57 protein-coding genes and 1 tRNA gene (2 of these 58 cut by a window edge) are annotated in these 57,671 nt (G+C 46.0%); 22 read left to right on the plus strand and 36 right to left on the minus strand.

What is annotated here, in order from left to right; translation table 11 throughout:
* Window positions 1–190, plus strand: partial view of a zincin-like metallopeptidase domain-containing protein gene (locus C233_RS0103400; protein WP_005815995.1) — the final stretch only. Its footprint begins 1,499 nt before the window's first position; only the last 190 of its 1,689 coding nucleotides appear in the window; its start codon lies off the left edge, out of view; its stop codon occupies window positions 188–190.
* A gap of 40 nt (window positions 191–230) precedes the next feature.
* Here the strand turns inward: C233_RS0103400 and C233_RS0103405 are convergent, their stop codons facing one another.
* From C233_RS0103405 to C233_RS0103420, 4 genes are all read right to left on the minus strand, one after another.
* Window positions 231–521, minus strand: a complete 291-nt coding sequence (locus C233_RS0103405; protein WP_005815993.1) for a hypothetical protein — start codon at window positions 519–521, stop codon at window positions 231–233.
* Window positions 522–573: 52 nt separating this feature from the next.
* A complete protein-coding gene (locus C233_RS24745; RefSeq protein WP_005815990.1) occupies window positions 574–768 on the minus strand; it encodes a hypothetical protein in 195 nt (64 codons plus the stop codon).
* Window positions 769–853: 85 nt separating this feature from the next.
* Window positions 854–1,339, minus strand: coding sequence for a hypothetical protein (locus C233_RS0103410; protein ID WP_005807200.1), 486 nt, complete (start codon window positions 1,337–1,339; stop codon window positions 854–856).
* 426 nt (window positions 1,340–1,765) lie between these two features.
* On the minus strand, window positions 1,766–2,347 hold the full coding sequence (locus C233_RS0103420; protein WP_005807206.1) for a hypothetical protein: 582 nt from the start codon (window positions 2,345–2,347) through the stop codon (window positions 1,766–1,768).
* 425 nt (window positions 2,348–2,772) lie between these two features.
* Between C233_RS0103420 and C233_RS0103430 the strand changes: the two genes are divergently transcribed.
* Window positions 2,773–2,946, plus strand: coding sequence for a histone H1 (locus C233_RS0103430; RefSeq protein WP_005807207.1), 174 nt, complete (start codon window positions 2,773–2,775; stop codon window positions 2,944–2,946).
* Between the two features lie 93 nt (window positions 2,947–3,039).
* Here C233_RS0103430 and C233_RS0103435 read toward each other — a convergent pair whose 3' ends face one another.
* On the minus strand, window positions 3,040–4,464 hold the full coding sequence (locus C233_RS0103435; protein ID WP_005807208.1) for an OmpA family protein: 1,425 nt from the start codon (window positions 4,462–4,464) through the stop codon (window positions 3,040–3,042).
* A gap of 96 nt (window positions 4,465–4,560) precedes the next feature.
* Here C233_RS0103435 and C233_RS0103440 point away from each other — a divergent pair, with 96 nt between their 5' ends.
* Complete coding sequence (locus C233_RS0103440; protein ID WP_018666028.1) at window positions 4,561–5,700, plus strand: IS481 family transposase; 1,140 nt, start codon at window positions 4,561–4,563, stop codon at window positions 5,698–5,700.
* 71 nt (window positions 5,701–5,771) lie between these two features.
* Here the strand turns inward: C233_RS0103440 and mobV are convergent, their stop codons facing one another.
* The 6 genes from mobV to C233_RS0103470 all read right to left on the minus strand — a co-directional run bounded on the left by mobV (window position 5,772) and on the right by C233_RS0103470 (window position 10,785).
* The gene (mobV, locus tag C233_RS0103445; RefSeq protein WP_005815987.1) at window positions 5,772–7,229 is read right to left on the minus strand and encodes a MobV family relaxase; all 1,458 of its coding nucleotides are present in this window, start codon (window positions 7,227–7,229) and stop codon (window positions 5,772–5,774) included.
* A 219-nt stretch (window positions 7,230–7,448) separates the two neighbouring features.
* Window positions 7,449–8,294: a helix-turn-helix domain-containing protein gene (locus tag C233_RS0103450; RefSeq protein ID WP_005807210.1), complete on the minus strand. Its 846-nt coding sequence runs from the start codon at window positions 8,292–8,294 to the stop codon at window positions 7,449–7,451.
* Between the two features lies 1 nt (window position 8,295).
* A complete protein-coding gene (locus tag C233_RS0103455; RefSeq protein WP_229077946.1) occupies window positions 8,296–8,790 on the minus strand; it encodes a hypothetical protein in 495 nt (164 codons plus the stop codon).
* Between the two features lie 74 nt (window positions 8,791–8,864).
* Window positions 8,865–9,266 carry a hypothetical protein gene (locus C233_RS0103460; RefSeq protein WP_005807212.1) on the minus strand — a complete coding sequence of 134 codons (402 nt, stop codon included), beginning with the start codon at window positions 9,264–9,266 and terminating at the stop codon, window positions 8,865–8,867.
* Window positions 9,267–9,279: 13 nt separating this feature from the next.
* On the minus strand, window positions 9,280–9,726 hold the full coding sequence (locus C233_RS0103465; RefSeq protein ID WP_005807213.1) for a hypothetical protein: 447 nt from the start codon (window positions 9,724–9,726) through the stop codon (window positions 9,280–9,282).
* Between the two features lie 18 nt (window positions 9,727–9,744).
* Window positions 9,745–10,785: a hypothetical protein gene (locus tag C233_RS0103470; RefSeq protein WP_018666031.1), complete on the minus strand. Its 1,041-nt coding sequence runs from the start codon at window positions 10,783–10,785 to the stop codon at window positions 9,745–9,747.
* Window positions 10,786–11,023: 238 nt separating this feature from the next.
* On the opposite strand from C233_RS0103470, the gene C233_RS0103475 reads away from it, so the two are divergent.
* Window positions 11,024–11,638, plus strand: coding sequence for a recombinase family protein (locus C233_RS0103475; RefSeq protein WP_008781633.1), 615 nt, complete (start codon window positions 11,024–11,026; stop codon window positions 11,636–11,638).
* 356 nt (window positions 11,639–11,994) lie between these two features.
* Here the strand turns inward: C233_RS0103475 and C233_RS0103485 are convergent, their stop codons facing one another.
* The 10 genes from C233_RS0103485 to C233_RS0103530 all read right to left on the minus strand — a co-directional run bounded on the left by C233_RS0103485 (window position 11,995) and on the right by C233_RS0103530 (window position 17,848).
* On the minus strand, window positions 11,995–12,276 hold the full coding sequence (locus C233_RS0103485; RefSeq protein ID WP_005807216.1) for an LPD11 domain-containing protein: 282 nt from the start codon (window positions 12,274–12,276) through the stop codon (window positions 11,995–11,997).
* Window positions 12,277–12,304: 28 nt separating this feature from the next.
* Window positions 12,305–12,619: a hypothetical protein gene (locus C233_RS0103490; protein ID WP_005807217.1), complete on the minus strand. Its 315-nt coding sequence runs from the start codon at window positions 12,617–12,619 to the stop codon at window positions 12,305–12,307.
* A 355-nt stretch (window positions 12,620–12,974) separates the two neighbouring features.
* Entirely contained in the window at window positions 12,975–13,358 is a 384-nt protein-coding gene (locus tag C233_RS0103495) for a single-stranded DNA-binding protein (protein ID WP_005807219.1), read from the minus strand.
* A gap of 788 nt (window positions 13,359–14,146) precedes the next feature.
* A complete protein-coding gene (locus C233_RS0103500) occupies window positions 14,147–14,404 on the minus strand; it encodes a hypothetical protein (protein ID WP_005807221.1) in 258 nt (85 codons plus the stop codon).
* On the minus strand, window positions 14,388–14,690 hold the full coding sequence (locus tag C233_RS0103505) for a hypothetical protein (RefSeq protein WP_005807223.1): 303 nt from the start codon (window positions 14,688–14,690) through the stop codon (window positions 14,388–14,390). The genes C233_RS0103500 and C233_RS0103505 overlap by 17 nt, the downstream gene beginning before the upstream one ends.
* 12 nt (window positions 14,691–14,702) lie before the next feature.
* A complete protein-coding gene (locus C233_RS0103510; protein ID WP_005807225.1) occupies window positions 14,703–15,035 on the minus strand; it encodes a hypothetical protein in 333 nt (110 codons plus the stop codon).
* 5 nt (window positions 15,036–15,040) lie between these two features.
* Window positions 15,041–15,223, minus strand: a complete 183-nt coding sequence (locus C233_RS0103515; RefSeq protein WP_005807227.1) for a hypothetical protein — start codon at window positions 15,221–15,223, stop codon at window positions 15,041–15,043.
* Between the two features lie 5 nt (window positions 15,224–15,228).
* Window positions 15,229–15,522 (minus strand): hypothetical protein, encoded by a 294-nt coding sequence (locus C233_RS0103520; protein WP_005807229.1) that lies wholly within the window; start codon window positions 15,520–15,522, stop codon window positions 15,229–15,231.
* 830 nt (window positions 15,523–16,352) lie between these two features.
* Window positions 16,353–16,529: a histone H1-like protein Hc1 gene (locus C233_RS0103525; protein WP_018666035.1), complete on the minus strand. Its 177-nt coding sequence runs from the start codon at window positions 16,527–16,529 to the stop codon at window positions 16,353–16,355.
* 41 nt (window positions 16,530–16,570) lie between these two features.
* A complete protein-coding gene (locus C233_RS0103530; RefSeq protein ID WP_018666036.1) occupies window positions 16,571–17,848 on the minus strand; it encodes a phage integrase SAM-like domain-containing protein in 1,278 nt (425 codons plus the stop codon).
* 358 nt (window positions 17,849–18,206) lie between these two features.
* Between C233_RS0103530 and C233_RS0103535 the strand changes: the two genes are divergently transcribed.
* A complete protein-coding gene (locus tag C233_RS0103535; protein ID WP_018666037.1) occupies window positions 18,207–18,458 on the plus strand; it encodes a type B 50S ribosomal protein L31 in 252 nt (83 codons plus the stop codon).
* A gap of 73 nt (window positions 18,459–18,531) precedes the next feature.
* On the opposite strand, the gene gcvT is transcribed toward C233_RS0103535, so the two are convergent.
* The 6 genes from gcvT to C233_RS0103570 form a co-directional block, all read right to left on the minus strand.
* Window positions 18,532–19,623: a glycine cleavage system aminomethyltransferase GcvT gene (gene gcvT, locus C233_RS0103540; RefSeq protein ID WP_018666038.1), complete on the minus strand. Its 1,092-nt coding sequence runs from the start codon at window positions 19,621–19,623 to the stop codon at window positions 18,532–18,534.
* 25 nt (window positions 19,624–19,648) lie between these two features.
* Window positions 19,649–20,872: a peptidase T gene (gene pepT / locus C233_RS0103545; RefSeq protein WP_018666039.1), complete on the minus strand. Its 1,224-nt coding sequence runs from the start codon at window positions 20,870–20,872 to the stop codon at window positions 19,649–19,651.
* A gap of 233 nt (window positions 20,873–21,105) precedes the next feature.
* Window positions 21,106–22,515 (minus strand): amidophosphoribosyltransferase, encoded by a 1,410-nt coding sequence (locus C233_RS0103550; protein ID WP_018666040.1) that lies wholly within the window; start codon window positions 22,513–22,515, stop codon window positions 21,106–21,108.
* A 227-nt stretch (window positions 22,516–22,742) separates the two neighbouring features.
* A complete protein-coding gene (locus C233_RS0103560; protein ID WP_026314713.1) occupies window positions 22,743–24,905 on the minus strand; it encodes a glycoside hydrolase family 97 protein in 2,163 nt (720 codons plus the stop codon).
* 237 nt (window positions 24,906–25,142) lie between these two features.
* A complete protein-coding gene (locus tag C233_RS0103565) occupies window positions 25,143–25,622 on the minus strand; it encodes an HU family DNA-binding protein (protein ID WP_018666042.1) in 480 nt (159 codons plus the stop codon).
* Between the two features lie 711 nt (window positions 25,623–26,333).
* Window positions 26,334–27,620 (minus strand): Fic family protein, encoded by a 1,287-nt coding sequence (locus C233_RS0103570; RefSeq protein ID WP_018666043.1) that lies wholly within the window; start codon window positions 27,618–27,620, stop codon window positions 26,334–26,336.
* Between the two features lie 486 nt (window positions 27,621–28,106).
* Here C233_RS0103570 and crcB point away from each other — a divergent pair, with 486 nt between their 5' ends.
* The 3 genes from crcB to eno are packed head-to-tail and all read left to right on the plus strand — an operon-like array spanning window position 28,107 to window position 30,503.
* Window positions 28,107–28,484, plus strand: a complete 378-nt coding sequence (crcB, locus tag C233_RS0103575; RefSeq protein ID WP_018666044.1) for a fluoride efflux transporter CrcB — start codon at window positions 28,107–28,109, stop codon at window positions 28,482–28,484.
* Between the two features lie 11 nt (window positions 28,485–28,495).
* On the plus strand, window positions 28,496–29,164 hold the full coding sequence (locus C233_RS0103580) for a pentapeptide repeat-containing protein (RefSeq protein ID WP_025068806.1): 669 nt from the start codon (window positions 28,496–28,498) through the stop codon (window positions 29,162–29,164).
* A gap of 58 nt (window positions 29,165–29,222) precedes the next feature.
* Entirely contained in the window at window positions 29,223–30,503 is a 1,281-nt protein-coding gene (gene eno / locus C233_RS0103585) for a phosphopyruvate hydratase (protein ID WP_018666046.1), read from the plus strand.
* A gap of 117 nt (window positions 30,504–30,620) precedes the next feature.
* Here the strand turns inward: eno and bglX are convergent, their stop codons facing one another.
* The 7 genes from bglX to C233_RS0103625 all read right to left on the minus strand — a co-directional run bounded on the left by bglX (window position 30,621) and on the right by C233_RS0103625 (window position 43,346).
* Window positions 30,621–32,873, minus strand: a complete 2,253-nt coding sequence (gene bglX, locus C233_RS0103590) for a beta-glucosidase BglX (RefSeq protein WP_018666047.1) — start codon at window positions 32,871–32,873, stop codon at window positions 30,621–30,623.
* Window positions 32,874–32,912: 39 nt separating this feature from the next.
* Entirely contained in the window at window positions 32,913–34,193 is a 1,281-nt protein-coding gene (locus tag C233_RS0103595; RefSeq protein ID WP_018666048.1) for a glycoside hydrolase 5 family protein, read from the minus strand.
* A gap of 63 nt (window positions 34,194–34,256) precedes the next feature.
* Window positions 34,257–35,099, minus strand: coding sequence for a glycoside hydrolase family 16 protein (locus tag C233_RS0103600; protein ID WP_018666049.1), 843 nt, complete (start codon window positions 35,097–35,099; stop codon window positions 34,257–34,259).
* Between the two features lie 5 nt (window positions 35,100–35,104).
* Complete coding sequence (locus C233_RS0103605; protein ID WP_025068807.1) at window positions 35,105–36,781, minus strand: RagB/SusD family nutrient uptake outer membrane protein; 1,677 nt, start codon at window positions 36,779–36,781, stop codon at window positions 35,105–35,107.
* A gap of 20 nt (window positions 36,782–36,801) precedes the next feature.
* Complete coding sequence (locus tag C233_RS22250; protein ID WP_244149051.1) at window positions 36,802–39,831, minus strand: SusC/RagA family TonB-linked outer membrane protein; 3,030 nt, start codon at window positions 39,829–39,831, stop codon at window positions 36,802–36,804.
* A gap of 436 nt (window positions 39,832–40,267) precedes the next feature.
* Window positions 40,268–43,144 carry a triple tyrosine motif-containing protein gene (locus tag C233_RS0103620; RefSeq protein WP_051089629.1) on the minus strand — a complete coding sequence of 959 codons (2,877 nt, stop codon included), beginning with the start codon at window positions 43,142–43,144 and terminating at the stop codon, window positions 40,268–40,270.
* Between the two features lie 128 nt (window positions 43,145–43,272).
* Window positions 43,273–43,346, minus strand: a tRNA-Thr gene (locus C233_RS0103625).
* Between the two features lie 231 nt (window positions 43,347–43,577).
* Between C233_RS0103625 and C233_RS0103630 the strand changes: the two genes are divergently transcribed.
* The 6 genes from C233_RS0103630 (at window position 43,578) to C233_RS0103655 (ending at window position 48,055) form a co-directional block, all read left to right on the plus strand.
* Window positions 43,578–44,105, plus strand: a complete 528-nt coding sequence (locus tag C233_RS0103630; RefSeq protein ID WP_018666054.1) for a DUF4199 domain-containing protein — start codon at window positions 43,578–43,580, stop codon at window positions 44,103–44,105.
* A 68-nt stretch (window positions 44,106–44,173) separates the two neighbouring features.
* Window positions 44,174–45,127, plus strand: a complete 954-nt coding sequence (locus C233_RS0103635; RefSeq protein WP_025068808.1) for a glycosyltransferase family 2 protein — start codon at window positions 44,174–44,176, stop codon at window positions 45,125–45,127.
* Window positions 45,128–45,129: 2 nt separating this feature from the next.
* Entirely contained in the window at window positions 45,130–45,615 is a 486-nt protein-coding gene (locus C233_RS0103640; RefSeq protein ID WP_018666056.1) for a DUF6452 family protein, read from the plus strand.
* On the plus strand, window positions 45,584–46,351 hold the full coding sequence (locus C233_RS0103645; protein WP_018666057.1) for a DUF6048 family protein: 768 nt from the start codon (window positions 45,584–45,586) through the stop codon (window positions 46,349–46,351). The genes C233_RS0103640 and C233_RS0103645 overlap by 32 nt, the downstream gene beginning before the upstream one ends.
* A 4-nt stretch (window positions 46,352–46,355) precedes the next feature.
* Window positions 46,356–46,937, plus strand: a complete 582-nt coding sequence (locus C233_RS0103650; protein ID WP_018666058.1) for a manganese efflux pump MntP — start codon at window positions 46,356–46,358, stop codon at window positions 46,935–46,937.
* Between the two features lie 95 nt (window positions 46,938–47,032).
* Window positions 47,033–48,055, plus strand: a complete 1,023-nt coding sequence (locus C233_RS0103655) for an FAD:protein FMN transferase (RefSeq protein WP_018666059.1) — start codon at window positions 47,033–47,035, stop codon at window positions 48,053–48,055.
* A 70-nt stretch (window positions 48,056–48,125) separates the two neighbouring features.
* Here C233_RS0103655 and C233_RS0103660 read toward each other — a convergent pair whose 3' ends face one another.
* Window positions 48,126–48,494: a DMT family protein gene (locus C233_RS0103660; protein ID WP_018666060.1), complete on the minus strand. Its 369-nt coding sequence runs from the start codon at window positions 48,492–48,494 to the stop codon at window positions 48,126–48,128.
* A gap of 30 nt (window positions 48,495–48,524) precedes the next feature.
* The gene (locus C233_RS0103665) at window positions 48,525–49,271 is read right to left on the minus strand and encodes a tRNA 2-thiocytidine(32) synthetase TtcA (RefSeq protein ID WP_018666061.1); all 747 of its coding nucleotides are present in this window, start codon (window positions 49,269–49,271) and stop codon (window positions 48,525–48,527) included.
* 134 nt (window positions 49,272–49,405) lie between these two features.
* On the opposite strand from C233_RS0103665, the gene C233_RS0103670 reads away from it, so the two are divergent.
* The 8 genes from C233_RS0103670 to C233_RS0103705 form a co-directional block, all read left to right on the plus strand.
* Window positions 49,406–50,836 (plus strand): tetratricopeptide repeat protein, encoded by a 1,431-nt coding sequence (locus tag C233_RS0103670; RefSeq protein WP_018666062.1) that lies wholly within the window; start codon window positions 49,406–49,408, stop codon window positions 50,834–50,836.
* A 6-nt stretch (window positions 50,837–50,842) separates the two neighbouring features.
* Window positions 50,843–51,319: an NfeD family protein gene (locus C233_RS0103675; protein WP_018666063.1), complete on the plus strand. Its 477-nt coding sequence runs from the start codon at window positions 50,843–50,845 to the stop codon at window positions 51,317–51,319.
* A 26-nt stretch (window positions 51,320–51,345) separates the two neighbouring features.
* Complete coding sequence (gene floA / locus C233_RS0103680) at window positions 51,346–52,347, plus strand: flotillin-like protein FloA (protein WP_025068809.1); 1,002 nt, start codon at window positions 51,346–51,348, stop codon at window positions 52,345–52,347.
* A gap of 92 nt (window positions 52,348–52,439) precedes the next feature.
* The gene (locus C233_RS0103685) at window positions 52,440–53,318 is read left to right on the plus strand and encodes a nucleoside phosphorylase (RefSeq protein WP_018666065.1); all 879 of its coding nucleotides are present in this window, start codon (window positions 52,440–52,442) and stop codon (window positions 53,316–53,318) included.
* Between the two features lie 869 nt (window positions 53,319–54,187).
* On the plus strand, window positions 54,188–54,394 hold the full coding sequence (locus C233_RS0103690; protein WP_018666066.1) for a helix-turn-helix transcriptional regulator: 207 nt from the start codon (window positions 54,188–54,190) through the stop codon (window positions 54,392–54,394).
* Window positions 54,391–54,729 carry a HipA N-terminal domain-containing protein gene (locus C233_RS0103695; protein ID WP_018666067.1) on the plus strand — a complete coding sequence of 113 codons (339 nt, stop codon included), beginning with the start codon at window positions 54,391–54,393 and terminating at the stop codon, window positions 54,727–54,729. Before C233_RS0103690 ends, C233_RS0103695 begins: the two co-directional genes overlap by 4 nt.
* Window positions 54,722–55,654, plus strand: a complete 933-nt coding sequence (locus C233_RS0103700) for a HipA domain-containing protein (RefSeq protein ID WP_018666068.1) — start codon at window positions 54,722–54,724, stop codon at window positions 55,652–55,654. Before C233_RS0103695 ends, C233_RS0103700 begins: the two co-directional genes overlap by 8 nt.
* Window positions 55,655–55,705: 51 nt before the next feature.
* Window positions 55,706–57,671, plus strand: partial view of a hypothetical protein gene (locus tag C233_RS0103705; protein WP_018666069.1) — the 5' portion only. The gene runs 1,532 nt beyond the window's last position; 1,966 of the gene's 3,498 nt are visible here — the first part of the coding sequence; its start codon is at window positions 55,706–55,708; its stop codon lies beyond the right edge, outside the window.

The following is a 57,671-nucleotide window of genomic DNA, read 5'->3' on the forward strand; positions in this document are numbered from 1 at the left end:
CAGGGACAGGGACTCGCTGGATGTGGGGACGATGACCAACGCGGGCATGACCGTGAAGCATCATTACCCTTATGACCACAACATGACACTGGATGCCAATCTCCAGGGCGTGAATGAGCAACTGAACGACCTGGAAGAATACAGGGAGGAACAGCAGGAGACCGAATATAGCGGTGGAATGCGACGATGAATGAAAAGGATTTGGGGCTGGTGTGAATGCCAGCCCCTTGTCATTGTTCGCTATGTCGGAAATATTCTTTCCAGTTTTCTTCATCTACTGTCAATTTTCCCATTTCCCAATCATATTCCACTTCCGGCATGTTGGAGTAAGGGAAATGCACGGTGTAGCCGATTTGGCCATAGGAACAGTGCAATGGTGTAACGCAAATCTCCTGACCGAAATAAGTCTGAGGCGTACAGTATCTCCGCCAGTTAAAACGTCCGGCAGCTATATTACGGCAAAGCAATTTAAGAACCGCTGTGCTTTTCCTGCCTTGAAAATCTTTTCTGCAAGTCTTCATGTTACTATTTTACTTATTTACTATTCTACTATTTTACTACTTTACTAAAATACTAATGTGCTACTTTGTAGTATATTTCAGGGGCACTTGACACATTGTAAATATAACTGCCACAACGCACAAGCAGGGCGTCCCGTCCATAATAGGCTTTTTTCATTCCACTGATGCTTCCTGACTTGTGAAAATTGGGAAAACTGCTGATGCCAACTTTTTTTGCATCCTGACTATGGAGTGTTTTTGTCTTCATTGTAATACTTTCGATTGCTGTACTTCATTAAATGAGTTGGGTGAAACCACCCGCATGGTAGCGGGTGGCTATACGACATATACCGTCAGAAGTGATAATCAATGACGCCTCCGACATAGAGCAAAGTGCCGGGTTCAAGAGAGCTGACAAACAGCATGAACTCAAAGGATGGCTCGGCAAATGACTGGCATCCGTCTCCATTCAGATAAAAATGATAGCCGGTATCCAGCGGATTATCTATTGCCTGCTTGAGGTAATATGTAGAACTCCACTCAAACATATTTTCGACAGTAATTGCGTCCGCTTTCTTCCGGATTTCTGCGACATACTTCTCTTTCCATTGTTCCATGCCATCACCTGTATAACGTATCGTGTCTTCCGATACAAGTTCGAACATTCCTTTCGGCAGGATGGAATTGACTAAATTGGTTATCTCTTCCTTGCGCTCTTCATCGCTGATGTCGGCACAATAATCGTAAAAACTGTTGTCGCCCTGATTGAGGGTGTCTTCGTTCAGATAGTTTTCCTTGTCTATCTGTGTTGTTGAAATTTGAAAAACTCTGCTGTGCATAATTCTGAATTTTAAGTTGTTGTTTTTATTTCCCTTTTCTTGAAGCCTTTCGGCCTTCTTGTCAGGGAATGATTTTTATGCAGGACAGACAGCGAGCATAGGACGAACAAGACAAGTAAACAGTGGACAGGATAAAGCGGAATACCCAAATCTATGATTTGCGGAAGGCTGCCGTGAATATCCGGGAACCGTTAGCATAGCGGTACTTGGCGACCGTCCGTCGCTGTACCTTCGCATATAAAATCTCTCCGACAAGAAAGTGCCGGCAGGTAGGAAATCATATATTTCTTACAAGAGGAATAACCTGGCCGAATATAAAGGGTATGCAGCTCCAGCGCAGTTTTGTAAAACAGGCGGTCTATAAAAGTATAGAAAAGACTCCCGAACAAATAATGCTCGGGAATCATTTGCTGATGTCGGATTGAATTAGTTTACTATTTGAAATTCATGCAGGTAGCAGAAGGCATCTTCGCTCTTGCTTTGCCAGCGTTCGTCAAGTGCCTTGACATCCTCTGCTGACTTTATCGGCTCTCCGCATTTTTCTTCAAGCCAAGCGAACGCATCTTCTTGGGTCTCGAAATATTCACTGAGATACTCTTCCTCTGGGGAACATGCGTCCAAGAAGAACCTGTCACTGAAATATGTACCAAATTCATCGTTTGTTTCATATACTTCCATGCCTGGCTCTTCCGCCTGAAAGTAATAGCGAAGATTGGGGAACGCTTCCCTCACAAGGTCAAATGTCTCACTGCATGGGGCCCACGCTGTTTCTGTGGAAAACTTCAATACATCACCGTCCATTTCAAGTCCGTTCCAAGAGCCACGGCAACGTACATCGTTCCAATCCTTACCCAAAGCATCCACGAGACATCCCAGCCAAGTAGTCCCAAATCCGTTTTCTACTGAAGGTGTCTTACGTTCTTCCAGTCCTTTCATCAACTCATACAGTTGCTTCACTTCTTTTGCGTCGCCATCTATCACATACGCAGTACTGCACCAATTCGGCATAATCGTAATAATTTAATTGTTGAACATTGTTTTTGTTTTCCCTCTTATCGAAGCTCTTCCGGCTTCTTGTAGGGGAATGATTTTTATGCAGGACAGACAGCGAGCATAGGACGAACAAGACAAGTAAACAGTGACAGGATAAAGCGGAATACCCAAATCTTCGATTTGTGGAAGGCTGCCGTGAAGATCCGGGAGCCGTTAGCACAGCGGTACTTGGCGACCGTCCGTCGCTGTACCTTTGCATATGAAATCTCTCCGGCAAGGAAAGCCGGTGATGAGAGAGAATATCAATTTATTGAATATAGAAATGGGTATAAAAATGGCATTATCATGCTATTCATGATATAACAGAACGCGTTCTGACAAAAGAATGATATATTTCAATATCTTTGCCAACGTATTGTATTATATAAATGTATTGTAATATGGAAAATTCATTTGCTCAGATCAGCGAATTGTTCGCTCAGTTTTCAGAGAATGCCAAACTTCAGATTGAAAAAGGCAATAAGGCAGCAGGAATGCGTGCCCGTAAAGCGTCACTTGAACTTGAAAAGCTTCTGAAACAGTTCAGAAAAGAATCACTGGAAGCCTCCAAATGATTCCTTTCGGAATACGTACATACCAGGTATCAAGTAAAAAGCCTCTGCGCTTCACAGCGGAGAGGCTTTTGGTTAATAATAGATTCTCTATGGCTAAAACAGTTCAACTTTCGTGTGTCTGTTGGCTTCGGTCGGCAGATGGTCGGCAATTCCACCTCTGCTGATTTTTGTGATCCTTTCTGCAGGAATGCCGCGCTGTTTCAGTTCCGAAACGATAAAGTCCGCTCTTGACTGGCTCAATGAATCATTGATGCCGGATGTCCCTGTAGAACTGTCCGCAGCCCCGGTAACTCTTACATGCAAGTCATATTTCTTTGCGACCCTTGCCAATTCATCCAGATTGAGTTTCTGTGAAACATCTGTCAGGCGGGCCGTGTTAAGAGTGAAAAAGAAATATACAGGAGCTCCGATACAGCTATCCGAGACATGATTCACAACCATGGGATTGTGCCCTTCAGCCGTTATGAATTTATTCGATACCAGGGAATCCGGATTCTGTTTGTCCTTGTTGTTATTGTTGTTATGAATGAATGCCGTATCGAGAGGAGATATTCCGTCCCAATGTCTGTGTTTCAGTCTTGCACGCAATGAGTTCAACCCACTATAATTGTTTACAGGATATCTTTGTTGTCCATTCTTCTCATCTTCCAGCAAGTGCCCGTAGGTATCAAGCAGACCTTCGATTTCCAGAATCTTCTTCAGTTCAGCAAGCGTTCGTTTGTCGCGGTCATGTTGTCCGGCATAGCGGCTGTTCTTCTCGGACAAGGCACGGGAATAATCGATGAGCTGTTCATTCCTGTGGATGTAATGCGTGACATCAGCAGCTCGTTTCCAACCTATTTTCCCGAGATGGAAGGTGAATCCGGCTGTCAGTGATACCATATGATCACCCAGGCGGTTTGTTCGGCCATAGCCATCAAATTTTTGTGAGGTTGTTGTCCCCGAGAACTCCAGTACTGCACTTACCCGTTTTGAAATCCGATATTGTCCCTGAATACCGTATGAGAAGGCGAAAGGAGAAGTCTTGTTGGAGGAATTGTGTATCAGTCCGACTCCGACAAATGGGGCAAGTCCCCAGCGTGTCTGCTCCTGTCCGGAATACCGATAACCAAGCAGGTTCCATAGCAGGTCTGCATGGACGCTATGGTAATTTTTCGTGGATAACCCGGCATCTTTGAATTGCAAACCGCTGTAATGTATGCGGGCGCCAACGGCAGGAGTAAACCATTTTCCGACGGCAAGGTTGTACGAGGGTTTCACACGTCCGAACAGATCTTCGCAGCCAAGAGGCGTTCCGAGAAAAGCGGTTGCACCTCCGGTGACACTGACAAACCAATTGCCACTCCCGGTTCTTGGCACTACCACACCGTCAAGATAGACCGGCTGGAGGGGTTGGAACAGTTCTGTGGCATCATGGAAGAACTCATGTTGTACAGTATCTCTTTCTGTATATCGTGAATTTGCCTGTACCTGCACGGAGCAGAGAACGGCAAAGATAAGAATGATTTGTTTTGTCATATTCAAATGATTTTTATTTGTTATGAATTAGTCAAGACTTAATCTGACAGTTACGCATAAAAAGAGTAGATTTGTAACATAAAAGCAGATTAAGTTATGACCACATCAGAAAAAGTCATCAAGAACAAACTGGGACTGCTTGAGCTGTCCCAACAGTTGGGAAACGTGTCACGAGCCTGCAAGATTATGGGATACAGCCGTGACAGTTTTTATCGTTTCAAGGAACTGTACGAGCAGGGCGGAGAACTGGCCCTGCAGGAGATTTCCCGTAAAAAGCCGGTGATAAAGAACCGCGTGGAGGAGCGCATAGAGCAGGCTGTAGTGCAGATGGCCATAGACAACCCGGCTTTGGGACAAGTACGCGTATCCAACGAGCTGCGCAAGAAAGGCATACTCGTATCTCCCGGAGGAGTGCGCTCCATCTGGCTCAGGCATGACATGGAGACCTTCCAGAAACGCCTGAAGGCACTTTCGACCAAGGTGGAGCAGGAAGGCATCGTGCTTGACGAGAACCAGGTGGCGGCATTGGAGAAAGCAAAAGAAGAAAAGCAAGCTCATGGAGAGATAGAAACCTATTATCCCGGTTTTCTTGTTGCCCAAGACACTTATTATGTAGGATATATCAAAGGAGTGGGGCACATTTATCAGCAGACCGTCATTGACACTTACTCCAAAATCGGATTCGCCAAACTTTACGACAGGAAGAACGCGCTCGTGGCGGCGGACATGCTCAATGACAGGGTGGTTCCGTTCTTCGAGCAGCATGACCTGAAACTGATGAGGATGCTCACGGACAGGGGAACCGAATACTGCGGAAACAGGGAAACTCATGAATACGAACTGTATCTGGCCATCGAGGACATAGACCATTCCAAGATCAAGGCCAAGAGCCCGCAGACAAACGGCATCTGTGAACGCTTCAACAGGACTGTCCAGAACGAATTCTACGCCATCGCTTTCAGAAAGAAGATATACACCTCGATAGAACAACTGCAGGCAGACCTTGACACTTGGATGAACTCCTATAACACGCAAAGGACGCACTCCGGGAAATACTGTTTCGGGAAAACACCCATGCAGACTTTCCTCGAAGGAATGGAGGTGGCAAGGAGATATCAATTGCAGGATGCAGGGAAAATACAACCTGATGAGCAGGTTATTGGCTCACCAGGTTGTGAGAGTGAGAATAGTTGCGTATCTTCGCAGATGGCATCGGACACTTTTTTTGTCCGATAGTATAGAAAATGTCAGAACAAGTCTTGACTATTACATTTGTTATAACTTTGATTATAATACATTTCTGCCATTTATCGTTTGGCTTTTTTGCCACTGGAAGGACGCATCATGCGACTTGCCATCTTCATGCACCGGAGAGCCCAGGCACGGTTGTCCTCGTCTTCATCACGTCCCCACTTGAGGTCATTTCCGCCACCTCCGCCGCCATGTGTTTCGGCAAATGTTGTGGCATCATCGACCATTCCAAGAAACAGCATTGTCGCACAGCGCATGACTTCCGTCCCCCGTTCCGCCACGGAACACAGGAGCGTGTCATCGAACTGTTGCCGTTCGGAAGGCTTCATCTGTGCCGACATTTCCCGCCACTCATTGACCATATTCTCCAACATGGCATCCTTGAGCAGACTGTCCACTTTGGAATGTACATCACGCGAGTATTTGTATGCTTCTTCCTTCAGTTCTTCTGTCCGCTCCTGAATGGCATCCATATTTTCCTTGAGCTCGGAAAGTTGTCGGTCAGCGGTCTGTAGCTTCTCCTGTTTGTCTGCCAATTTATTCTGGATAGCGGCCAGCTCATTTTCGAGCTTTTCTTTCTCGGCAGATAAAGTCTGTGCATCACCTTTCCGGGCTTCCATATCATTTTTGAGTGCCGACAATTGGGCTTCTTTTTCGGCCTGCTCCTTTTTCAAGTTTTCCACCATTGAAGTCAAGCCCTTGACCCTGCGCTCTGCCATCCGGATGTCCGAATGGAGAGAGGAAAGGACTTGCTGATGGCGGCTGATATTCTCTTCTATTGTAGAGCATTCCTCTGACAGCATACGACGGTATTCTTCTGTACTGCGATGCTTCTTTCCCGTTTCGGAAACACTTGAGCCTCTGGACATGCCCCATTTGCTATTGACTTCTGCATAAAAGTCCGTATGAAGCTGTTTCATGCGCCCGCTGAATTCATATTTGTCCTTACCGGCAAATATCTCCTTGTACGCAAACTTCCCATCTTTGATTGGCAGCAAAGTACAATGCACATGTGGATTCAACTCATCCAGATGTACAATGAATGCGGCAATATTCTGTTCACCATATCTGCCGCAGACAAATGAATAGACATCCTTTGCCCAACGTTCAATCTCACTCTTCCTTTTTATGTGTCTATTGTCCGCACCTTTTTCAAAATCGACTTCCTGCTTGCCAAATGCGAGTTCCTGCATCCGTGTGCGAGAGCCCCCAAAAATGATATTTACGACTGTACGGAATCTCGGTTCTTCCAAACCTTCATTGGGATCCTTTATGCCTCGTTTATGCAACAGTTCAGCCATTCGCTCAGGAATGCTCCGGCCTTTGTCGATAGGACGGATCTTACCTCCTGATACGACTTCAAAATTCAGGTGTTCACGTGTCGTGTCATAATTACCAAGGTCAGTAGCCCTTTTCCAACCTTTCTCTGTCCAATTGCGCATATGTTCATTACTCTGAGCCACTGTTATCCCTTTGGATACATGTACGTCAAGTACCTGTTTTGCATTTGCCATATTGTTTCCGTGTTGTTTTGTACAATCCATCATGTCCCAGCTTGCTGCTTGTTCGGACATGCCTCCCTGCGACGTTAGTCGGCAGGGGTATTAGGCTACCCACTCCCTCTGTTTCGTGGCATGTGGGCAAGCCCACTTGCCTCATAAAACTGGAAGGATGTCAGGACTGAGATAGGGATGGATTGTTCCTGGTTATACAATTCATTTTCGTTTCCCGGTTCAGTCCGACAATGTCTGGGCTTTTGCCGCAAGCGATAAAAAGGGAATACGGAACGATTTAAGGAGTTCTTTGTTCCTGTCCATATCAACACCTGCGCCGGATGTTTCGGGATTAAATACAAGCTCCGCAAGCTCTTTGGCGGTCTCGATAAACGCGCCCCATTCACCGCCGAGGTCAAGGGTGAAGAACTGCGACAGTTGTGAACTGTTATCGAATCTTGACTTACGCAACACACGCTGGAGAGCGGCATTGGCAATACACTCTAATATTGTTTCCCTTAGTTTTTCTTCCTGTCTGACGACTTCTGCCGATACCGTATCGGTGCCGTTGCCGGAAGCCTGAGAATTATCTTTACCGGCAATGGCGGCTAATGCCTGGCAAAGAGCCTGACCACATGAATGACCGGCATCCTCCGATGTCTTTTTGCCGATGACCCATTCGGACAATATACTGCCGATTCGTGTGGCAAAGTCCGGCTCTTCCTGTTCAGTTCCGGCTATTGCATTTTTTCCAGACTGCACGGTCATGGTGATGATGACGCTTTTATTAAGTTTTGTGCGTTCAAGTAGCCCGAAAGATTCCAGAGCATCCAGAAAGGTTCGGACAGTGGCACGATGCCAATGCCAGAATTCCGCAAGATCGGAGATTGTCACATGACATTGGTTGGGAAGAAGTTTTCGCTCCACTTTTCTTACAAATGGAGAAACAAAACCTGCCATTGATCTGTCCAGCAGGTCCCAATACGCTTCCGTCTTCGTTTTACGGTCTCCGGCTTTCTCCTTCAGGAAATCGAACACCTTGACATCTGCCAATATAAAGGTCGTATTCTCTTGACTATTTTCCATTTTACTTTGTTTTAATGATTATTACAGTGCGGAGTTTCTGAAATGCTGCCTTTGTCCGCTTCAAAGACACCATCGCGTGATGATTATCGTGTTTCTTTTCGGATATCGTTTCAGGATGCGTTGTCGTTCCTTCAGCCTTTTCTTCATCATCGCATTCGGCTGTGACCGGAGCAGAGGGATAGAACAAGGCTGCCAAAAGAATATAGTACGCAGTTACGGTAGTAGTGTACAGATACGGTTCAAAGCAGCTGACCAATGTTATAGCACTGATGCCGGCAAACAGACTCATGGAATCATGCAAACGGCTCAGACACCTGTCCGCCAGCTTGAACGAGAACATAGCGGCACAGATAACGGTTGATACCAGGATGCCGAATTCACCAGCATGTCCACTTGCATAGACATAGTGGAAAAGCAGTAGCAGGAACAGAATCACCCGTGTATAAAGTTTGCGGGCTCTGATGTTTTGTTTCATGGAAGCGTGAAACTTTGCCATAAACCGGTATGGCTTTTTGTACAATATCAATGACAGTACAAGAGGGGTCACGCAAAAGATGAGTTGCAATATTTTCAGTAACATAAGTAATATGGTTTTTCGGGTACGTGTATAGGTGTTGCTCTGAGTTCCAAGTGGACAATATCATAAGTTGCCAAGCGGATAATGGTTTCGGCATCCACGGCCGTGAGGTTCATTGCAGCTTTTTTGATTCGCTGCTTGAATGACCGGTCCTGTTTGCGATAGATAGCCAAAGCTTTGTTCAGTTCATGTTCAGGGATGGCCCATGTGGTACCTTCGAGGTATGTTCCGTTTGTCTTGAACGCCCGCAGGACCAAAGTTCGGGAGACAAGGTAGTCCGTCCTGTCACTTCTTGAGATGATATGTTCTTTATAGAGGTTGTCGTCTGCGACCTCTATCCATGTTCGGTGGGCATTGATCCAATAGACCATCTGCCTGTATAATGTATTTCTCATGATGATGTTGTTTTTATAAAAAGTCAATAAGTATGTCCTCCTTGTTCTTCTGGTATTTCAGCTTTCCGCTTTTAGAATGGAGTTGCAAGTCAAGGCAGAGATCCCCGTACATTTGTTCAAGTGAATCATATATGGTTACAAGGATGGTATGGACCTTGCCATCGGAATCAGTCTTAGCGTTCACCTTGAACATTTGGCCGAAAGATGGATTGGAGTAAGCGCATGTACTATGGCCGAACGGTTCGTCTTGCATAGGAATGTGATGATAAAGCACAATCAGTTCCATATCATCCTCCAGCATATCCATCACTTCTTCCAGGTCATAAGGATCATGCAATGGAAAAGTCAGCAGGACATAGTCCCCGTAAAACTGCGGCTCCTCCATAGTGGTTACATCGAGCAGCTGTGGCAACTGAAGGGGGACAAACGTCATAAAGTCTTTCAGAAAGTGTCGTAGCATATTCATTTGATTTTATGTTTATAGCGTGTGAATGTAAATCTCCATAAGCATTCCGGGTAATTCATCCAGGCGGTTGTCTCCCGAGTTCAAGATTCGGCACAAAGTCTCAAATATGGCCGGAGTCTGTACGGCAAACCGTTCAAGCTGTTCCTGGTCTTTGGAAGAAAGCATCGACAGGTGGAAACTGTCCATAGAAACGTATGGGCGCATAAGCATCCAGATATATGCGTAGGCTTGTGCTTTTGTTTGGACCTTTTGATTATGAATGTCATTGATGCAGGTTCCGGTATTAAGTATCAGTCTGCGATTGGTTCGCATGGCCAGGTAAACGAGGGCATCCTGGTGAGGTATCTCTTTACGTTCGGCGGCAAACAAAATCTGCAAACAGCATTTTTCCGTATCACGCGTTATATCGGAAATGTCTTCATCACCAATGCTGCACAGATATGGCAAGAACGCCCGAAAAATAGCATCCTCTTTTCCGATGAACTCTGTCATGTCATCTGTCCCGTGTATGCCATTTCGGAGAGTGTTGGCCAGCAAAGTACGATAATCCGAAATGATTTGCTTCCTGTCTCCCTTATGGATTGGGCGTTTATCTAATGACTCAAAGAATGGACGGATCTTTTCCACGGTCCGGATTAATCCATTGTCTTTGTCATTAGATGAAAGTTTTCTTTTCAATAGGAATAACTCCTGATAGGAACGTGGCCTTGACAAAGCCAGACGCGAGAACTCCACGCGTAGGGAATCATGTATGCCTTCGCATGTTTTACGAAGGTCTTGACCATGGATCCCAACCGTGTCCTGCCGGACATGGTTAAAAACGGAATCTCTTATGGCTTGCCATTGGCAAAGGTTTTCTGACAGCTCTTCAAATGAAACAGATTTCATCTTCCTTACTTCGAGCAGATAATTTCTGTATGTACCGGCAGGATCGCTTTCGGACTGTTCAGTCAATCCGCCATTACATGATGTGAACATGCATACCGTGATTGAAGCGGCAGCTATCATGTGTAAAAAACTTGATGCTTTAAGGTTCGTTTTTTGAATTTTCATACTATATGTTTTCGTACTATTTCACGCAAAACTATATATAATTTTCTATACTTAATACCATTGGAACTGTATTTTGTGTATTTTTCAATATCGTACTTAATAGTATGATTATCAATGAAAACAAGTGAAAGGAAAAAGGACGAAAAAATAAATAGTTCGATTTTTATAATGGTTTGATTTGGCCACTCAAATAAAACTTGTATATTTGCACTTGTTATCATTTGTATTGGATATTGACATGGCAAAAGTTGGTTATATATTTAAGGCAAATTCGTATGATGAATATGATGCGGACAAGGAATGGATGTGCCAGTACGGTTGTGTACAAGTGATAGAGGAATCAGTCCAGCACGAGACGCTCAGACCTCGCTGGAAACAGCTCATGACAAATCTTGAGAGAGGGGACGAACTGGTTGTCTCGAAATTCAGTAACGCCGTGCGCGGTTTGAGGGAGTTGGCCGCATTGATAGAGTTATGCCGGATCAAAGTGGTTCGCATTATTTCCATCCATGACAAGATTGACTCCCGTGGTGAATTGTTTCCGGACACGACGGCGGCGGAGGTGCTGACCATGTTCGGATCTCTTCCGGAAGAAGTGGCTGTATTACGCAAGTCATCTGACCGGGTGATACGCCTGCAACAGAGTATCAGTGTACCGGTGAAGACGAGCAAAATGTTGAGCAAGACCGAGCGGGATAAAATAGCTGTGGACATGTACAACAACGGTTATTCAGTCAATGAAATCATGGCGCATTGCAATGTCAAGAGCAAAAGTACTGTGTACCAAATTTTAGGCAAGTACAATGTGGCACTCAGCAGGAAACCTGGCCGCGTACCTGGAAATCGGAAATAGGAAGTCAAGGCAACCGATGCCATATTAGTGACGGATTTGCCTGTCAGTTTAAGTATATTTAGGGAAGCCTCTGACCCTTATTGGAAATTTGTAACGCTAAATATAAAAAAGGATATGGGAGAAATTATAGTCGTAGTATTGGTACTTTATGTCTTTTGCAAAATCGTGAAGGGCATATTCGGCGGATTCAGCAAAAGCAGCTTCCGTCATGATAAATAATCATTGCTGCCAACTGTTCACGCAAGGGAACAGTAAAAAAGGAAAACTAAAAGAGGAAAACTGCGTCATGAATAGCGTCCTCGTTATATCAATATAAGCCCCCCAAAGGTTTTGCTTGACTTTTAGGGGGCTTGGTGTCATTTATTCATTTCCTTTTTGTATTCCAAAATCTTGTCCATTGTCAGCCACTGCGGCTTTTCTCCTTCCTTGAAGCTGTCGTGCAACTTTATCATTAAATCGATTTGCCGTTCTTCATCACCTGCCCACAGGCGTTTGGGGTCTCTGCCTCCGTAATCCAAATAATACTCACAATCTGACTGCATCCTGGCTAACAGCATATATCTGAACCGTGCGTCTCGTTGCAATATATCATCAGCCGTTGTCCTTCCTGCTGTGCTTGGCTTGTTATTCGTGTTCATACTCAATTTACATTAACTTGTTATACAATCAGTCCGTTACGTCATAATAATAGCTTAACTCTTCGTCCTTCAGATTCTCAACCGCATACTGGTCTGCCTGTCTCCAGAGTGCATCATACAACGCCGCCACATTCGGTTTCGTTTTATAGTGCTGCCATATCTTGTGATTCAATACCAACACCAATTCCGTAAGGTACTTGCAGTTGCCTTTCCACTCTTCAAAGGCACGGTTGAAAGTGTCCTGAATAGCCGATAACCCGAAAATGTCGGCCGCTGAAAAATCTTCCCAAAAAGTAGTCTGTACGTTATACCCGTTCTCTGCCATAAATGCTCTGAATGTCATATCATTAAAATTTTTAATTGTTTTTATTTCCCTCTGATACATCCTGTATCGGAAGGTTGATTATTTTTCTGCCCACAAGATTGGCGGTCTGTCAGGCAAGGAGGATGCGAAAAATACTCTTTCCGACATGTCGGAAAGGAAGATTTTTCAGCAGCAAGCATAAGCGTTCCTTGACAGGACAAACAACCGGCAATCAAACTTTGCAGAAGAAATAACCGGGCTTTCGAAATAGGCGTGTAGGGAATTTCAGGCATTGCAATAAAAGGGGAAAACGTGAAATACAAAAGGCTATATTACGGAAGGCTTCGAGCAAAACAAAAGCGGCCCGAAAGCCGCTTTGTCAGGAAAACAGGGATTACTTCTTGCCCTTTTTCGCTTCTTTTGCCGGTTTCGAAGGAACTTCTTCCTCCTTCTCGACAGCCGGATAGAATTTGACTGCAACCGTCACGATGCGGTTGTGCTGCACTCCATCTTTGTCAGTCCATTCTTCAGGCTTGAAGTAGCCTTCTACGGTCAGCAGCGTACCTTTGGTAAGCTGGTCAAACGACCCGGAATTTTCATTCTTGCGCCACGCTTCAATGTTCATGAAAGCGGATATGCGCTTGGTTTCTTCGCCGATCTTCTCCTGGCGGGCAACAGCCAGAGGGAAACGTGCAACACTTGTGTTAGTGAATTGATAAACCTCGGCGTCTTTTGCGACATAACCGGTTACTGCGAAATTGTTCTCGTACTTTTTCATTTCGATTGCTTTTTGAAGTTAATAAATCAGTTTTACGGTGCATAAAAAGTAGGTGCAGTAAAGGGATGCACCAAGGATAACGTATAAATACTCTTTATTTTGGGGTTCTCCCAAACCGGAGGCTTGATAAAGGAAGATTTGTACTGTTACGCCATTGGTCAAGACCATGGGTCGCGCCCGGCTGCATACTAACTTTGCAACGAAAAACGATATGGCGACTTCAATAGAAAGCAGTCACGAAAAAGAAGAGGAAAAACAATTGGCAACTGGTTAAAGGAATAATAAAGACGGACGGTGCTGTCAATGGGCACGAATTGGTTTCAACTCTCGGCTGGCATAGGAAGAAGAGCTTCTGGCGAGAAACAGCACCATGTCTCATGATTTGAAGCGGCAAGGATGATATGCCGTACTGGCAGTAAGCGTATAAGCTGCGGCGTGGGAAAGGCCGTAAGACGAAGAATTGGCAAAGGGGTGCTGGCGTATCGGTGTTGCAGCCTTTATCCGGCAAGAGAAATGAGGGAAAAGAAGGCAAAATGAAAAAAGGGCTGAAGCCCGATTGGGAGACAAAGCGGAACGGGCGCGTTATGCGAGTTTCAGCTTCTATTTTATAAAGGGATATGGCGCAGCCAAAAGAGAATATAAATGGATAATCCGGCAAAAATCATTGTCCGGCCAATGGCCATCTGCGTCTCAATGAAGTTTTGGATATAAAAGGTTATTGCGGTAAATGAAGTTACGGGCTGGAACTGAATATTCAACTCCAGTCCGTATAGTACAGAGGCTCCATGTCAGAATTGGATCATCATGATGCGGTGTGGAAAGATTTTGTTTTTGTCGCTCGGTTTTCGTTTGCATATCCAAAGATGGTGTGCCCCATAGCCGAACGTGAAATACTCGTCAAGCCGGGTCTCTTTCTTTAGACTCTCCATGCTTGTGCGAAGTTCGTTTTCGTCTTTTGAAAAAAGAAGCGTGTTAATAATTCTGAAATATAGATTTGTCACTTCGCTGCAGTAAGGGCAAAAAGGGTGTTCAATCGTTACGTTCATAATTGTCTTCGTTTAGTGCATTAGTCATGATAGATTCTTCTTCCTGGTTGAAAATCTCAATAGTCGAGTAACCATCGTTTTCTTCGGGAAACAAAAGCTCGGAAGTATCACGCAAAGCCTCACTTCTTCCATGAGAAAGACGGCTGTCAATGATATTCGAAACATCTTTGCAACGCCAGGACCGGACGATTGCCTCTGCTTCCTCATAACTGTTGGCTTCCACAGTGAAATAGTCTCTTTCCCAACTTTTGACTTTACAGTCTTGATAAAATTCAAATTTTCCCATAAGCCATGTATTCTAACGTACTACTTCAACTATATCCTCAATCCTGCCATACAGTATTGAGCGTAATGCGGTTTTGTCTATGGCATAATATTCTTGGATATGCCCGTATTGTTTGACGAAATACCGCTTGAGAACATCGGAAAAATCAAAATGATAACCGCTCAAGGCAATCCCCCGTTTGAAATAGGTGCTTTCGCTCACGTTGCGAGTAATCCAATTCTTGTCTTCTCTATTGAGTTTGCCGCCATTATTCAGATGTTCCCGCAACTTATACACTCGGCTGCCTTGTAATGTTGCCAGCTCCGGAACATCCCATTGAACGAATTTTGTTGCTATCTGTGCCATATTGCTTAATCATGAATAATAATTTCATCTCGGAATACTGAAATCTCTTTGCCGCTTTCAAGGCGGACAACTATGGTAGTGCCATAGTCGTCCACAATTACACCTTCCGTGTAGCCTTTATAAGCCGTGGATAAAGTACAGGATAAACCTATAATATCGCTTTCGTTATCAAATGTTCTGTTGCTCATCACTATTATATTTTTATTTCCCACTTGCCTTGAGAGAAGATTCTAAAACTCACATATTCATTTTCAAATTCATAAGTTAGAATTTTAATATAGACTTTATCTTTTGCTTCCAGTGAGGCAACCAATTGGTCCATTTCTTTTTCTGGATATTCCCACCGGGAAGGAAATTCTGCATCAACAGAATTACCATACTTGTTTGCATAACAACTGAAATTGTCATCCAAGAAAGCCTCTATCTTATTGAGGTCATTTTGGTTTTCCGTACTTGCGTAGAAAATGTTTGTCGCATAATTTGCCATATAATTCTATTTTAAGTTTTCTTTTTTTCCCTCATGTAGCATTTACTACTTCAGGCTTGATTAATTATGTCGCTTCATAAGGTGTCATGGCTCTTTATGCAAGGTTTCACGACCAAATACTACCGCTGCAAAGCAAGGTGGAGATTTTGTTGTGAACCTCAAGGATACCTTGCATACAAGAAAGACATGACAAATACCTTTGCGGCACAATTCATCAAATAGCCCGAAGTCGAATGCTTATAGGGACAAATATTTACTCGTAAACTTATAAAGGAATATATTGCAGCGAAAAGAGAAAGGATGGAGTCAAAGGGAGTCCACTTTCTGCGGTCTAAAAAGGGAGTGGCAGAGTGAGCAAAAACAGTTTAGTTTAGTCCATTAGCCTATATATATGCTAAACTAAAGTAAACTAAAAATAGACAAATATTTGATTGCTTGGATGATTATTTTTAACTTTGCACATATTGATACCGATCATTGAAAACAATACTTTTCTCTTTTCGCTGCGAATTCCTGGATATATGAAAAAACATATATTGAATCAGGATGAGAAAGCATAGTAATAGCTTGGATTGGTGCTTTGATTGCAAGCAAGTGAAAGGAATGAAAAGTAATGCAAACAAAAAAACGAGGATTTACCTAAAAAACCATTTTTGTTCCTGATTTGTTTCTTGTTTCAGAAACAAAATTCATAAACTACTCATTTACAAATGGTTAAATAGTTGTATATTAAATTTAACAGATTTCGGTGCAAAACAAAAGCTAACGCTTTCTATTTTCTGTATGTATCGGATATGAATTTCATATCCTTGAATGAAGAAGACCGCCTGTTATTTCTTGGATTCTTCCAAAGAGATTTTGCGGAATTCCTTCATCATTTTCTCTATTGCCAGAGAGGCCTTGCGGGCACGTGTCCCGGCAGCCTTGTTGCCGTTTTCGGCCTGGAGAAGGGCATCTTTTGCAAATGCCTCGTAAGTCTCCTGGATTTTCGTCATCAATTCTTTCATAAGATACAAGTGTTATTTACGGGGGCAAAAGTACTATAAAATCAGAACATTTCCTCCATTTTCCGCTTTATTTCCTCTCTTTTAGTGTTTTTATAGTAGTGCTTGTAGATGGTGAGCGGGCTGTTGCCCGCCATCTCCGCCACGACATAAGGATTGTTGCCGGCATCCACCATTTTCGAGATGAAGGAGCCTCGGGCGGAATACCATGTGATCTTTTCCCTTACCCGGAGCATCTTGCAAGCCTTGGCCAGTGTCTGGGACAGCCTGGTGGATATCTGCTTGACACGGTGGGTTTTCTTTTCTGTGGTCGTGTGCTTGTGGGTAAAAACCGGAAAGACATAGTTGCCGTAACTCTGTCCCCTGTATTTTTCCATGATGACCTTTGCCTTTTTCAGCAGCGCGGGTTTTGCCGTTTTCGGGAACTTGATACGCTCGTACACTATCTTGTCCTCCTGGACCAGATCCCAGGTCAGGTTGCAGACATCCACGTTGGCCATCCCCCCGGTATAATAACTGAACAGGAAGAGGTCGAGGTGCAGCTGTTCCTTTTTCGTGAAGAGGGTGCGGTCAACATTCGCTATTTTCTCGATGACCTTGTCGGATACTGCTTTCGAGGTGGTCTCCGGCCATTTGATGTCGTTGCCAAGGACATTGAACGCTTCCATGTTTACCCCGTACATGCCTTCCTTGTTGGCATAGTTGCATACGGCGCGGAACATGCGGAGCTTGGTGGTCAGTCCGCCCCTGTTGCCCTCACGGATTCCTTTCTCCTTGATCCAGAATGCATAGTCGAGAAGGAATGTCTCCGTTATATCCGCGAAGAAATAGGAGGAAAAGGCCCGGTCGTATTTTTCTTTTGTGAATGCCTGGAGTTCTTTACGCATGGCCTTATACTTTTTGGCATTGCTGCTACTGTCAACTATCTGTCCGTTTTTGATACGTTTCTTTTCGTAGAATTTCGCTTCAAGGCAGTCTATCATCTGCTGGACGGATTTTACCCTCGGCTCAGGCTTGGTCGCTTTGACCGTATCGAAACAATGAGAAAGCTGGACGGGTGACCAGTTCCTCTCTTCGGCTTCCCACGTGTCGGCCACATGGAGGTATTTGGTCTTCATGTCCAGCAGCAGCTTGTTTTTTATTGTCGCCTCCGTGCTGCCGATACGGAATGTCTGGGACTTCTGGTCCCAGTCTTTCAGCAGGCCGGTAACATTGAGAACTTTAGGAACTCTGGCATAGCCGGTCTTGAAGAAGATCATCTCCAGCTTGACCATCTTCTGGTCGTTGGGGTTTTGTCTGCCCCGGATGTTAATCGTGTGCATAACAATAACGTGTTGGTTTATAAGTACTTTTAATTCAAACTGGCAGGCATCGATTGGTATCAATTTACCTACATAGAAACCTACATGAAAAGAATAGGTTTCCCGGTGAAATAAAGTTTCTACAGTATATCACCGTACTTACTTCTAAAACCAACACGTTATTAATCAATGCTTTCCGTGTCAATCAAAAATTAATCACAGAAAAAGGGCAACCCAAATGAGATTACCCGCTTTTTTTTCAGAAAAACCTTTTTTCATTTCATAGAAAAGCATTATCTTTGCGCACTGAAAAAGACCATTACACTATTTATTACCGAAATAGCAACCAGAATAATAAATTAAAAAAACAAATATTGAAATGAAAAAAGGTATTCATCCTGAAAATTACCGTCCGGTAGTATTTAAAGATATGTCAAACGGCGACGTATTCCTGTCTCGTTCCACTGTAAGTACGAAAGAGACTATCGAGTTCGAAGGCGAAACTTATCCGTTGGTAAAGTTGGAAATCTCCAGCACTTCCCACCCGTTCTACACCGGTAAGTCCAAATTGGTAGACACCGCCGGCCGCGTCGATAAGTTCATGAGCCGTTACGGTAACCGCAAGAAATAATCCGTTTCTTTAGAAACAGAAAAAAGGGAGTCTGATATACAGATTCCCTTTTTTATTTACCGCAATAGCAGCCTTACACCTTCCCCCGGAACGGCGGACGTACCACCACCGCCTTCAACTTACGTCCGCGCATGTCGATACAAATCTCCGTGCCGGGCTTGCTGTATTCGGGCTTCACATACCCCATGCCGATACCGATTTTGCGGGTAGGCGACATCGTACCCGAAGTAACTACGCCGATAGGAGCGCCCTCCGCACTCAGCAACTCATAACCATGGCGGGGAATACCGCGTTCTACCATTTCAAAACCTACCAACTTGCGCACCGTACCTTCCGCCTTCTGCTTTTCCAGCATCGGACGGTTAATGAAATCCTTGCCCTCTACAAACTTGGTAATCCAGCCTAACCCCGCCTCGATAGGCGATGTAGTATCATCCAAATCATTCCCGTACAGGCAGAAACCCATTTCAAGACGGAGCGTATCACGGGCGCCCAGCCCTACAGGCTTGATACCGAACTCAGCTCCCGCCTCGAACACGGCATTCCATATCTTCATCGCCGCTTCCGGGTAGAAATAAAGCTCGAAGCCGCCCGCACCGGTATAGCCCGTATTAGAAATAATGACATCCGGCTCGCCTGCAAACTCACCGTGCGTAAAGGTATAATACGGAAGCCCCGCGAGGTCGATAGGCGTCAGTTTCTGCAAGGCATCAATCGCTTTCGGTCCTTGCACGGCAAGCTGCGCCATGCGGTCGGACGCATTTTCCAATTCGGCTCCCTCCGTATTATGAGACACACACCACTCCCAGTCCTTCTCTATATTGGAAGCGTTGATAACGAGCAGATACTTCTCCGGCTCGTACTGATAGACAAGCAAGTCGTCCACGATACCGCCGTCCTCATTAGGAAAGCAGGTGTACTGCACTTTGCCCGGAGTAAGGGCAGCTACATTGTTGGAAGTGACTTTCTGTAAAAAGCCCAGGGCATGCGGGCCCTTCACCCAGAACTCTCCCATATGGGAGACATCGAACACGCCGACACCCTGGCAAACGGTCAGATGCTCGTCGATGATGCCGGAATACTCGATAGGCATATTGTATCCCGCAAATTCGTGCATCTTAGCACCCAGCGAGATGTGTGTTTCTGTAAACGGAGTGGTTTTCATAGGTTTATGATTTATAAATTACGATTTATTTACTGGCAACGAGCTCGGCTATCTTGACGATAACTTTCATCGCCTTCTCCATATTCTGGATAGGAACGAATTCGTAACGTCCGTGGAAGTTCAAGCCGCCGGCAAAGATATTGGGACAAGGCAGCCCTTTGAACGAAAGCTGCGCACCGTCCGTACCGCCCCGGATAGCCTTTACACGAGGCTCTACGCCCACAGCCTCCATAGCCTTGAAAGCGGTGTCGATAATATGCATTACCGGTTCAATCTTCTCGCGCATGTTATAATACTGGTCGTGCAGCTCGAGTACCGCCGTCCCTTCGCCGTATTCGGCATTAATCTTACGGACAAGATGTTCGAACTCCTTCTTGCGGCTCTCGAAACGGGCACGGTCGTGGTCGCGGATGATATAAGAAACAGTAGTCTGCTCCACCTCACCCGTAATGCCGATAAGGTGGTAGAAACCCTCGTAACCCTCGGTATGCTCCGGCGTTTCATGGCTGGGAAGCATGGATATGAAACGGTTGGCTACACGGATAGAATTTATCATCTTATGCTTGGCATATCCCGGATGTACGTTGCGCCCCTTGAAAACAATCTTGGCGGAAGCCGCATTGAAGTTTTCAAACTCCAGCTCGCCCGCTTCACCGCCGTCCATAGTATAAGCCCACTCACAGCCGAACTGCTCTACGTTGAACTTATGCGCCCCCAGACCTATTTCCTCATCGGGATTGAAGCCGATACGGATTTTGCCATGCTTTATCTCAGGATGCTCTTTCAGATACGCCACCGCCGAAACAATCTCTGCGATACCCGCCTTATCATCGGCGCCCAGCAAAGTCTTTCCGTCAGTAACAATCAAATCCTCCCCCTTATGGTCGAGCAGTTCGGGAAACTGGGCAGGCGAAAGAACCACCTTGCCGTCTGCGCACAGAACGATGTCCTTGCCGTCGTAGTTCTCGACGATGCGCGGACAAACATCCTTGCCGCTCATATCAGGGCTCGTATCCATGTGGGCAATGAAGCCTACAACGGGCACAGGCTTATCTATATTGGCAGGAAGGGTGGCGAACAAATAACCGTTTTCGTCCAGCGTAATCTCCTCCAGCCCCAAAGCTTCCAGTTCTTCTTTCAGATACTCGGCAAACACCATTTGCCCCGGAGTACTCGGCGTTACCCCGCTCTCCTCATTCGATTGCGTATCGAAACTTACATACTTCAAAAAACGTTCTACTAAAGTCATAATGATAGTTATTAGTGATTAGCAGTTAGTGATTAGTTATTAGCGATTAGCAGTTAGCGATGAACGATTAGCGGTCAGTAGACTACAACCGCGCCCTCCCTCTTTATCCGAACGGCATTAATCACTTATCACTAAACCCTAATCACCATTTACTGCCGTAAAGTTAGAAAAAGGGGCGTGAACTGCCAAGCAATTCACGCCCCTTTTTTATTCCATACCAATTAATTTGTCAATCAAAAATGGCTGCTACCGTCAAAGCAATGGGTGCAAAGTTTACATTTAGGCAACCCGATAGCCTCGACCAGCGTTTCCAGCGTATTGAACTTCAACGACGAAAGCCCGAAACGTTCGCGGATAATCTCCACCATTCTCTCATATTCCGGCGAACCGGTAGTGGCATATTTTTCAAGATTCTTATTCTCATCGCCCTCCAACTCCTTGATAACCCGGCGGGTAATCAGCTCCAAATCGCCTTTGGATGCGGTGAAACCCACAAACGGGCAGCTATATATCAGCGGCGGGCAGGCAATACGGATATGCACTTCCTTAGCGCCATACTCATAGAGCACCTTCACATTATCCCGCAACTGGGTTCCGCGTACAATGGAATCGTCACAAAACAGCAGGCGCTTGCCCTCCAGCATAGCGCGGTTGGGGATAAGCTTCATTTTCGCCACCAACGAACGCATCTCCTGCCTGCTGGGAGTAAAACTGCGAGGCCATGTCGGTGTATATTTTGAAATGGCGCGATGATAAGGCACACCCTTTCCTTCGGCATAACCCAACGCCATGCCTACGCCGGAATCGGGAATACCACAAGCACAATCCACCTCCGAAGTATCGGTCTGCCCCATTTTCAGTCCGGAAGAAAAACGTACATCCTCCACATTCCTGCCCTCGTAGCACGAAGTGGGGAAACCGTAATAAACCCATAGGAAAGAACATATCTGCATCTCCTCGTCCGGCTTGCGCATCTGCTCCACCCTATCGGCATGCAGGCGGACAATCTCGCCCGGCCCCAGGTAACGGTCTATCTCATAACCCAGGTTCGGGAAACTGCTCGACTCGCTCGTTGCGGCATAAGCCCCCTCCTTCTTGCCGATAACAATGGGAGTACGCCCCCAACGGTCACGGGCGGCGATGATACCGTCCTCCGTCAGCAACAGCATGGAGCACGAACCTTTGATATGCCTGTACACATTCTCGATACCCTCGACAAAGTTTTTACCTTGTATCAAGAGCAGGGCGATAAGTTCTGTCTGGTTGGTTTTACCGGAACTCAACTCGCCGAAGTGCATGTTCTGTTCCAGGAGCTTCGTTTCCAATTCTTGCAAGTTTACAATCTTGGCAACCGTTACAATGGCAAAACGGCCGAGGTGGGAATTCAAGATAAGAGGTTGAGGGTCTGTGTCGCTTATTATTCCGATGCCGGAACTCCCTTTGAACTTGTCCAGCTCGTCTTCAAACTTCGTGCGGAAATAAGTACTTTCCAGATTGTGAATGGAACGTGTAAATACGGCCTCGTCCTGGTCATAAGTAGCCAAACCGCCACGTTTCGTTCCTAAATGCGAATTATAATCTGTACCGTAAAACAAATCGGCCACGCAACTTGCCTTGGCGACTGTTCCGAAAAAACCTCCCATAAATTCCTTGTGTTATTAGTTATTTTATTAACGGCTGCAAAGGTACAAAGAAGTTTCCTTGTTAGTGCCATTTTCCACCAATACAATTTCTAAAAAAACTTATTTTCGCTCACGGAGCCGCCCTGCAACCACTGCCGCCGGACTTGCACCATACAAAACTCCCCGCCGGATTGCAGTCCGGCGGGGAGCTTGGCCAATACCTTATCGAAAACACTTTTTTATCCTAATCATCTCCACTTCTTCACAGCCTTCTTGTCGGCGGGAGTAGCCTCAATCAAGCTCAGGGCAAAGCCGCCGCTGCGTGCCTCCTTAACAGACATCTTGGTTTTGCTGGTAACGATACCTTTCTTTATCTGGTAAGAAGTGGGATTTTCCTTGTAATCGGCATCCTTGCCGTCGGCATACAAGGTAGCTACATACTGCTTGCCCGGCGTCAAGAAATCGAGGGTAAAGTTGGCTGTACGGGCATTCTCATCCGTAATACCGCCTACAAACCAGTTTTCGGAACCTTTCGCCTTACGCGCCACGGTAATGTAATCCCCCGGTTCAGCCTCGATATATTTGCTGTCGTCCCAATCTACGGCTACATCCTTGATAAATTGGAAAGCATCCATATGCTTCTCGTAATTCTCGACCAAGTCGGCAGCCATTTGCAGCGGACTGTAAAGAGTTACATAAAGAGCCAGTTGTTTGGCAAGCGTAGTCTGTACCTGTCCATGCGGCAAGTCGCCCATGAAGTCCAGCTTCGTATCGAAAATACCCGGCGTATAATCCATAGGACCACCGATAAGACGGTTGAACGGAAGCAGAGTAGTGTGGAACGGCTTACTGCCGCCGAAAGCCTCGTATTCCGTACCGCGGGCGGACTCGTTACCTATCAGGTTGGGATAAGTACGGCACAAACCCGTAGGACGTACAGCCTCGTGTGCATTCACGCAGATTTTATAATCGGCGGCTTTCTTAACGGCATAGAGATAGTGATTATTCATCCACTGTCCGTAATGGTATTCGCCGCGGGGAATGATGTTGCCTACATAACCGCTCTTCACCGCATTATAACCGTTGTCTGCCATAAACCGGTAAGCCTCGTCCATATGCCGCTCGTAATTGCGCACCGACGCCGATGTCTCATGGTGCATCATCAGCTTCACCCCTTTGCTCTTGGCATAAGCATTCAGCATCTTCACATCGAAATCGGGATACGGGGTAACAAAGTCGAAAACATAATCTTTGGAATGTCCGAACCAGTCCTCCCAGCCTTCGTTCCAACCCTCTACCAAAACCTGATCGAAACCGTGGGCGGCTGCAAAGTCGATGTACTTCTTCACATTCTCATTGTTGGCGCCGTGACGTCCGTTTGGCTTCATTTTGGAATAATCCGTCTCGCCCAGCTTAACGGAAGGAAGTTCGTCCGTATACGCCCAAGTGCTTTTACCGGCAATCATCTCCCACCATACGCCTACATACTTCACCGGCTTAATCCAGGAAACATCCTCGTAAGCGCAAGGCTCGTTCAAGTTCAGGGTCAGTTTCGAGGCAAGGATATCGCGTGCATCATCGCTGACGATGACCGTACGCCACGGAGACTTGCAGGGAGCCTGCATATACCCCTTATCGCCTACTGCGTCGGGGGTCAGCCAAGATTCAAAAACCATATTCTTATCGTCCAGGTTCAGGTGCATGCAAGAGTAGTCCACCAAAGCCGCTTCGTGCAGGTTGATATACAGCCCGTCATCGGTTTTCATCTGCAAGGAAGTCTGCACGCCGGTCGGCGAGAAAGGAGTCTGCGATGAATTCGGAGTGATAGCGCCTTTCATCAGACCGCGGATTTCAGAAAGCTTGGATTCTGTATAGTCGTATTCCTGCGTATCATAGTCGCCCGGAATCCAGAACGCCTTATGGTCGCCCGCCATAGCAAACTGGGTACGTTCTTCTTTAATAACGAAATAATTCAGGTTCTTCTGCAAGGGAAACTCGTAACGGAAGCCCAGCCCGTCGTCGAAAAGGCGGAAACGGATGATGATATTACGCTCCTGCGCTTTCTGGTTCAACGTTACAGCCATTTCGTTGTAATGGTTGCGGATTTGCTTCACTTCGCCCCACACCGGTTCCCAAGTTTCATCGAAGGTAGAGGTTTCCGTACCCGCCAACGTAAACCCGTTAATCAGTCCCGGGTCATTTTTCAGTTCCAATCCCAGTTTAGAAGGCTTAATCACAACCTTTCCCTTATAGAAAAGCTCGTAAACGGGTTCGCCCTGAGGATTGACAGAAAAATTCAACTGGAGTTGACCGTTAGGCGAGGTTATACTCTCGGCCATTGCTGCGCCGCTCATAAAAAGAGCGAGCAGGAAGCAGGTTAGTTTAGTGCAGATTGCTTTCATGTTTCTCATACTATGGTTTAATAATTTGTTATCGTGAGGCAAATATAAGCAGGAAAGAGACAATATATGAAGTAATTAAATGAAATTACGAATCATTCACCGGCAAACGTTTGCATAAGGACGGCTTTCCGATTCCCACCTCCCCCCAAAACAGAAAATGGGAAGCTGCCGTGCTCCCCATTTCCCTATCACCCCATTACCGTCCTGCCGGTTCATCATCACCTGTACACCCGGCGTCTACCGGCATCATCCCAAAGGATTTTCTTCATCGCCGCCATTACCGGAACTGCCGTTACCGGAGCCACCGTTACCCTTTCCGCCGTCGGTATAATCCGTATCGGGCATCGCCATTCTGGTAACGCTCATCTGTCCCAGCATCGTATTGAAAGCTTTTCCCGGGAAAAAAATAATACGCTTGCGAACGATATTGTTCGCCGTAACGCCGGCTTCCGTATCGGCGCACTTCCCCACGAAAGAAGGACGGAACAGCCCGAAATCTCCCAAACGGACAGTCTTTCCGTCATCTATTTCCTCCGACATGATATCCACAAGGCCGGCAGCCACCAAATCCACCGTTTTCCTATGAATACCCAGGATACGGCTCACTTTGGCACACAACTTATCAAAATCCAACCCGCCCGTCCCTACTGACTTGGCAACATACTTTACTTTTTTCTCTTTGTCGAAACCGAAAACACGTTTAGCTACTACATACTGAAGTCCCATAATCTTAATTTTTTAAAAAGTTAATAATAAATAGATAGGCCGAAGCCTTTTTTCTCCCCTTCAAGAAACAGAAGCTTATCGCGAGGCCTCAACGAACAGGCATCCGTTTCCTTGAATTCGATGTTGCAAAGTTAGGGCGGGAAATAAGGGAATACAAGAAAACGGCATCTACAGCTACATTCGTTAAAACACTAAATGACAGCACATTATAAAACAGGTATCTCTACAACAGGAAAAGGATTGGCTGCCGGTAAAAAGAGAAAGAGAATGCAATCTCTACAACCATAAGGGATAAAGTGCTAATTATCAGTATCTATATTTTGAGGAAACTCTACAATGCAGATTTAAATACCCAAAGAGCCTTCACCACTATGCAAATAATGATGAAGGCCTCTTTTTACTATTTACACATTATTACTTACCCAACGATTTAAACATCTTGTCGACAAACCATGGGATTTAAGCTTGAGAATTTTTCAACACCCGAACCGTCCTTGACTATCAGTATCGTATCACCATTCATTTGCGAGCTATTAGTATAGCCGACCAACCCACTCGCACCAAGCACTTTATATACCCCACTGGGCAAGTCCTCACTTTCTTGAAGTGTAGAATTATGGCACTCTAAACATTGAGAGATAACAGTATTCGGCTTCCTTTTGGTTGTCAGCGAGATTATAAGCCCTTTAATTTATGAATGTGTCTAATCACTCAATTCATCCTTAAATACGAGCAATATTTGGCAAGTAGGTTTTCTAATGAGAGGTCGCCATTCTCAAACCGTTTTGCGTCCAAAGGCAAAATTCTTTCGCGTACATGTGTCTTACCCTTGTAGAGAGCTTTAATATATTTACTACCGTTTTCCTCTTCAACACTGATTTCAGAAAAAAAGGCAGTGATATCCTCCGGGTCATATATAATAGAATAGCTCGGACGTTTAGCACCGGGAATATCCTCTCGAAGAATGTCTTTTTCTACAAGGTCTTGAATATCCCGTATGGCTGTGTCTTTGGAACACTTAGCCAATGTTGCCCAAGTCTTGGAAGTTATTTTAGCCTCATAACCGTCAAGGAACAGATTCAGTATATCTGTCTGCCTTTGGCTTAGTGGAATGAACGAAACTTTTTGCCAAAAGAAACTTTTATTCAATATAGTGCTGACGATATTTTCCGCTTCGTCAAGTGCAACAGACAGCGTATTGGCGTACCAACATATCCATTCAGTGATATCACTATCGCCATGTTGAGCCTTTTCCAAAATATCGTAATAGTGATTTTTATCCTTATTTATCTGCGAGGAAATATTGTAAAATCGGAACTCGCTCTTGTCGGCGCGTGCCAACAGCATATCAGAAAGTATGCGTGCCAATCGTCCGTTACCATCTTCAAATGGATGAATACTAACAAACCAGAAATGTGCAATAGCCGACCGAATAACTGAATTTACATTTTCCTTACTATTAAACCAATCAAGGAACTGTGTCATTTCCTCATCCACACGTTCCGGTACAGGAGCAATATAATGGATTTTCTCGCGACCGAACATCCCGGAAATTATATGTTCCTCGCTTGTACGATACCTACCGGCCTCAATCTGCGAACCCTCGCTGAAACCAGTCGGGAAGAATGCTGCTTGCCATGCACAAATTTTCTCCTTCGTCAACGTCTGGTCGTAATGATTTACTGCATCAAGCATAATCGCCACAACAGAATCTACATAATGTGACGGTGCTGCCTGTTTTATATTTTCAATACCCAATTTTCGAGCTATGGATGAGCGTACTTCGTCTACATTCAGGCGTATGCCTTCAATTTCTGACGAATAAACAATATCATACGTCAAGTTCTCTGTCATCGCTTTTAACTTGCTATCAAAACCAAGCGAAGCAAGTCTGCCATACAACAAGCCTTGTTTACGATTTACTTCTTCAAGAAGCGCTGTCAGTTCAAGAGCGTTCCAACGGAATGCAGTCCAATTGTCTCTTTCGTGTATATACATACTTAGAATATGTTTGATGCGTCATTAAATTATAAATAACGCCGCAATATTTGCGATAAAATTAATCATTTATTGTCGTATTACCAAACAGAATAACGTAATGTCGCAAAAAGTGCAATGATTTAAGGCACAAAGCGTCTGATTGTCACGACTCATATCCAGTATTGATACACATTAAGGATTGTTCATTTGTAGTGTCTGTAATTGAAGAGCAAAAATCCCTATTCCACCCAAAAACTCTCCCCCTACCCTACCCGTTTACTAAAACCTACCCGACGATTTAGTAAATCTCGAAGGAAGATTTAGTAAAACGTTGCCGGAGATTTAGTAAATCGTTCTTTGCCCCGTACAGCCTATCCGAAGCAAGGTTTTAACGGCCGCATCAATGCGAGCAGATTATTTACATCGAAAATACTCCCGGCGAGATTGGTAAAAATTCCTTCGCCTTCACTACCTTTGTAGCCTGAAACATATCCCGGACACTCTATGACTAAGATACTGATAGCCGTATTTCTCGGTGGCGGCACGGGCAGCGTGCTGCGCTATTGCGTACAAATGGCACTCCACGAACGGATAGTACCCTATTCCTTTCCGTGGGCAACATTCGCCGTCAACATTGCCGGCAGTTTCCTGATAGGATTGTTCTATGCCTTGTCCGCCCGCTTCAACCTGTCTACGGAAATACGGATGCTGCTTACTACCGGGCTGTGCGGCGGCTTCACCACGTTTTCCACATTCTCCAACGACGGATTGGTGCTGATAAAGCAAGGATTTTACGGACTGTTCGCCGCATATACCCTGCTGAGCATCCTGTTGGGAATTGCGGCGGCATTGGGCGGCAACATATTAGGACGAACTTTTTAAAACAAACAGCCATGAAATCACACAAACCTTTCAGTATGCCACCGGTACGGGTCGTAGCTCCCCGTCTGGAAACCCAGACCGAAAGCCTTAAATCGCTAAAGGAATGGTTCGGGACGGAAGAAACCGTCAGAGGACAGTATTTCCGGAAACGGAGGGAAGAGACGATAGACTGTGCTTACAAAAGCATCACCGATTGTACGTTCAGTCATGTACAGTTTGCCGGATGCAAGCTGAAAGCGACCCACCTGACGGATGTACGTTTCGAATATTGCGACTTATCCAACATATCGTTTGCGGAAAGCTCCCTTTTCAGGGTAGAATTCATTTCCTGCAAACTGGTGGGAACCAACCTGCCCGAGGCTGTATTGAACCATTGCAGAATGCAGGATTGCAGCGCAAGGTATCTCAATCTCTCCATGAGTAAAATCAACCAGGCGGAATTCGCCGCCTGCGACCTGCGCAACAGCGATTTCAGCGGTTGCAAGCTGACCTCCGTCGGTTTTGCCGGTTGCGAACTCATCGAAGCGGAGTTTTCTCACACTCCTTTAAGAGGCATCGATTTGAGCGACGCACATATCGGGGGCATCCGCGTCAACCTGCCCGATATACGGGGAGCCATTGTCAATACCGGGCAGGCTATGGAGTTGACGAGCCTGCTGGGACTTGTAATCAAAGACTGACAGCCGAACAATTTTCTATTCTCACTTGTTGTAACCTCATACTAAAAACGAAATTAAGATGAAAATAGAAAAGATTATCGGACGTGAAATTCTCGATTCGAGAGGAAACCCTACCGTAGAAGTGGATGTAATATTGGAGTCGGGCATCATGGGACGTGCCTCCGTACCTTCCGGCGCCTCTACCGGCGAACACGAAGCGTTGGAGTTGCGCGACGGCGACAAGAAACGCTATGGCGGCAAAGGGGTACTGAAAGCCGTGGAGAACATCAATAGCATAATCGCCCCCAAGCTAATCGGCATGTCGGCGCTCGAACAAATGAGCATCGACCATACCATGCTGGCGCTGGACGGCACAAAGACCAAATCCAATCTGGGCGCCAACGCCATTCTGGGCGTTTCGCTTGCCGTAGCCAAAGCGGCGGCAGCCTATCTCGACATCCCCCTGTACCGCTACATCGGCGGTACGAATACGTACGTAATGCCCGTACCGATGATGAATATCATCAACGGAGGTTCGCACAGCGACGCCCCCATTGCTTTCCAGGAGTTTATGATACGCCCGGTAGGGGCGGCTTCTTTCCGCGAAGGCCTGCGCATGGGCGCCGAGGTGTTCCATGCCTTGAAGAAGGTGCTGCACGACCGCGGTCTCAGCACTGCCGTGGGCGACGAAGGCGGTTTCGCTCCCGCCCTTGAAGGTACGGAAGATGCCTTGAACTCAATCATTGCCGCCATTAAAGCTGCCGGTTACGAACCGGGCAAGGATATAATGATTGCCATGGACTGCGCCTCTTCCGAGTTCTACCGTGACGGCATTTACGATTACAGCAAGTTCGAAGGCGAGAAAGGCAAGAAACGTACGGCCGACGAGCAGATAGATTATCTGGAAGAATTGGTAGATAAATATCCTATCGACTCCATTGAGGACGGAATGAGCGAGAACGACTGGGAGGGCTGGAAGAAGCTGACCGCCCGCATCGGCAACCGCTGCCAACTGGTGGGTGACGACCTGTTCGTGACCAACGTGGACTTCCTTGCCATGGGTATCGAAAAAGGGTGTGCAAACTCTATCCTGATTAAGGTAAACCAGATAGGCTCTTTGACAGAAACGCTGAATGCTATCGAAATGGCGCACCGCCACGGCTATACCACCGTTACCTCGCACCGTTCTGGCGAAACGGAGGACGCCACCATTGCGGACATTGCCGTGGCTACCAACAGCGGGCAAATCAAGACCGGCTCGCTGAGCCGCTCAGACCGCATGGCGAAGTACAACCAGTTGTTGCGCATCGAAGAAGAACTGGGCAACAACGCTGTTTACGGCTACAAAAAGATAAGATAGGCGAACCGGAAAGCCGGCAATAAGCAATGCCGGTAAGATATAAGGAAGGGGCGGACGTACCGGAAATACATTCTCGATACGCCCGCCCCTTTTCTTTTCAGTTCCGCACCGGCGAAATCACTCTATCACCTCGAAGGGGATTTCTTCTCCCGACTGGCTGTCGGGGGCTACCCAAAGGGCAAAATCGCCCGGCTCCACCACCTTCTCCATATCGATGTTCCAAAAAGCGAGTTCGCTTACGGGCAACTCGAAAGTAATGCTTCTCTTTTCGCCCGGTTTCAGGGTAACGCGGGTGAAACGTTTCAGCTCTTTTACCGGACGGGTAACGGAACCCACCTTGTCCTGCACGTACAGTTGGGCGACCTCCGTGCCTTCGTATTTGCCGGTATTCTCCAAGTCGAAAGTAACGGTCAGCACATCGTCTTTCCTCAACTCTTTGGAGGACAGCCTTACATTGCCGTACCTAAAAGTCGTGTACGACAATCCGTAGCCGAACGGATACAAAGGCTCGAATCCGGCATCCAGATAGAAAGAGGTACAGCCCAAAGAGGTTTGCCCGGCTTCGACGGCGATGTCATCCAACAGTACTTCATTCTTCGTGGCAGGACGTCCCGTATTATTATGTGCATAGTAGACGGGGATTTGCCCGGTCATCCTCGGGAAGGTCATGGGAGTTTTGCCGCTCGGCACGGATATTCCCCAAAGCAGGTCGGCTATCGCCGGTCCGCCCATTGTTCCCGGGTGGAACGAATAGAGAACGGAGGAGGCAAGCTCCGCCTCTTTCTCAATGGTCAGCGGACGGCCTGCCATAACAATCATGACCACAGGTTTGCCGGTGCGTGCCAATGCGGCAATCAACTCGGACTGCGCCCCCTGGAGATTCAAATCGGCCAGGCAATGAGCCTCGCCGGAAAGAATGGATTCTTCGCCGACAAAGGCAAGAATCACATCGGCACGCGAAGCCGCCGATGCGGCCTTAGCTATGCCTGCCGTGTTCTTATCGCGGCTGAATGCCAGCCCCGGTTCGTAAATGATTTGTACTTTATCGCCGACTAGGTTCTTTATGGCATTCAGAGGGGTGATGACTCTCGATTTATCGCCGTCGAACACCCATGTGCCCATTTGTTCATACGGGGCGTTTGCCAGCGGACCTACGACAGCCACCGACTTCACAGAAGGCTGTAAAGGCAGTACCTCGCGGTCGTTCTTCAAAAGAATGGCAGATTCGACCGCCGCCTGCCTGGCAGCCTCCAAGTGGGAAGGGGCATAGAGGATGTCTGTTTTCTTTTCGTCCGTATAAGGATTGTCGAACAGCCCCAAACGATATTTGACACGCAGGATATTACGTACCGCCTCATCGACGACGGCTTCCTTTACCTTACCCTCCCAGACCAGTGCCGGCAGTTCTTTAACGAACGTATAGCTGACCATTTCCATATCCACTCCGGCATTGACGGCTTTCATGGCGGCTTCTTTCGAATCGGTGGCAAAACCGTGGCCTACCATTTCGTTGGCAGAAGCCCAGTCGGTGACAACCAGCCCGTCGAATCCCCACTCGCCGCGGAGCACATCTTTCAGGATGAATTTGTTTCCGGTGGACGGAACGCCGTCATTGTCGTTGAAGGAGGTCATAAATGTTGCCGCACCCGCCTTTGCCGCCATTTCGAAAGGCGGAAGGTACACATTGCGCAAGCGGCGTTCGGGGATAAAGGTGGAGTTGTAGTCGCGTCCGCCCTCTACCGCGCCGTAGCCCACGAAATGTTTGGGGCAGGCTGCTATCGAAGTAGGGCTGTTCAATGAATCGCCCTGAAAACCTCTCACCATAGCTGCTCCCATAACGGATGTCAGGTAGGTGTCTTCTCCGCATCCCTCGGCTATACGCCCCCAACGTGGGTCGCGCGCCACATCAATCATTGGGGCGAATGTCCAGCGGATGCCTACCGACGATGCTTCTATCGCCGCCACCCTTGCACCTGCCTCTGCCACCTGGGGGTCGAAAGAGGCAGCCTGTCCCAAAGGAATGGGAAAAATCGTTTTAAAGCCATGAATCACATCGCGCGCCATAAGCAGGGGGATGCCCAGGCGGGATTCTTCTATCGCCACACGCTGCAAGGCGTTGATACGTACAGGGTCTACCTCGTTCAATATGGAGCCGACCTCGCCTTTCTTTATCAGCCCGCTTATATCTTCGATATTTCCATAGGAGGATACCTGGTTCATCTGCCCCAGCTTTTCTTCCAGGGTCATTCGGGACAAGAGGTTTTCTATCTTCTTATCCATTGCCGCCTCTTTCTTATCGACTGCTACCTGCGTACACGAGACGAAAGGGAGCAACAGCATACAAAGCGGGAAAAATTTCACTGTTTTCATTCTATATCATTTAATTATTTGAAATGGGATACTGTCGATTTACTTAATTACTTGAAACGGAACATTTGCCGTAGATACGAATCCCGTATTATCCAGCACATATACATAGACACGGTATTCGCCAGGCGTTTCCAGCACGGCAGTATAGGCTTCCGTATCCGTAACCGACACTTCGCCGGCTCTATCAGGACGTGGTTCGAAAGAACCGCCCGTGCCCACAGTCGTCGCTTCTTCAAGGATTTCCCATACATAGGTCAGGGTATCGCCTTCTTTATCGGCTGCATCCACCCGTACCCGGAAAGGGACGCCTGCCCGAACGCGTACACTCCCGACGGCCTGCTTGCCGTCGACCGTCATTTGCCGGACAACAGGAGCTGTCGCGGTAAGTTCCCTGCCGCCCCAAACTCTCTGCATCGCTTCTACCATAGGCGTTTTCTCTCCCTTCAAAGGGAGTTGCGCCACGTTATCTTCCACAAACATGCTGAACCAGGTGGGGGTACGTTCTTCTTTCTGTCCCCAAAGAAAGACAAAAGAACCCAGACAACGGCGGTTGGTAAGGATATATTTCGTATAGCGCTCCTCGTATATCTTCCTTTTTTCTTCGCCGGTCTGTTCCACAGGGGCTCCCCAGTCCGTGACAGCGGTTTCCCACCACCCGGCAGGCCCCCATTCCGTAACCATGAAAGCGCCTTTATAGGCGGAGGCATCTACCGCCTTCCGTACATCCTGCATCGGTCCGTACACATTGATGCCTACATAGTCCAGCGACGGTGCATACTTGGCAATGGAATCCAAGGCGGGCGGGTTGTAAGATATTACGGTCGCTACCAAATGGCGCTTGTCTATCGACTTTATCAGTTGTGCCAGCTCCTCTACGAACTTCCATGCCACTCCGATACCGGCATTGCCCAATTCAATCTCATTCCCGATGCCCCAGGCAAGCAGGTTCGTGTCGTTCCGGAATGTTTCCGCCAATGTCCGGACTTCTTCGCGCAGCTTGTCCTTATAAGCCTCGTCGTAATATCGTGCGGAATCTTTCGTCAGGGCGATGCCTTGCATTACGTACATGCCGTTGCCGGCAGCTTGCGCCAGGTCTTTCTTTATTGTTCCGATGTCTCCTCCCCAAGTCCTGAAGGCATTGGCGCCATTACGACAGGCTACATCCAGCCGGTAGGTTCCGCCTACTCCCTTTATGTAAGTTTCCCTGCCGTCGATGTAAAGCTTGAAGCCGCCGTTGTCTTGCCTTATCTCTATTCCGGAGGAAGAACAGCCGCAGCACAGCATATAAAGGAAGCAGTTCAGTATTAAAAGTTTTCTCATTACCGTTTATTTTTAAGGACATTCCGGAATTTCGCAATCTGTTCCGGAATGTCCTTGCTATTGTTATTTTTTTTGATAAACACGTACGTAATCTATCTGGAACATAGCCGGATAGCAGGTATCGTCCACTCCTTTTTTCCCTCCGAACATACCGCCTACAGCTTGGTTGAGTATGATATGGAAAGGGGCGTCGAAAGGCCAGGTTTCCTTATCGCGCTTTTCGTCGTTCCGGAACCGGAAGTGTAAAGTGCCGTCGATGTATCCTTTGATGTCCGTTTCGGTCCACTCCAACCCGTATATATGAAAATCGTCCTGTACATTCCCGATAAGGTTGATTGCGGTTTTCTGCGTTCCGGCAATGTGGTTGTACTTCCCGGTATGGACAGATATATGGATAGAGTCGGGATGACTGCCGGCATGTTCCATAATGTCTATCTCGCCGCACGAAGGCCATTCCCCGGAATTGTCCGGAAGCATCCAGAAAGCCGGCCATGTGCCCCGCCCTTCGGGGAGTTTCATACGGGCTTCGAAATAGCCGTACTTCCAACCCCGAACGGTATTCATGCGCGCCGACAAGTATGTATGGCCTTCCACCGCCTCCTGAGGTATCCGGACGGCTATATTCAACAGGCCGTCTTTCAAAAAGGCCGTCGTATCCGTTCCGGACACTGCCGGTACATAATATTGGAGTTCTCCATTTCCCCAGCCTCCGCCACCGGTTTCGTACTTCCAGTCCGAAATACAGGGCAACGAAGGGGATGCCGACTCGAATTCATCATTCCAAACCAGCTCGTATCCCCCGGGCACGAAGGCACTGCCGGTACTTTTTACCGAACCGGCATGCTCCGTGCAAGAGCCGATGAGAAGAGCCGACAGGAGTGGCAAAACCAACTGTTTGGCATTCATGGTTATCAGTCGGCTAACAGGGGATTCTTCTGCTGTTCCGAGAGGGGAATGGGCAGGTAGTAATGCTCGCCCGTGAATACGCGGTCTTCGACTTTGGATACTTCGTACTTCAAGGTTACATTGTTATCGTAGATGTTCATCCCCATAATAGGCTCTGCCAGGACAGCCCCGTCTTTCCAGCGGCGCAAATCATAGAAACGGTGTTCTTCCAGCAAAAGCTCGATACGGCGCTCGTTCTTAATTCTCTCGCGCATCGCTGTCTTGGACATGCCGGCCGGAAGCCCGGGTTGGCCGGAACGGCTGCGTACTTCGTCGATTGCTTTATACACGCTTTCGTCGGGAGCCGCCATGGATTCATTCTTGGCTTCCGCATAGTTCAGCAAGATTTCTGCATAGCGGAAATAAGGCCAGTTGTTGCTTTGCGCATAGCCGCCGTACAGGTTGGTGGACGGGTCGAGCTCTTCCATGAACTTCTTCGGCCCGTATCCGCAGCGCGCCTTGCCGATTTTCGGTTTGCACAATCCGTCCTTGGAGTCGTCTACCGTATTGTCTACCATGGACATCGTATGGGTTTCCCAGGTGGAACCGTTGTAGATGATGCTTTGATAGAAACGGGCGTCTCTGCTCTGGTAGGGGTCTTGGGCATTATACAATGTATTGCCGGCATCGCCAATCATTTTTCCGTCGGTGGTTTCATAAGCGTCCACCAGGTTCTGCGTAGGATACAGTCCGTTCCATGAGCCGGCATCTTCCGAATCCAGGCTCCACATCATATGGATGTTATGGGGTGCTTCGGGTAAAGCGAAGCGGCGTTCGAAGATTATCTCTTTGTTGGCTTCCGTCTTGTCGAATTCCATATCGCGGTAAGGAGTAGTTCCCGCTTTATAAAGCTCGTACACATGCAAGTCCATTACATCCTGCGCAGCGGCTGCGGCTTCCGCCCACTTCTGGGCATTGTCCTCGCTGTTCAAAGGGCTTGCCAGGTACAGCAACGCACGGGATTTAAGCGCCAGGAAAGCTCCTTTGGTGGCATGCCCTACCTCGTCTCCGGAGGTTGTTGCGGGCAGGTTCTTTGCATACAGGTCGCACTCTTCTTTTATGAAGGTTACGATATCTTCGAAGGAGGACGGGGCTACCTTCAGCTCGTCTTCCAACTGCTGTGCCCGGGTCAGCAAAGGGGCTTTGCCGAACGTACGCGCCAGCTCGAAATGGCAGAAGGCTCTCAGGAAGCGTGCTTCCGCATCGAGTTTCGCTTTCCCGGCAGCGGACAATACGTTCTCGGCAACCGTCGGTATGCGTTCTATGATGATATTGCACTTGCGGATGACTTTATACTCCTGCTTCCAGATTTCCTCTACAAAAGGACAGCTTTGCGCCGTAATGGCGTCCTTATTGAGCTGTGTGTAGATAGGCGAATCGGCTACGCTGGCAAAATCGTCCGTACCTGCATCCAGGTTTCCCGCCCACGACATAGACCAGTCCTGTTCATAACCCGCCGTACATCTGTTGAATCCGCACAGCATCGTGCCGTACGTGTTGGCTACAAACTGGTTTATCAGCTTGCTGTCTTCCCAAAGGGCTTCGTCGGAAATAAACGTGGTGGGGTTAATGTCCAACATATCAGAGCATCCTGATGTCATGGCCACCAGCAATGTCAATACTAAATTTCTATACTTTTTCATAATCGTATCGTTCTTTAAAATTAAAATTGAAGGGTAAGGCCTACATTGAATGCTTTCATTTGCGGGTAAGTCCAACCTTCCTGCTGGGTATTTTCAGGGTCTATCTGGGGCACGCTGGAGATTGTGAACAGGTTCTGTGCATTCGCGTAAACGCGCAACCCGGTTATGGATGCCTGCTTCAACCATTTCGAGGGGAATGTATATCCTATCTCGATATTCTTCAAACGCAGGTAGGAGGCATCGTAAAGATAGATCTGTACGGCGCTGATGTCTGTTGTGGGGAAGTTGTGGGTAGACTCTGCCAGACGCGGATACCTGGCGTTGATGTTCTGCTCCGTCCAGCTTTCGCTGACCCATAGCTGGGGAAGGTTGCCCTGATTGAAGAACGGTTGGATGATGCCGCCTTTCAGATAGACTTGCGCCCGTGCCGCTCCCTGGAACAGGAAGCTGAAATCGAAGTTTTTCCAGTTCAAAGAGCCGTTTATGCCATAGATGATTTCGGGAATATTGCCGTTGCCCAGGTAGGTCATATCATTGGAATCGACCACATGGTTACCGTCCACATCCACGTATTTGATGTCGCCGGGCTTGGTTTCGTAACCTACGCCCGCTACTTCCTGCTTTGCATATGCGTCGATTTCCGCTTGCGACTTGAAGATGCCGTCTGTCTTGTATCCGTAATAGCCGTCGATAGGTCTGCCTGTTTTGCGCATGTACTCGGATGTGCCGGCGGCCTCAGCCATTTCTACGATTTCATTTCTTGCAAATGTAAAATTGCCTCCCAATGAGAAATCTACCTGGTGTATTCTCTGGTGATAGTTAAGAGACAAATCGACTCCTTTGTTTTTTACTTCACCGATATTCTCGAGCGGCAATATGCCTCCGAAAGAGGAAGGAATTTCGTCGCCGCGCTGTGCCAAGATGTCGGTTCTTTTCTCCATGAAGAAATCAACGGTCATGTTCAGGCGGTCGAAGAGGGTCGCATCTACCGCAATATTGGTTTTAGTGGACTTTTCCCAGGTGGCCAGCGCATTGGCAATGGCGCCGGGAACCATGCCCTTGGTCATCAGTTCGCCGAAAACATAGTCGCCCAAATTGTTGATGAATCCGTTGCTTGCCGCTTTTCCCTCGTATAAATCGAAACGGCTGTAGAACGGGAAGGATACACCGCCCGTATTGTCATTGCCCAATGTTCCGTATGAAGCTCTTACTTTAAGGAAGTTGACGGTGTGTTTCAGGTTTTCGAAGAACTTTTCTTCCGAAAGTACCCAGCCCAAAGAGGCCGACATGAATGTACCCCACCTCATGGAGGGAGCGAAATTCTCGGAACCGTCACGGCGTACATTGAACTCTACCAGGTACTTCTGTGCATAGTTGTAGTTGATACGCCCCATGTAGCTGGCACGGGCTGTCTTGCTGTCGTAGGCGCTCAATGTCTGGTTGGCGGTGTTTCCGGCATTCATCTGGTCCAGAATTTCCGAGTCATAGGAAATTCTTCTCATGTCCGACCGGTCGAGGTAGCCTTTCCGCGCCAAAGCCATTGCCATTGCCGTGATATTGTGATTGCCGAAGGAGCGGTTATAATTGAGCTGCAACTGATACTCCTGGTATTCGTCGCTGTTCTGAGTCAAGCCCAAACTTGCGCTCGAGCGCGGTTTCAGCACATACTCGCCCTCTGCATCTTTCGAATAGACGTAAGGAGAGACATTCCAGTCTTTTTGCTTATATATGTTCTTGCTGAAAGACATCGTACCTTTTACGGACAGGCCGGAGGTGATGAAGTCCAGTTTCTGGTCCAGTTCCGCACGGGCATCCACCACGAATGTATTGCCTTTGCTGTAACTCCCTCCCGGTTGGTTGGAGGCTACGATATTAGGGTGCGTGGCATCGGGTACGGCAAACGTTCCGTCCTGATAGCGGCACAGCAATACCGGAGTGTTACGGACAAGCTGCTGGAAAATACCCTGGCTGGCTCCTACGTTCAATGTTTTTTCGACCCTGCCGGAGATGTCCACGCCCAAACGGGTGGTTTTCGTAATATCGGCATCGATGTTGCTACGCAGGTTATAGCGTTTGTAGTCCAAATCTTCCCAAAGCCCGCCTTGGCTCAGGAAGCCGGCACTGATATAATAGCGTACCTTGTCCGTACCGCCCGATACCGAGAGGTTGTGCTGGTGCTGGATAGCGCGTTGGGAAAGCATTTCCTTATACCAGTCGGTATTAGGATAGTTCTCGGGGTCTGTTCCGTCCTTGAACTTGGCAACCTCGGCCGAGGTGTAGATTTCTTTTCCCATATACTGGTTGTACAAACGGGCATAATCGTACGAACCGGCAAACTCGGGTAGTTTGGTAGGCGACTGTATAGATACGTTTCCCGAATACTTGATGCTCGTTTTCGCCTGCGTTCCCCGCTTCGTAGTGATAACGATTACGCCATTAGCACCGCGCATACCGAAGATAGCGGCGGAAGCGGCATCTTTCAATACGTTGATAGATTCGATGTCGTTAGGGTCCATACGGGCAAAGTCGGCGGACGTACGCTCTATGCCGTCGATGATGAAGGCCGGGCTTGTTTCGCCTTTAAAAGTGGCGATACCGCGGATATACAGCTTCGCATCGTCGGCTCCGGGTTCGCCCGTAGCCTGTTTCGAAATCAGTCCCGGCATCTGTCCTACCAGGGCATTGGTGGAGTTCGCCGACTTCGATTTCAGCAGTTCGTCGCTTTTTATGGACGCCACCGCTCCGGTCAGGTTGGCTTTCTTTTGAACACCGTAGCCTACAACGATTACCTCATCCAGGGATTCGGTATCTTCCTCGAGGACAATTTTCATTATCTTCTGCCCCTTCACCACAATATCCTGCGGCTTGAAGCCTATATAGGAAATGAAGAGGGTGGAGTTGGCAGGAACCGATAAGGTAAAATCGCCGTCTATATCGGTGATTGTGCCGAGGGAGGCATTGCCTTTCACTACCACATTTACTCCAGGTAAGGGTTCGTTGTCCGAACCGCTCACCACCGTACCTTTTACCTGTATATTTTGCGCATACACAGAAGCTAAGGTAAAGCTCAACAGAAATAAGACTAATAACAACTTTTTTCATAAGTTTTACTAAATTAAGATTAACAATTCTCAATACTGTTCCCATCAGAACGGTGCAAACATAGAGTAAAAAGAAAAGGGAGTAAGTTAAAGGCATAATTCTTTAATACATCAAGCGCAATAAAATAATACGCCAGCAATACGTCAACCAGGAATAACATACTGTAATACAGACAAGTATATTACAGCTATCAAATACATCAGAATGGATTATAAGGCACAAATCATGCCTTTTATATACGTTTCACAAATAAACCGGGAAGCCCGGACGATACGTTAATAGTAAAAAGGGAAGTTTAACCTGCCGAATACCGGCTGCCGATAAAAGCCGTATCTCCCGCCCTTCATACGGAACCGGAACAGAAAAGAGATGTACCAGGCCGGATTAGAATACATCATTCAAATAATCGAGCAAACTGTCTTCCCGTTCCAGTACGAATTTCTTGCGCAGGCGGTAGCGTATCGTCTCCACGCCACGGACGGATATATTGAGCAAGGGAGCTATCTCCTTGGTGGAAAGGTTCATCTTCAGATACGCGCACATCATGCGTTCGTTATTGGAAAGGTCGGGATGCCTGGCATGCAAACGTTTCATGAAGTTGTTGTGTATCAGGTCGAATTGGTCTTCTATACGCTTCAAGACTTCATCGCTCTGGATATTGGAGTCTATTTTGTTGTTAATGAGCAATAATTGCTGTCTGCCCTCGCGTGAGTTTTCGCCTTTCAGCATAGCGGTTACTTTGGCTATCTCGGATTTTATCTCGGTCAGCATCTCGTTCTTACGGACAAAATTTATCATCAGGTTGGCCATTTCCTGGCTTTTATGCTGTAAGTCGTACTCCAGCTTTTCTTTCTCCAATTGCATGATTTGATTTTCCCGACGTGCTTTTTCTTCTTCATACTCTTTTTCCATTTCATGCAATTCTTTGTCTTTTTGTACCACTGCCTGCCGCTCTTTACGCTTCACGCGAATATCATCCCAACGATACAGATACCACAACGCCAACAGTGCCAGGACAATGTAGCAGATGTATGCCGGAATACTGCGATACCACGGCGGCAGAATACGGAAGGATATTTCATCCGAGGAGGTCGTACCGTTAGGAAAAGTTACTTTGGCCTCGAATGTGTAGTTGCCTTCGGACAAATTGCTGTACTCTTTGGTACGCACAGCGGTAAAGTCCGACCAGGCGCCTTTATTCAAACGGTATTGAAAACGGATATCGTCTCCCATGGCAAAGTAAGAAAGCCCGTAATCGAAACGTACGGAATTCAATGAGTAGGATATGACAGGCTGGGGTTTATCGCCCAGAAAGTTGCCGGTATATACCAACGAGTCTTTAGGATAAGACAAATGCATATTCCTTATATATAAGGAAGGAACATAGTTCTGCTGTTCCCTTACAGCAGGAATGCCGAACAAGGCAAAACCGCTTTCATTGGGAATAATCATCAGGGAATCCGACAAAGGTATAATCGCCTCAAAAGCAGGAACCAGTTCTATCAAAGAGCGCTGAATAGGATTGATGCTCGTATTTGCTCCCCTTTTGTAAGCTCCCAGGTTGGCGATGCAAATCTCGTGCGGACTGAGGCTGATAAGGCGGTTATGATATTCTGACAGGCGTAGATACCCTGACGTACCGTTCAGCAGGTTATTCATCTCCGGACAAACTTCCATAATGTCTTTATAAGGGTTATATTTATAAATACCATGGGATGTGGCAAAGTAGATGCGTCCTTCTATCTTCGAAAGGTATATGTCATGATTGGAGGGTAAGCCGTCAGCTATTCCATACTCTTTTTGACGGATAACTCCGGATAAATCGTCGTTCAACTCTATCCGGGTGACATGGTCGGTATTATAGACCCATAAAATCTTGCCGGTTTCCTGCTCGAAAAGGCGGCAAGAATCCCCTACTCCTTCTATCTTGCAGACGGTCTGCCACTCGCCGCCTTTTTTGGCAACCAGATAGATGCCGTTGTACACTCCCACATACATCTTGTCGGAGCATCCCATTACAGGCTGGCAGCACCAGGCTCCGGTTATATCCGTTATCCGCTCCATGACCGTACCCCGGATAAGGAAAAGGCCGCGGTCGTGCAGACAGAACAGCTCGCTGCCCACCCTGCACAAATTCCATACCTGTCCGCTGGACTGAGGGACAGGACGGATATCGGGCAAATTCCCGTTCAGCTTTACGGGATAGGCGGTGTAGTAAAGTCCGCGGTTGGTCCCTAAATACAGGGTTCCGTTTTCTACGGCGGCGGTATATCCCGTACCATACGAATACGGGTACGAATATAAATTGGTAAAGGTGGAATTCAGGCAGACATAATCGATTCCGCTATCCAAGCCTGCCCATAGATTGCCCGTAACATCAAAGGAGACGGAAAGCACCGTATTATTGCGCAGGCCGTTGTTCTCATTAAAGTATTTAAGCTGCATCGTTGTACAGTCTATCAGCACTACTCCTTTATGAATAGTACCTAAAACAATCTTGTTCTCTTTGCCGGCAACGCAGAATATCTCATTGTCGTACATGAAATCTTCCGCACCGGTCACCAAGGGCTGCACGGTTTTTCCGTCGCAATAATACAAGCCATTGTATGCCGTTGCCACCAGTATGCCGTTTTTGTAGGAGATGATACCGCGAATTCTTTTAGAGGCTAATATATCCGCTCCCTGCAAGGGGAAGAAAGTATTTCCGACCAAGAACCATACACCATGGTCTGTACCGATATAGAGGATACCGTTCACCATATTCGAACAGTCTATTTTGGCATTCATCCCAATGGCGGTGTATCGTCCGTTCAAGTATTTAACGACACGGTCATCGCCCTGGAAGTACAGTATATTGTCTGTTTCATGAATTCCCCATACATTCCCCAAAGAACGGCAGGAAGCGTCCAGGGTATCGGACATGCAATGATAAACCAAAGAGCCGTCCGTACCCGGCTCATAATAGCCGAATTCATTAATCCCGCCGGCATATATTTTTTTCTGAGTGGCAGATACCAGTACCGACCGTACATCCGAGCCGTTATTTATCGGAAAGACGCTCCATACATTGCCGTCGAACTGCAGCATGCCGTTCTTGTTGGCAAAATATACCCACTTGTCATCATAAGGGGCTATCTGCCATGTCTGCGCGCCCTTACCATATAGGTTCTTGTCAAAGTTGACAATAAAACTGTTCCAGCCGGCAAATGTATATAGTGAAGAAGAGAGAGTGAACAATAGCATGAGCAGCTTATGCAGCATCAGGAATCTCATCTGTTTCATAGTATCTTATAGTTTACCGCAAAGGTATTCTTTTTTTCCTCCCCCGGAAGCGCAACGGGGAGAAAAACAAAAATGAGACATATCATTTCTGACATGTCTCATTTTCGAGCCTCTTGTCGGATTCGAACCAACGACCCCGAGATTACAAATCACGTGCTCTGGCCAACTGAGCTAAAGAGGCGGGTGGGTAAGCTTACTATATCGCGCCGCTACAACCAACTACCTTTGCTGCGATCAAGCCCTGGAGGATTCGAAGGGAGCTGGCCGTATAGGACTTACCCGTGTTTGCGGGTGCAAAGGTAGATATTTTTTTTTATCCCGCAATACCCCGTCCTAACTTTTTTCAACTTTAACAAGAATACAAAGGCTACAACCAATATTATTTATAACTTTGCGCCATATTTCTAAGAAAATGGCAGCAAATAAAGGTTACATGCAATATGCAATGTTGTTCGGCACTTATTTGGGGGGGTATTGGATTTTAAAGTTCATTCTCTTTCCGCTGGGGCTGACAATACCGTTTTTATCTTTTCTTTTCGTAGGACTTACATTATGCGTACCCTTCATGGGGTATTACTATGTACGGATGTACCGTAACACGGTATGCGGCGGAGGCATCGGCTTTCTGCATGCCTGGATATTCACCGTATTCATGTACATGTTCGCCGCACTGCTGACGGCTGTGGCTCATTTTATTTATTTCCGTTTCATAGACCACGGTTTCATCATCAATGCCTACGAATCGCAAATAGATATCCTGAGGCAAAGCGGCGTACCGGACATAGAAGCCTATACGGACTTATTTCAACAAACGCTGGATACTGTAAAATCGCTCACACCGATAGATATTACCATGCAGTTGGTATCATGGAATGTGTTCTGCGGCTCGTTGCTCGCCCTTCCCACCGCTTTATTCGTTATGAGACGCAAAAAAGAATGACGGGAAGTGCCGGTTTTTAATTCTGGATTATCAGGTATAGTGTAATTAGTAAAATCGTAAATAAACAAATGGATATTTCAGTCGTCGTTCCTTTATATAATGAAGAGGAGTCTCTTCCGGAATTGTTCGCATGGATTGAGCGGGTGATGAAAGCCCACGGCTTTTCTTATGAGGTGATATTCGTCAATGACGGAAGCACCGACCGTTCCTGGCAAATAATAGAGCAGTTGCAAGCGAAATCGGACGTAGTACGGGGGATAAAGTTCCGCCGTAATTACGGCAAATCGCCGGCGTTGTATTGCGGTTTCGAGCAGGCGCAGGGAGATGTCGTGATTACAATGGATGCCGATTTGCAGGATAGCCCGGACGAGATACCGGAGCTGTACCGCATGATTACGGAAGACGGCTACGACCTGGTGTCCGGCTGGAAGCAGAAAAGATATGACCCGCTGTCGAAAACCATTCCTACGAAACTGTTCAACGCTACGGCACGCAAAGTTTCCGGCATAAAGAATCTGCACGACTTTAACTGCGGGCTGAAAGCCTACCGCAAGGAGGTTATCAAAAATATTGAGGTGTACGGCGAAATGCACCGTTATATTCCTTATCTTGCAAAGAATGCCGGTTTCAAGAAAATCGGCGAGAAAGTGGTGCATCACCAGGCGCGGAAATTCGGCAAAACAAAGTTCGGCGGCTGGAACCGTTTCTTCAACGGATACCTGGATTTAATATCCCTCTGGTTTCTTTCCACTTTCGGCATCAAGCCCATGCACTTTTTCGGTATATTGGGGTCGCTGATGTTCTTCATTGGTTTCGTTGCCGTAATCATTGTGGGTGCCAGCAAGCTGTATTACATGAACCACGGTATGCCGTACCGTCTCGTAACGGATTCTCCTTACTTCTACCTGTCTCTGACATCTATGATTATCGGAACGCAGTTGTTCGTGGCAGGCTTCCTCGGCGAGCTGATATCCCGCAATGCACCGGAACGTAACAAGTATCAAATCGAGAAAATGATTTAACCATGAAAGCTTTAATCAGATTTATCATATTCGGGGTTATTCTTTTCCCTGTTTTCAGTATAGTAATATCCTGCTCGGAAGAGGCGGACTGCTCTATGGCTACACGTGCCATGATGCAATGTTACCTTTACACATTGAATCCCGAGACACAGACGGTATCCAACGATACACTGGATTCGCTGACGGTTACGGCCTTCGGCACGGATTCTGTCATCATCAACAACCAGAAAAAGGTGCATGACCTCTCGCTGCCGCTGAGATATACCGCGGACTCCACCGTACTGGTATTCCATTACAGCAAGACATTGACAGATACGATTGTTGTACGCCAAACCAATACGCCCTATTTCCTGTCTATGGACTGCGGTTATCAGATGAAGCAAGCCATTACGGATGTCCGTTACAGTCGCCACAGCCTCGATTCTATTCGCATTGCAAATAAAGAAGCCGGAATTTATGGAACAGAGAATCTTAAACTATTCTATTAGCCTGGCATTCTGCTTGCTGCTGTTCCTTCCGCTACAAGCACAAGATAACAGCACCTCGGCTCCTCCGGCAAACACTCCGCCCAAAACGGAGAAAGATGATGCCAAGGAGGAGGTGTACTATCCGCTGTACAATGGTGTTTCTGTAAGTGTAGATTTGTGGGGGCCCGGCAGCAAACTGCTCGGAAGCGATTTTTTCAGCAGTGAAGTGGCTGTGGATGTGAACCTTAAAAACCGTTTCTTCCCAATCGTAGAGTTAGGATACGGTACTACGGATACCTGGAGCGATAAGGGTATACATTACAAGACCGGTGCGCCTTATTTCCGCATCGGCATGGATTATAACGCGCTCTACAATAAGAAACACGGACATATGATACTCGTTGGCCTGCGCTATGCAGCTACCAGTTTCAAATACGACGTGGAATCGCTTGCCGTCAATGACCCTGAGTATGGCGGTAGCTTGGGTAATCCGAATTTAGTAGACGGAATCTGGGGGAACAGCCTGCCTTTCGATTATAAAGGGATGAAAGGTTCGATGCAATGGGCTGAATTCTGCGTCGGCATACGGGCGCATGTATGGAAAAGCCTGTACATGGGCTGGGCGCTACGCTTTAAATTCCGCCTGAAATCTTCCGTTGCCGAGCATGGAGACCCGTGGTATGTACCGGGCTACGGCAAATATAACGGGAATACGACAGGCGTTACTTATACGATAACCTATAAACTACCATTCTAAGGCAATGACAGGATTGGAAATCTGGCTGCTTGCGATAGGACTTGCAATGGATTGTTTCGCCGTATCCATAGCGAGCGGTATCATATTGAAGCGTGTCCGGCTACGCCCTATGTTGGTTATGGCAGCGGCTTTCGGCTTCTTTCAGGCACTCATGCCGCTGCTCGGCTGGATAGGCGCCAGCTTTTTCAGCCACCTCATCGAAAGTATAGACCATTGGATAGCTTTTGCCATTCTGGCTTTCCTGGGTGGGCGTATGGTCTTGGAATCTTTCAAAGATGAAGATTGCAGGCATGAGTTCGACCCCACCAGCCTGAAAGTAGTCTTGGCGTTGGCAGTGGCTACCAGCATCGATGCTCTGGCAGTAGGTATTTCGTTCGCGTTCCTGGGTGTCCGCGGCTTTTCGGCCGTCCTGCCTCCTATCTGTATCATAGGGCTGGTGTCATTCGTTTTGTCATTCGTAGGACTGACGTTCGGCATCCGGTTCGGTTGCGGCATTGCCCGCAAGCTGCGTGCAGAACTTTGGGGCGGCATCATCCTTATTGTCATCGGTACGAAGATATTGACAGAGCATTTATTTTTCAGTTAAACCGAAAATTTGCAAGAAAGCTGTGAGGATGAAAGCCGGATACCGGAGAAGAAAAAAGATTAACGGTTTGATTCATTAATTTAGCAGTAGATATTATGGAGAAGAAAGCACAACGGAATTTTTTATGGGTTGCTTTGCTTGTATTAGGCACTATCGGGATACTCGCACGACACAATCGCACAGTTCCTTACCAGACCGTCAGCGGACTGATTTTCGGAACTGTCTACAATATAACTTATCAGTACGACGGCGATTTAAAAGCCGAAATAGAAGCAGAACTCAAGCGGTTCGACGGTTCATTGTCTCCATTCAACGACACGGCTACCATTACGCGTATCAACCGGAACGAAAACATTGTTCCCGATACTTTCTTCCTCAATGTATTCCGCCGCAGCATGGAAATATCCCGGGAAACCGAAGGTGCTTTCGACATCACAGTAGCTCCATTAGCCAATGCCTGGGGGTTCGGCTTCAAGAAAGGGGCATTTCCGGACTCTGCCATGATAGACAGCTTATTAGATATTACAGGTTATTCGAAAGTTACCTTATCGAACGAAGGGAAAGTAGTAAAGCAAGACCCGCGTATCATGCTTTCGTGCAGCGCCGTAGCCAAAGGGTATGCGGTGGATGTTATCGCACAACTGCTGGAGAAGAAGGGTATCGGCAATTTCATGGTAGACATAGGCGGAGAGGTAGTAGTACGTGGAGAAAACCCGAAGAACAGTTTATGGCGTATCGGCATCAACAAGCCGGTAGACGATTCGCTTGCCATGAACCAGGAACTGCAAACCGTATTGCATGTTACCGATGTAGGTATAGCCACTTCGGGCAATTATCGTAACTATTATTACAAGGACGGTAAAAAATATGCCCACACCATAGACCCGCGTACAGGATACCCGGTACAGCACAACATCCTGTCGGCTACCGTAATTGCCCGCGACTGTATGAGTGCCGATGCCTATGCCACCGCTTTCATGGTTATGGGGCTGGAAGAAGCCGAGCGTTTTGCCGATGCGCATCCCGACCTCGATGCATGTTTTATATACAGCGATGAAAAGGGTGAGTTCCAGATGTTCCAGACAAAAGGTATGGAGAAGTACATGACGGGGAAATGACAGGTGGAGATACGCTTGGCTTCATTCCGGAAGGGGGTATCATAAGGAAGCTAATCGCTTTCTTCCCGACTTATTTATAAAAAACGAAATACACCGCCAGTACCAGGCAGATGAATGCGGCAAAATGATTCCAGTGCAGGGACTCGCCTTTAAAGAGTACAGTGGTGAATATCGTAAAAATAATAAGTGTCACTACTTCCTGGATTACTTTCAACTGCATCAGCGAAAAGGGACCGCCATTACCGATAAAGCCTATGCGATTTGCCGGAATCTGGAAAGAGTATTCTGCGAGAGCTATCATCCAGGAAAACAGGATAACCGCATAAAGTGGCCAACTGGATATTACTTTCATTTCCTGCAACTTCAGATGTCCGTACCAGGCGAATGTCATAAATACATTGGAAACGACCAACAGCAAAACGGTATAAAAAGCTTTCATATAGCAATTGGATATTAATAATCAATAGTTTTATTTCATTTTTTTCGGCAACAAATCTTCCTGTACATTACTCATGCTCCCCCATAGGCTATACCGTGCCTCGGGGTTCATTTCTTCCAGCCGATGCAAAATATCCTTCATCGTACTCCGACTGGATTGCGACTCGTAAGGGCAATTCTTCATTTGTTTCCGGTATGCCCTTATCTCTGCCAATTCTATCAGGTCTGCTTCGTGTACAAGACACATCGGACGGATAATCGTCATATCGAACTTTTTCATCACTAACCGTGGCGGCATCGAGCTGAACGCTCCCTGATAAGTGATGTTCATCAGCAAAGTTTCCAGAATATCATCCATATGATGCCCTAATGCTATCTTATTGCATCCCTGCTCTTTAGCTACTGTAAACAGAGCCTTGCGCCGGTTCCAGGAGCATAAAAAACACGGTGATTTACGGGTATCCGTACTTGCGTCGAACTCCGTCTCATATAGTACAAAAGGTACTCCCCACGACTCTGCATAGTTCCTAAGATAGCCTGCATCGCTCTGATAAGGAATATTTTTCATCACTACATGGACGGCGACTACAGAAAACTTCGGCTTAAAAATCCGGGCACGGCGAGCCAGCAGTTCAACCAGCGCCAGGGAATCTTTTCCGCCGGAAAGCCCCACAAGAATCCTGTCGCCTTCTTCTATAAGCCCATACTCCACTACTCCTTTGCCGAACCGTTTCTCAATACGCCGCAATGTCTTCTCTTCCTCTGTAAACCGTGTCATAAGAATCTGTTGAAAATCGGCTGCAAAAGTAACTGAAAAGAATCATTTAAAGAAGAATTAACATAATAGAATCACGGAAATCAACTTTATTCCCGATAAATTTGTATTTTTGAACTCATTAAAAGATTTTTAGCATGAAGAAACAATATATACTGCTTTTGTTGTTTGGCTTACTGGGAATACATGTTTCAGCGCAAACTCTTGCACAGGCAAAGGCATTGTATGAAAAAGGCCGGTATGAACAGGCAAAACCTGCCTTCAAAAAATTCGTAAAATCACAGCCCAATAACGGAAACTACAATTTGTGGTACGGTGTATGTTGCTTGAAAACCGGAGAAGCGGAAACAGCTATAAAGTACTTGGAAACAGCCGTAAAACGCCGGGCTACCAGCGGACAACTTTACTTGGCACAGGCTTATGATGCCACTTACCGGTTTGAGGATGCCGTCAACACCTACGAAGAGTATATTACCGAACTGGCGAAAAGGAAACGCTCCACGACCAAAGCGGAGAAACTGTTAGAGAAGAGTAAAGCCAATCTCCGTATGCTGAAAGGGGTGGAACAGGTTTGCTTCATCGACAGTTTCGTCGTAGACAAGAAAGATTTTCTGGAAGCATATAAACTCAGCCCCGAATCGGGCAAACTGTTTATGTACGATGCCTATTTCGGAAATACCGGCGGTAAAGGCGGCACTGTGTACGAAACAGAATTAGGAAACAAGATTTATTACAGTGAATTGCAAAAGGACAGTACGCTCAACATTCTGTCGCGCAACAAGATGCTGGACGAATGGGGCAAAGGCAATATGCTCCCCGGTATCATCAACGAATCCATGAATGCCAACTATCCGTATGTATTGGCAGACGGCATCACCATTTACTATGCTGCAGACGGTCCTGCATCGATGGACGGCTACGATATCTTCGTAACGCGTTATAACATGAATGCCGATACTTATCTGACTCCGGAAAATGTGGGAATGCCTTTCAACTCCCCTTACAACGATTATATGTATGTTATCGACGAATTCAACAACCTGGGCTGGTTTGCATCCGACCGCTACCAACCGGAAGGAAAGGTCTGCATATACGTGTTCATTCCCAATGTATCCAAACAGGTGTACAGCTACGAAAGTATGGATAAAGATAAGCTGATAAAACTTGCCCGGCTTCATTCCATAAAGGATACCTGGACAGACGCAAGCCTGGTAGCCGATGCCCGGAGGCGTCTGCAAGAAGTAATGCAGGAAAAACCGGAGGCAAAGAAGCGCCATGAATTCGAGTTTGTAATCGATGACGGTCACATTTATTATAAGGCTGCCGATTTTCGTTCTCCGCAGGCAAAAGCACAATTCAAGAAATATCTTCAACTAAAAGATAGTTATAACCAGCAGCAGAGTAAATTGGAAAATCTGCGTACCCGATATTCACGTGCCAACCAAAGCGAAAAGAACGATATGGCTCCGGCCATACTCGATTTAGAAAAACGGGTAGAACAGTTGGTTGCCGAGATAAACCGGGCAGCTATTCAAGTGCGCAAATTAGAAAAGCAAACCATTAAATAGAACTCTATGGACATCTTCATCATCGCAATATTGGTCGTTGCAGCAGTTATACTGTTCCTCGTAGAATTATTCATAATACCGGGTATCAGTATTGCCGGTTTCCTGGCAGGCGGCTGTATCATTTATGCCAATTATTATGCTTTTGCCAATTTAGGGACGGCAGCCGGTTTTATTACACTCACCGTATCTGCCATAACCTGCATAGGCTCGCTTATATGGTTCATGCGTTCTAAAACCTTAGACAAGATAGCATTAAAGAAAAACATCACCTCAAAAGTAGACCGCAGTGCCGAAGAAAAAGTAAAGATTGGCGATACCGGCATTACCACTACCCGCCTCGCCCTCATCGGGTATGCCGAGATAAACGGGGATATCGTAGAGGTGAAATCCACAGACGGTTTCCTGAACGAAAAAACACCTATTGTAGTCAATCGTATTACGGACGGGGTAATACTCGTAGAAAAGAAAAACAATCATATTTAAATTATAAATTATTAACAACTAAAATCATGGACCCAAGCACAATGTATCTCACTGCCTTCATTATCGTAGGCGGTATCATTTTCCTGGTACTGTTTTTCCATTATGTACCATTTTTCCTATGGCTGTCGGCTAAAGTTTCCGGAGTCAACATATCATTGGTACAGCTATTCCTGATGCGCATCCGTAACGTACCGCCTTATATCATTGTGCCAGGTTTGATTGAAGCGCACAAAGCCGGCCTGAGTAATATCACCCGTGACGAGTTGGAGGCGCACTACCTTGCCGGTGGACATGTTGAAAAAGTAGTGCATGCACTGGTATCCGCATCTAAAGCCAACATCGAACTACCGTTCCAAATGGCAACTGCCATTGACCTTGCCGGGCGCGATGTATTCGAAGCTGTCCAGATGTCGGTAAATCCAAAAGTAATCGACACGCCTCCCGTTACTGCCGTGGCAAAGGACGGTATCCAATTAATTGCCAAAGCACGTGTAACCGTACGTGCCAATATCCGTCAGTTGGTGGGTGGTGCTGGTGAGGATACCATTCTTGCCCGTGTGGGTGAAGGTATCGTATCGTCTATCGGTTCTTCCGAAAATCATAAATCCGTTCTGGAAAATCCGGATTCTATCTCCAAACTGGTGCTTCGCAAGGGACTGGATGCCGGTACTGCCTTTGAAATCTTGTCTATCGATATTGCCGACATCGACATAGGTAAGAACATCGGCGCCGCTTTACAGATTGACCAGGCAAATGCAGACAAGAATATCGCCCAAGCTAAAGCGGAAGAACGTCGTGCCATGGCTGTTGCCAGCGAGCAAGAGATGAAAGCCAAGGCACAGGAGGCGCGTGCCAAAGTTATCGAAGCTGAAGCTGAAGTACCCAAGGCTATGGCGGAGGCATTCCGTAGCGGCAACCTGGGTATCATGGATTATTACCGCATGAAAAACATCGAGGCCGACACTTCGATGCGCGAAAATATCGCCAAGCCGTCAACCGGAACATCCAGCCAACCATTGAGCAAGTAAACCGGCAAAGTCGTCGATATAAACGCCGGGGCCGGTGAACAAAAGCCGGTTGCCGGCGTTTTCTCTTTATAAACGAACTAATATCCTGCCATATGAAAAAGTATTTTGCATCTTCCGAACTAATTATCAATGAAGACGGTTCTGTTTTCCATTTACATGTAAAGCCCGAATGGTTGGCAGACAAAGTTATCCTTGTAGGTGACCCCGGTCGGGTGGCATTGGTAGCTTCTCATTTCGAAAACAAAGAATGTGAAGTGGAGAGCCGTGAATTCAAGACTATTACGGGTACTTATAAAGGTAAACGCATTACCGTCGTTTCTACCGGCATCGGTTGTGACAATATAGATATTGTCATGAATGAACTGGATGCTCTTGCCAACATCGACTTCCAGACACGGGAGGAAAAATCTCATCTACGTCAACTGGAATTGGTGCGTATCGGTACTTGCGGTGGCTTGCAACCTTACACTCCCGTAGGAACTTTTATCTGCTCCGCCAAATCTATCGGTTTCGACGGCCTGCTGAATTTCTATGCCGGACGCAACTCCGTCTGTGACCTACCTTTCGAACGTGCTTTCCTTGACCATATGGGTTGGTCGGGGAATATGTGTGCCCCCGCCCCTTACGTCATCGACGCAAACGCAGAATTAATAGAGCGCATAGCCAGTGATGATATGGTACGTGGTGTCACTATCGCTGCCGGTGGTTTCTTCGGTCCGCAAGGGCGTGAACTCCGTGTGCCTTTAGCAGACCCGCATCAAAATGAAAAAATAGAGAAATTCGAATGCAATGGTTACAAGATTACCAATTTCGAAATGGAAAGCTCTGCACTGGCCGGTCTGAGCCGCCTAATGGGACACAAAGCCATGACGGTTTGCATGGTAATCGCCAACCGTTTGATTAAAGAAGCCAATACAGGATATAAAAATACGATTGACCACCTCATTCTGAAAGTGCTCGAACGCATTTAAATAGCTTGCTACAAAGCTTTAATTACTTTTCACAGTTTTTTCTAGGGAGCTAATGAATGGGAGTTACTATCTTATTCCCCCTCACCTATTGTTGTTATACACGATTGAATATTTCGTTATAGCGACAACAGGCAAGGAAAGGATTAGCAATATTTGAGTGGGTGATTTATCTGTTTAAAAATAATAATTCTAATTTTCTAGTATGGATATAACGACAAGTTGAAGTTTGTCGTATGGCTAAGAGGGGAGTATTATTTGCCGATACAGCATATTTACATCACTGATTATCAGTGGCCATTCATTTTAATCGGTACAACCTCTGTTTTGACAAATACACAGAATGTAGGGACAAATGCAAATCGTTGTGTTTCATTGTTTTGCATATACGTGTTGTACCGCTTCTTTTTAGCCCTTTTGTAGAATGTCCGCTATCAGATACAATGTATTGAGTGATAGGGCATTTCCGCAGGTATGTTACAGAACGCTTGTTGGACGCAAAGATAGTGGTTTTCTTGGGATTTCTGTGGTTTGCGGTGTGGTTTTTCTTCCCAAGAGGGTACTTGATAATAGAATTGATCATAGAACTAGGGAACTTTTGTAGAATACACATTTGATTCGCTTGAAAAAGTGTAGAACAATTGGTAATATTCGTTTGGAAAAGTGTAACAAATCTGTTTTATTCGCTTAGAAAAGTGTAAAACTATATGCGTTATATTTGTTTTTAGCCTTAATATTAATGTCTCAATCTTCATTAGATTATACCCTGTCTGATATAATTGCTATAATAAACCAATAAATTATACCCATACTGATATAATATCGAATATTTGTGCTAACTTTGTACCCGAAGAGGTGTAAAGTATGATGCTATGAATAATCTTTCTACTACGGTCAAAATGTTGCGAAAGCAATATAATCTGACGCAAGAAGAACTCTCGTTGAAGTCGGGGGTGGGGTTGCGCTTTGTGCGAGACCTTGAACAAGGCAAAGAGACGCTACGTCTCGACAAGGTGAATCAACTTCTTGACTTCTTTAATTATGAAATGGTTGCCACTCAAAAAAACAGTAATCAATGAGACAAGCCCATATATTTTATAAAGACCAATTGGCTGGTATTCTGACTGAAAACGATGCTGGATATGAATTCCGTTATTTACCAGAATATATATCTCTTGAAACGGCAAAGGCTGTCAGCCTGACATTGCCTTTACAGGCAGATGCATATACAAGTCCTATGTTGTTCCCATTTTTCGACGGTTTGATTCCTGAAGGATGGTTATTGGATGTTGCACTGCGGAATACTGACATAAGTATTCTTGACCGGATGTCGTTGCTCTTGACCTGCTGTAAGGATTGTATCGGAGCGGTAAGTGTTGTTCCTATGGAAGAAAAGGAGGTAAGCCATGTGTAATTGTCTGTATTGTTATCGTCCGCTCCTGAGGGGGGAAAAGGATATGCATCAGGCTTGTTTAAAGAAGTTCTTCGGAACAGCAACATTGCCTGTTCTTGATTATACGACAGAACAACTTGATCAGCTTGCTCTGCAAATCATTCAAGATCAAACCTCTTTGACTGGTGTTCAGCCGAAGTTGTCCTTGCATTTGAAAGAGCATGAGGGCAGCAAACGATTGACTATTGTTGGTCTATGGGGCGGTTATATTTGTAAACCACAGACCTCGCAATATGAAATGATGCCTGAGGTTGAGGATTTAACCATGCATCTTGCAGAGGTGGCACGTATTGAGGTGGTTCCTCATACGCTGATGCGGATGGCTGATGACACGCTATGCTATCTTACCCGTCGGATTGACAGAACTTCTGCCGGAGAGAAGATTGCGATGGAGGATATGTGCCAACTGACGGAAAGGCAAACAGAGCATAAATACAAGAGCAGTTATGAACGTATCGGCAAGGCTGTTTTGAAATACTCGTCTTTATCCAAAATGGATGTTACCAATTTCTTCGAGTTGGTGCTTTTCTCTTGGTTGACAGGAAATAACGACATGCACTTGAAAAACTTCTCTTTGTATGAGATGGCGGATATGATACGTTTAACTCCTGCTTACGATTTATTAAATGCGGCTATCATTAATCCCAAGGATGATGAAGAGTTGGCATTGACCTTGAATGGTCGGAAGAAAAAACTTCAAAGAGAGGATTTTATTAGGTCAGCAGCCACGCTGGGTATAGAGAATGTGATTGTAGAGCGATTGATAAATAAGTATGTCAAACTATTGCCCAAGTTTGAGACTGTCATTCAAAGCTCTTTCCTAAGTGCTGAATTAAAAGAAAAGTATGGTGAATTGTTGAAGGAACGGCTTAAACGACTTTTATAGGCATCTAATAATACAGCAGAAACTTAAACAGTAAATTATTACACATGTAATATGATAAATAAGCAATTTATTCCTCAAGTATTACCTCCAAAGGTTAAGTCATCTTGGAAAGATTATCAACTAACAGAAGCTTTCCTTTCAATGAAAGGTGATAAGAAAAAATGGTCAGAGATTGCATTTACATTGAAGTATACAGGAAACAATACTTTGATTAATTTGACATTGGGTAGTCTCTTTAAATCACACCCTATTTTAAATAGTGTTATATGGGGAAATACAGTGCCCAAACGGATAGAAGAACTTGGTACAGGTTGGAATCGTTATTTCTATAAACCTCAATCAGTAGAGGTTGAAATCAACTGGGTATTACAGTGTTTGAAGAAACATAAAAACATTTTAAAACAATTCGTTTCTTTACGTGACAAGATTGAAAAATACATTCTTTTGGGGGAGTATTCGAAAGCGGAATCATTATTAGAAGAATCTTTAAGGAGTATAGGATATACTGTTTGGTATTATGAGATGCGACTAACTATAGCTGGGCTTCAGAATGATCTGTCAAAAGCCATTGGAATTATTAGCAATTTTAATACGATCCATAAAGATTTAAAGCGTGGAATTGTTCCAATAATATTATCAAATATATTTTCAAGGAGTCAACGTTCCGTTCCTTCTTACGAGTATGATACAGAGCTGTATTCACGGTATAAGAAAAATAGAACTGAATTCCAAAACGATCGCTATAATTACTATTTATTTCGTCTGAACTATTATCAAAATTATAACATAGACGATCTTTCTGTCGCATTAATGATGGAAAGTTTGAATTCTGTGATAGATAGGTATATATTGATGGATTATATTCTGCGATCTTATAAAATAAAAAATGTAAACAATGATGGTATTGTAAGTGATTTTGCTACAATGCTCTATGACATAACCTCAGATCGCCGTTGGATGCCGTATATTTTACTTAGTAAGTGTGAAAATTTGCCTAAAGAATATTACGATAAAGATTTTATATCCATACTTGATAAATATTATACAGGAGAATATGATGATGTGATTTCTGAATGTAAAGAATTTATTTCTAACAAACCATATCATTTTGATGTCCTAAAGTTATATTGTAGAGCTTTGTTGTTCAAAAATAATGGTTTTAAGCAAATAGCCAATAATGCTGATTCTGTTTTGAATGAAATTGCAAGTTTGATTTATTCTGTTATGACCGAACAAGACAATGCCGTGAGTCTTGATTTATTGTATCAACGTTGCAAAAACTTGTACGGTTTAAGTTTTGCATGTGGATTAGATTATTACATAAAAGAAGAGAAAAAGTGGGATAAGGATCCGTGGCTCCATTTATCAACTATGAGTTGTTTTGATCCGCTTTTTACTACTACTTTTGAGGATAATGCAGAAAAGCTGATTTATTTGGATTGGGGGCTAAAACATGGTGAAGGATCAGTTGTTATTCCATATCAAAAAAGAAGAGTAGAGAAATTAACTACAGAGGAATCAAAAGTTGTTGCCTATATACGTGAAGTAGATAATGCGAAAATTACTTTTGAAAACAAAGAATATGAAAAGGCAATAGTGTTATGGAACTCCATAATTGAAAAAAACACTGAATATATACCTACTGTACAAACTGCAGTTGAATATACATTTATGTCGTACATAAATATGGGGGTAGCATATCGACAAAAAGCTATCCGTTTTTATGTAGAGAAGTATATTGAGAATAAAGCTTTTGTGTCAAAAGTAGATACAAGACAATTTATGATGGATATTAAGAATTCAAGATATGAGGGTTTAAAAAATGATATTGATTTCCTAATATTTATTTTATTAAATGCAGAGAACTATCCTCAAAAACAGTTTGTATTAGAAAGTTATTGTAAATATGAAAATGCAACATATCCGTCAGATTTATTGGATAAACTCAAAAAGAGAGATCATAGGAAAGTAGAGTTGTTTTTATATTTACTTGTCACAGATGATTTATTGTATCATC

Source organism: Bacteroides gallinarum DSM 18171 = JCM 13658, from assembly GCF_000374365.1.
In the GTDB taxonomy this organism is placed as follows: domain Bacteria; phylum Bacteroidota; class Bacteroidia; order Bacteroidales; family Bacteroidaceae; genus Bacteroides; species Bacteroides gallinarum.

Excerpts from the sequence above, each read along its gene's own strand:
- C233_RS0103405 (WP_005815993.1), bottom strand. The coding sequence starts at position 521 with ATGAAGACTTGCAGAAAAGATTTTCAAGGCAGGAAAAGCACAGCGGTT.
- C233_RS24745 (WP_005815990.1), bottom strand. The coding sequence starts at position 768 with ATGAAGACAAAAACACTCCATAGTCAGGATGCAAAAAAAGTTGGCATC.
- C233_RS0103410 (WP_005807200.1), bottom strand. The coding sequence starts at position 1,339 with ATGCACAGCAGAGTTTTTCAAATTTCAACAACACAGATAGACAAGGAA.
- C233_RS0103420 (WP_005807206.1), bottom strand. The coding sequence starts at position 2,347 with ATGCCGAATTGGTGCAGTACTGCGTATGTGATAGATGGCGACGCAAAA.
- C233_RS0103430 (WP_005807207.1), top strand. The coding sequence starts at position 2,773 with ATGGAAAATTCATTTGCTCAGATCAGCGAATTGTTCGCTCAGTTTTCA.
- C233_RS0103435 (WP_005807208.1), bottom strand. The coding sequence starts at position 4,464 with ATGACAAAACAAATCATTCTTATCTTTGCCGTTCTCTGCTCCGTGCAG.
- C233_RS0103440 (WP_018666028.1), top strand. The coding sequence starts at position 4,561 with ATGACCACATCAGAAAAAGTCATCAAGAACAAACTGGGACTGCTTGAG.
- mobV (WP_005815987.1), bottom strand. The coding sequence starts at position 7,229 with ATGGCAAATGCAAAACAGGTACTTGACGTACATGTATCCAAAGGGATA.
- C233_RS0103450 (WP_005807210.1), bottom strand. The coding sequence starts at position 8,294 with ATGGAAAATAGTCAAGAGAATACGACCTTTATATTGGCAGATGTCAAG.
- C233_RS0103455 (WP_229077946.1), bottom strand. The coding sequence starts at position 8,790 with ATGGCAAAGTTTCACGCTTCCATGAAACAAAACATCAGAGCCCGCAAA.
- C233_RS0103460 (WP_005807212.1), bottom strand. The coding sequence starts at position 9,266 with ATGAGAAATACATTATACAGGCAGATGGTCTATTGGATCAATGCCCAC.
- C233_RS0103465 (WP_005807213.1), bottom strand. The coding sequence starts at position 9,726 with ATGCTACGACACTTTCTGAAAGACTTTATGACGTTTGTCCCCCTTCAG.
- C233_RS0103470 (WP_018666031.1), bottom strand. The coding sequence starts at position 10,785 with ATGAAAATTCAAAAAACGAACCTTAAAGCATCAAGTTTTTTACACATG.
- C233_RS0103475 (WP_008781633.1), top strand. The coding sequence starts at position 11,024 with ATGGCAAAAGTTGGTTATATATTTAAGGCAAATTCGTATGATGAATAT.
- C233_RS0103485 (WP_005807216.1), bottom strand. The coding sequence starts at position 12,276 with ATGAACACGAATAACAAGCCAAGCACAGCAGGAAGGACAACGGCTGAT.
- C233_RS0103490 (WP_005807217.1), bottom strand. The coding sequence starts at position 12,619 with ATGACATTCAGAGCATTTATGGCAGAGAACGGGTATAACGTACAGACT.
- C233_RS0103495 (WP_005807219.1), bottom strand. The coding sequence starts at position 13,358 with ATGAAAAAGTACGAGAACAATTTCGCAGTAACCGGTTATGTCGCAAAA.
- C233_RS0103500 (WP_005807221.1), bottom strand. The coding sequence starts at position 14,404 with ATGAACGTAACGATTGAACACCCTTTTTGCCCTTACTGCAGCGAAGTG.
- C233_RS0103505 (WP_005807223.1), bottom strand. The coding sequence starts at position 14,690 with ATGGGAAAATTTGAATTTTATCAAGACTGTAAAGTCAAAAGTTGGGAA.
- C233_RS0103510 (WP_005807225.1), bottom strand. The coding sequence starts at position 15,035 with ATGGCACAGATAGCAACAAAATTCGTTCAATGGGATGTTCCGGAGCTG.
- C233_RS0103515 (WP_005807227.1), bottom strand. The coding sequence starts at position 15,223 with ATGAGCAACAGAACATTTGATAACGAAAGCGATATTATAGGTTTATCC.
- C233_RS0103520 (WP_005807229.1), bottom strand. The coding sequence starts at position 15,522 with ATGGCAAATTATGCGACAAACATTTTCTACGCAAGTACGGAAAACCAA.
- C233_RS0103525 (WP_018666035.1), bottom strand. The coding sequence starts at position 16,529 with ATGAAAGAATTGATGACGAAAATCCAGGAGACTTACGAGGCATTTGCA.
- C233_RS0103530 (WP_018666036.1), bottom strand. The coding sequence starts at position 17,848 with ATGCACACGATTAACATCCGGGGCAGACAAAACCCCAACGACCAGAAG.
- C233_RS0103535 (WP_018666037.1), top strand. The coding sequence starts at position 18,207 with ATGAAAAAAGGTATTCATCCTGAAAATTACCGTCCGGTAGTATTTAAA.
- gcvT (WP_018666038.1), bottom strand. The coding sequence starts at position 19,623 with ATGAAAACCACTCCGTTTACAGAAACACACATCTCGCTGGGTGCTAAG.
- pepT (WP_018666039.1), bottom strand. The coding sequence starts at position 20,872 with ATGACTTTAGTAGAACGTTTTTTGAAGTATGTAAGTTTCGATACGCAA.
- C233_RS0103550 (WP_018666040.1), bottom strand. The coding sequence starts at position 22,515 with ATGGGAGGTTTTTTCGGAACAGTCGCCAAGGCAAGTTGCGTGGCCGAT.
- C233_RS0103560 (WP_026314713.1), bottom strand. The coding sequence starts at position 24,905 with ATGAGAAACATGAAAGCAATCTGCACTAAACTAACCTGCTTCCTGCTC.
- C233_RS0103565 (WP_018666042.1), bottom strand. The coding sequence starts at position 25,622 with ATGGGACTTCAGTATGTAGTAGCTAAACGTGTTTTCGGTTTCGACAAA.
- C233_RS0103570 (WP_018666043.1), bottom strand. The coding sequence starts at position 27,620 with ATGTATATACACGAAAGAGACAATTGGACTGCATTCCGTTGGAACGCT.
- crcB (WP_018666044.1), top strand. The coding sequence starts at position 28,107 with ATGACTAAGATACTGATAGCCGTATTTCTCGGTGGCGGCACGGGCAGC.
- C233_RS0103580 (WP_025068806.1), top strand. The coding sequence starts at position 28,496 with ATGAAATCACACAAACCTTTCAGTATGCCACCGGTACGGGTCGTAGCT.
- eno (WP_018666046.1), top strand. The coding sequence starts at position 29,223 with ATGAAAATAGAAAAGATTATCGGACGTGAAATTCTCGATTCGAGAGGA.
- bglX (WP_018666047.1), bottom strand. The coding sequence starts at position 32,873 with ATGAAAACAGTGAAATTTTTCCCGCTTTGTATGCTGTTGCTCCCTTTC.
- C233_RS0103595 (WP_018666048.1), bottom strand. The coding sequence starts at position 34,193 with ATGAGAAAACTTTTAATACTGAACTGCTTCCTTTATATGCTGTGCTGC.
- C233_RS0103600 (WP_018666049.1), bottom strand. The coding sequence starts at position 35,099 with ATGAATGCCAAACAGTTGGTTTTGCCACTCCTGTCGGCTCTTCTCATC.
- C233_RS0103605 (WP_025068807.1), bottom strand. The coding sequence starts at position 36,781 with ATGAAAAAGTATAGAAATTTAGTATTGACATTGCTGGTGGCCATGACA.
- C233_RS0103620 (WP_051089629.1), bottom strand. The coding sequence starts at position 43,144 with ATGCTGCATAAGCTGCTCATGCTATTGTTCACTCTCTCTTCTTCACTA.
- C233_RS0103630 (WP_018666054.1), top strand. The coding sequence starts at position 43,578 with ATGGCAGCAAATAAAGGTTACATGCAATATGCAATGTTGTTCGGCACT.
- C233_RS0103635 (WP_025068808.1), top strand. The coding sequence starts at position 44,174 with ATGGATATTTCAGTCGTCGTTCCTTTATATAATGAAGAGGAGTCTCTT.
- C233_RS0103640 (WP_018666056.1), top strand. The coding sequence starts at position 45,130 with ATGAAAGCTTTAATCAGATTTATCATATTCGGGGTTATTCTTTTCCCT.
- C233_RS0103645 (WP_018666057.1), top strand. The coding sequence starts at position 45,584 with ATGGAACAGAGAATCTTAAACTATTCTATTAGCCTGGCATTCTGCTTG.
- C233_RS0103650 (WP_018666058.1), top strand. The coding sequence starts at position 46,356 with ATGACAGGATTGGAAATCTGGCTGCTTGCGATAGGACTTGCAATGGAT.
- C233_RS0103655 (WP_018666059.1), top strand. The coding sequence starts at position 47,033 with ATGGAGAAGAAAGCACAACGGAATTTTTTATGGGTTGCTTTGCTTGTA.
- C233_RS0103660 (WP_018666060.1), bottom strand. The coding sequence starts at position 48,494 with ATGAAAGCTTTTTATACCGTTTTGCTGTTGGTCGTTTCCAATGTATTT.
- C233_RS0103665 (WP_018666061.1), bottom strand. The coding sequence starts at position 49,271 with ATGACACGGTTTACAGAGGAAGAGAAGACATTGCGGCGTATTGAGAAA.
- C233_RS0103670 (WP_018666062.1), top strand. The coding sequence starts at position 49,406 with ATGAAGAAACAATATATACTGCTTTTGTTGTTTGGCTTACTGGGAATA.
- C233_RS0103675 (WP_018666063.1), top strand. The coding sequence starts at position 50,843 with ATGGACATCTTCATCATCGCAATATTGGTCGTTGCAGCAGTTATACTG.
- floA (WP_025068809.1), top strand. The coding sequence starts at position 51,346 with ATGGACCCAAGCACAATGTATCTCACTGCCTTCATTATCGTAGGCGGT.
- C233_RS0103685 (WP_018666065.1), top strand. The coding sequence starts at position 52,440 with ATGAAAAAGTATTTTGCATCTTCCGAACTAATTATCAATGAAGACGGT.
- C233_RS0103690 (WP_018666066.1), top strand. The coding sequence starts at position 54,188 with ATGAATAATCTTTCTACTACGGTCAAAATGTTGCGAAAGCAATATAAT.
- C233_RS0103695 (WP_018666067.1), top strand. The coding sequence starts at position 54,391 with ATGAGACAAGCCCATATATTTTATAAAGACCAATTGGCTGGTATTCTG.
- C233_RS0103700 (WP_018666068.1), top strand. The coding sequence starts at position 54,722 with ATGTGTAATTGTCTGTATTGTTATCGTCCGCTCCTGAGGGGGGAAAAG.